The following is a 57,671-nucleotide window of genomic DNA, read 5'->3' on the forward strand; positions in this document are numbered from 1 at the left end:
CCCGTTCGCATTGCGTACGTGCACATGTAGGTGCAGTGCTCACAAAAGATACCCGTATTATTTCTATTGGCTACAATGGCCCGCCAGCTGGTACGCACAATTGCGACGAGGAATGGCCAGAACATGGCTGTGCGCGTGATAGTAAGGGAAGTTGCTCTTTAGCCTTACACGCTGAGGAGAATGCAATCCTGTATGCTTCTAAAAACGGATCGAAAATAGAAGGCTGTACTTTATACACCACCTTATCGCCCTGTATTGCCTGTGCCCGTTTGATTCTGTCGTCGGGAATTAAATTGGTGTATTATTCTAAATCGTATGCGGCTTACAAAGGTTTGCCCAGCGATGAAGGTGTAGACTTTTTACGAAAATTTGGGGTTGAGGTGGTTTTGATGGAATCGTAGAGGTCTATTTGTAGTTGCAAGTATTTCATATTGATTATTGTTACTGCAAATTGGCAACTGTAGACTGAAAACCGATTCATTAGTCATTGGTTCATGGCTTATTCATTAATTGTTTAAATCGACTCTGGATTTTTTTCCTTTAAACTTCCGCTCCGAGTATTTTGGTAGTCCATCTAAATCTATTTCTATGTGCTTGCGACGAGATATTTTGATAAAATATAGGCACTATGGATTTGACTTTAAATTACAAAGGGGTGATCTCTCGACCATCCCCAAACTAAACTATTACTCAATCCATTCTGATGGAGGTGGAGTTATCGAAGGCTCCTTAAAATTTGGATGTGCAATATAATAATGAATTACACCTTGACTATCTTTCAGCGCAGCAAGTTTAAATGTCACTAGTTTTGGTGGTCCAAGAGTACAATGTCCAAAACCTTGAAACCCAATTCTAGTAATTTTAACTTTTTGAATTGCTGGATTAAATGTTCTATCATAATATTTTTCTGCAACATCAAACTTATCCTCTGGATGGTCAACTAACCAACTGTTAGTTTGTTGAAACTGATTAAGAAAAACTGTAAAAGTTTCTCCAGCATCGTCTTTTCCGTTAAAGGTCATACTGCTCCAAGTACTTGTAATTTTTTGCACAGTAGGCGACCCGCAATCTATCCGAGTATAGGCAAATATTCTGGATGCACTTTCACTACTATTACCGGGATCACTCCCTAAAAGAGTACCAACTTCTCCAGTTGGATATTCTGGAGTTCCACCAATAACCGCAACGGCATATCCAACAGCATATCCTTCACGTAGTTGTACATGTGCCATCTGTATAGTGAAACCGTCCCAAGGAATCAGAGTTTTCCATTGTGTACCATCTCCGTAGGGGAATAATTCACTTTTTGCGTAAGATTCCCAATTCGGAACATTCGCTGATGCATTAGGTTTACCTGAAAAAGTCTCTAGTTCTTTCTCTGGTTCAATGATGCTGTCTTTTTTACAGCCATAAAAGGTAAAAGTTGCGGACAAAGCAAGGCCGAGCATTAAGCTTAAATGTTTTTTCATAGATATAGATTAAGTTTAGTAATTAATAGATGTAAGATATGTAAATCTTTATTAACTTGAATATAAGTATGGTAGATAATTAAATAAATCTAATTTCGAACCTATAGCTTTATTTACGGGTTTGAATATTTGCAAAATACTGATATTTAACTATATGGTTTATCAGCCACATCTAGTAAGTAGAATAACTTACCCTCCCCACACATACTTTGCAGGTAATTTCGCTATGTAACCCATTCACCAAGGATTTTACAGGGTGCAAACACATGAAGCAAAAATTAATAGTATTGCTAAATACCTCGTTTGCAAGCAAGGGCTTTAATAAAAAAGAATTAGAGAGTTTGTCCGATTTAATCATTGGACAACAGTAGCAAGCAGACAAGTATCTGGTGTTAAAAAGTCTGTTAAAGCCGTAACCCACAATCACGCTAGCATTTGAATCTGAAGCTTCAGTTACCACAGATTTGATCGTTAAGTTTTTTCTAAGCTTAAACGTGTTTGTAATGAGCCGATTGTCCGCCTTTAACAAAACATCACTAAATTGATAGTGGTATATTTTGCTAAAAAGAAAGGTAATATAATGGGTTTTCAATTGTTTATATACCGTATTTTATTTATCCTTATTTATACCTATTTTTGCGGATGCAAGAAAAAATCATTATCGTCGATTTTGGTTCGCAATTTACACAACTCATCGCTCGTAGGGTTCGCGAACTAAATATTTACTGTGAAATATATCCATACAACAATCTTCCTGAGGTTACGCCTGATGTAAAAGGAGTTATTTTTTCGGGTAGTCCATTCTCTGTTCGTCAGGAAGATGCGCCTCAGATCGATTTATCGAAATACCATTTAAAATTTCCTTTATTGGCTGTTTGTTATGGTGCACAATATATAGCCCAACATTCTGGCGGTGCAGTTCAGCCATCTTCAACACGCGAATATGGCCGCGCTAACCTGAATTTTGTAAACCAGGAGAATAAATTATTTAAAGGCATTAACATCGGTTCGCAAGTTTGGATGAGCCATGGAGATACGATTACCGATATTCCAGCAAATTTTGAGCTGATTGCCAGTACCGATAGTGTAAAAGTGGCTGCTTACCATATTAAAGATTCAGATACTTATGCCATCCAGTTCCATCCTGAGGTAACGCATAGTATTGATGGGAAAATCCTGTTAGAAAACTTCTTGGTAGATATTTGCGGATGCAGCCAGGACTGGACTTCTGCCGCTTTTGTTGAAACTACAATTGCCGATATTAAAGCTACCGTAGGTAACGATAAGGTTGTTTTGGCACTTTCAGGTGGTGTTGACAGTAGTGTTGCAGCGGTACTTTTGCATAAAGCCATCGGTACAAACCTACACTGTATATTTGTTGATAATGGTTTATTGCGTAAAAACGAATATGAAAGTGTTTTAGAGCAGTATAAAGATTTTGGCTTAAATATTAAAGGCGTTGATGCAAAGGATAAATTCTTAGGACAATTAGCTGGAGTAGAAGATCCGGAAACAAAACGTAAAATTATTGGGCGTGTATTTATCGAAGTTTTCGACGAAGAATCTCACCTGATCCAAGATGTAAAGTGGTTGGCCCAAGGTACTATCTATCCTGATATTATTGAATCGGTTTCGGTTAAAGGTCCATCAGCAACTATAAAATCGCACCATAATGTAGGTGGTTTGCCAGATTTTATGAAACTTAAAGTAGTAGAGCCACTTAAAACTTTGTTTAAGGATGAAGTAAGAAGAGTGGGCACCACTTTAGGGTTAGAATCGTTTATTTTAGGCCGTCACCCATTTCCTGGACCAGGCTTAGGTATTCGTATTATCGGAGAAGTTACTCCAGAAAAAGTTGCTATTTTACAAGATGCCGATAAAATTTATATCGACAATTTAAAAGAAGCGGGCCTTTACGATAAAGTATGGCAGGCAGGCGCTATCTTCTTGCCAGTAAGATCTGTTGGGGTGATGGGCGATGAGCGTACTTACGAAAATGTAATTGCATTAAGAGCGGTTGAATCACTTGATGGGATGACTGCAGATTGGTGCCATTTACCTTACCCGGTATTGGCTAAAATCTCAAACGAAATCATCAATAAAGTTAAAGGGATCAATAGAGTGGTATACGATATCAGCTCTAAACCACCTGCAACTATCGAGTGGGAATAGGTTTTAGTTCGGAGTCCTGGGTCTTTAGTCAGGAGTCGATATACAAATAATATGATTATGCTAGCAAGGTGGAATAAACTTTGCTAGCATATTTTGTTAAAAATGATAGGTATGAATTTCAAGAAGGTTTATTGGTTGCTGGTTTTGTTTACAGTAGTTTTGGGTGCTTGCTCGCCTAAAATCAGGACACCCAAGCCCGAAACGAGCAAACCGGTTGAAAAAGAAAAGCCAGTAGATAAAAAGCCTATCAAAAAGTTTTCGCAGGCAAGTGTTTCCTTGCTTGTTCCCTTTAAATTGGATGAGCTGAATTTAAAAACAGCCACAAAAGCAGATATCGAAAAATATGCCATGCCTATCGATTTTTATCAGGGCTTTAAATTGGGATTAGATTCTGCCGCGGCCCAGGGTATAAATTTTAAGCTAAATGTTTTCGATACACAGGATGATAATGCACATATATCGGTTTTATACAAAAATGAGCGTTTTAAACAAAGCAATTTAATTATTGGCCCTGTTTTTCCTGATGGGTTAAAGTTTATCTCCAATTATGCCAAAGAAAATAATGCAATCATTGTATCTCCTTTGGCTGCTTCCGAACCTGCCGAATTTAACAATCCAAATCTGGTGTCCATTGTAAATAATATTGGTTTACATGGAAAAAAGATAGCCACATATATTGCTAAAAATTATAATCCTGCCAATACGATAGTGGTATTGATTAACCCTAAGAAAACAGAAGACGAACAATTTGCAGCACCAATAAGAAACTATCTTCAAGCCAATACCAAGTTTGTGGTACAGGAGTATGCTTCGGCCTATGCGTTTGAAACAAAAATGATCAAAGGCAAAGAATATGCCGTGGTGCTTACCTCATCCGACAGAACTTTTGTATTGCCAACCGTAGAAAAACTGTATAAATTAAAGCATCTAGCCACAGGTGGCTATAGTATTAATCTATTTGGACATCCTAATTGGGTAAAACAGAACTACCCAACCGATAAATTACAAGATCTAAACACCATTATCAGCTCGTCTTATAAAATAGATTACAAAAATAGTGCAGTTGTCGCCTTTATTAAAAAATACCGCTACAGGTATGGATTTGAGCCTGGAGAATACGCTTTTAAGGGCTTTGATGTTGGCTATTACTTCGGTAAACTGTTAACTACTTATGGAGAGGATTATAGAGATTATCTGATAAAAGATAAATATAAAGGCCTCCATAATAACTTTTCATTTATCCATGATGAAAAATTAGGCTATATTAACACCAGTTTAATGTTACTGAAGTTTAAAAACTTTGCGTTAAACATAGTTGAGTAATTCTATATTTATTTTTCTTCCATTTTAATTATTGCATGAGAGCAGATCATCAGTTAAGAGCCTTTGAACAGATTTTGAGTAGTTATGATGGAAGTTTGCCCTTGCATCGTTTTCTGCCCACCTATTTTAAGCAGCATAAGCAAATGGGCTCATCCGACAGGAGATGGGCTACACGTCATATGTATAGCTTTTTTAGATTGGGTAAGGCTTTATCGGCACTTCCACAGGAAGAACGTTTGAGTATTGCCGATTTCTTGTGTCACGATACGCTTAGCCTTATTGTAGAGAAAAATCTACCGGAATTAAAGGAAAGTATTATACTGCCGCTGGAAGAAAAAATATCCATCATTAAAACTAAGTATCCGGATTTTGATTTGCAGGAGGTATATCCGTTTCACGCAAATCTATCTGATGGATTAGACCGGGAAGCGTTTTGCACCTCATTCTTCAAACAGCCAGATCTGTTTATCAGGGTGGCAGCAGAAGAATCTGCGGCTATTATTGCAAAATTAGAAGATGAAAACATTGCGGTTAAAGCGGTTTCAGATACTGCTTTGGCTTTACCTAACGGAACTAAGCTTGAAGCTGTTTTAAAGGAAGGCAGTTATCAGGTTCAGGATTTATCATCGCAGCATACGGGCAATTATTTTAAACCGAACAAATGGGATAAATGGTGGGATTGCTGCGCCGCATCTGGGGGGAAAACGTTGCTTTTGCATAGTTTGGAACCTGTGATTGAGCTCTTGGTTTCTGATCTGAGAGAAAGTGTACTCTTAAATTTAGATGAACGGTTCCGCTTAGCCGGGATCAAAAAGTACCATAAAAAGGAACTGGATCTTTTACAGAATAACGATCAGGTTTTACACCACTATCAGTTTGACGGGATTATTTTAGATGCACCTTGTACCGGCTCAGGAACATGGGGGCGTACACCCGAAATGCTTACATTTTTCGAGGAACGGAAAATTAATCAATTTGCCAGCATCCAGAAGGGGATTGTCCAAAATATTGTAAAGTATTTAAAGCCGGGTAAGCCCTTAATTTACATTACCTGCTCAGCCTTTGCCGAAGAAAATGAAGCCATTGTTCAGCATATGATTGATCAGTTGCCATTAGAACTGGAAAAAATGGAACTGATTAAAGGCTATGAAAATAGTGCGGATACCATGTTTGTGGCGAGGTTGATTAAGCGCCAAGATTAATCAGGATTAAATTATTCGGTTCGTCACCCTGAATTCATTTCAGGGTCTTAATGCATAGATGCTGAAATAAATTCAGTATGACGGTCGCTTTTGACAAAACACTACGTATGTTCAAACCAGGATTTGAAATTCTTTTTGAAGTATTTTACCACTTCGATTAAAACGGCTATTGCTCCAATAATTAAAGTATATTCTTCAAAGCTGTTCATGATGTAAGCTTTATGTTTAGATGAATATAGGCAATTATTGTTACATATTGATTGGAGGATTGTCATTTAATAGCGGTGATCGTCATTTCGACCGTAGTGTTCCAAAGGAACTCCTTCGGAGGAGAAATGACGATCTGGCTGGACCTACTAAAGCCCCGTATTATTTCTGAACAATTTAATAGCTATAGCCAATAAAATTACCCCAAAGGCTTTACGTAAGATGTTCAAACCCGATTTTCCGAAAAGTTTTTCCAGTCTGTTGGTATTTTTCAATACAAAGTAAACAAACAGCATATTAAGTATAATACCCACCAATATATTCTGGGTATGGTATTCTGTTTTTAGTGATAGTAGGGTAGTCATTGTTCCAGCTCCGGCAATTAAGGGAAAGGCCAATGGAACAATGGAGACTGTTTCTGGTGCTTCTTCTTTAAAAATCGTTAATCCCAATACCATTTCCATGGCGATAAAAAAGATTACGAAAGAACCTGCAATGGCGAAAGATTCTACATCTAATCCGATTACTTTTAATAGCGATTCTCCAACAAATAAAAAGAGGATCATTAAACCTGTAGCCACAAGTGATGCTTTTTCTGATTCGATATGCCCTGCTTTTCTACGTAGTTCGATTACAACGGGAATGGCGCCCAAAATATCGATAATAGCGAAAAGCACCATCGTTGTCGATAGGATCTGGCTTAAGTTGAACGTCATAAAATCGAATTTCATAGCAGCGCAATTTTAAGCAAAGGTAGCGGAATTTGTATCAATTCCTCCATTGTACTGTTATTTATTAGAAATAGAACTGTGTTCTTAACGTAAGCACATTGTCTTTTCTATCAGTAGTATAACCCTGAATTTGGGTCGATTCGTTTTTAATGATATCATAATAAAGCACCGCTTTAAAATGTGGATTAAAGTGGTGTAAAAAACCAAAGCCAAAAGTATCAAAACGAACATCCGCTGGCGAAAGTCCCTGGGTGCTGGAAATATCAAGTCCTTTTACCTTCGAATTTGGATCGTACCAATCGTATTTTAAGATAATTTGATTGTCGGTACTATTTAAGGTTTGTATAAAAGTAAGATAAGCACCATTAAAAGTTCTGGTATAATAAGGTAAGGCAACCGATTTGCTATCAACAGGATAAGAGCCAGGTGTGGTTGAGGTAGTGGAAGTGCCTGTTTGTAAGCCTGATACCACTTCTGCCCTTAACTCAGATTTCCAGCTTTTGGTTTTTGTAGACAACTGAATATCAGCGCCATAATATCTTCTTGGAGCAACCTTATTGACTGTTGAAGCGGATGAATCCTTAACCATATTCCATTGCTCATTGATTTTATTCATCTTATAACTTACAGGCAAGCGGTGATTTAACCCGCCTTGCAATGTACTTATACCGCCTGCAATGGTAAATTTATTAAATGCATAAGTTTTATGGCTTAACCTGAAGATAAAATCTTTGCTGTTATCAAATTCTCCAGCGCCGGCTAAGCCCTGGCCATTGTAAATGCCAAAATCGAATACAAAGTTTTTAAGTCTGGCATCTTTCCACCGGGGGTTTAAGGTAAAAGTAACGCCCAGGTCTCGTTCTGTTTTCATTAAAATCTGCGACATCCGGCCACGCTCTGGTGCCTCTCTAACAGAAGAAGATAGCTGCAGTTCGTTCCCAAATGGGCGTCCTGAAAGCCCGAGGGTTACCGCCAATATTTTCCATTTATTTTCGTAGTAACGGCCCCAAAAATCCCTTATCGCTACACCCTGTTCTGTACCATCAAACTGAAGTACAAAATAGGTAGAAGGACTGCCATCGTCCGTTAGCATCATATAATCTGCTCTCAAACGCCCTCTTCTTAACCTAAACCTGTTGTTTGTAAACTCACCGAAGTTTCCGCCCTGGTATTCTGCTTGTGCACCATTTGCCTGTGCTACCTGGAATTGCGGCTGCAGGTATCCGCTGAAAGATAATGAACCGTATTTCTTAGAAATAATGAGCAAATGATTTACCGTGGTAGAATCCATTACATCGTTAATTGTTCTCTGTGCATATCCTGCGGCGGAAATGAATAGCAAAGCAACAGTAAAGTATAAATAAACGATCTTAAATTTGGCAAAATAGCGGTACATGTTATCGATTTTTTGCAAAGGTAGTTTTATTAACAATTATTTAACACAAAAAAGCCCCGACTTTTCGGTCGAGGCTTTAATTTTTTGAAAATATAACTTATTTAGCGTCTTTCAAATGAGAATTCTTTTTACTGTATCCAAAGTAAATGATAAATCCTAACGCTAACCAGCCAAATAATCTTAACCAGTTTGTCCAGCCTAAGCCAAGGATCATTAAACCACAGGCAACAACACCCAAAATTGGAATTAAAGGTACCCAAGGCGTTCTAAACTGACGGGGAAGATCCGGATCTGTTTTTCTTAAGATGATTACTGCTATACAAACCAGCATAAATGCAAATAATGTACCGATACTGGTCATATCGCCCACTACATCACCTGGGATAAATGCAGCGAATAAACCTACAATTACCAAGATTACTAAGTTTGCTTTATATGGTGTTTTAAATTTAGGGTGTAAATCGCTGAACATTTTAGGTAATAAACCATCTTTACTCATCGAATAAAATACACGGCTTTGGCCCAATAACATCACCAGGATTACAGAAGAGAAACCGGCTAAAATTGCTACGGTTACTAATTTAGATAACCACGAGTATCCAGTCATATATTCGCTAATTGCAGCTACCACAGATGCTTCACCACCTTTAGTTCTGAAAAACTCAACTGGTGCGATTCCTGTTAAAACGTGTGCGAACAATATGTATAAAACGGTACAAACTGCTAATGATCCTAAAATACCAATTGGCATTGCTGTTTTAGGATTTTTAGTTTCCTGAGCGGCAGTACTTACCGCATCAAAACCGATAAAGGCAAAGAACACCGTTCCGGCAGCGCCAATAACGCCCCAGAAACCACCAAAACTATGGCTAATACCTGCATGATCTACATAAGTGGTCGCAGCCGGGATGTATGGATGGTGATTTGCTTCGTTGATGAAGCCCCAGCCTAAAACAATAATTAAGATAACAATACCCACTTTGGTAATTACGATTAAACCGTTTACAAAAGCAGATTCTGAAGTACCTTTAATTAAAAGTAAACTTAACAAGCCTACTATAAACAAGGCAGGAAGATTCATAATTCCATTTACGGTACCATCTGGATGCGATTGGAAAGGCGAGTGGCACCACTCGTAGGGTATGGGTGAGGTATGTAATACTTCTACCAATAGTTTATTCAGGTATTCACTCCAGGCTATACCTACGGTAGCGGCACCTACAGCATATTCTAACACTAAATCCCATCCAATAACCCAAGCCATTAGCTCGCCCATGGTAGCATAAGTATAAGTATATGCACTACCGGAGATTGGAATAGAAGAAGAGAGCTCAGCATAACATAGGCCTGCCAAAGCACAGCCTATTGCAGCTATTATAAAACCGATTGTAACTGATGGTCCAGCATTTTGAGCGGCTGCTGCAGCAGTACGAACAAATAGCCCGGCACCAATAATAGCCCCTACACCTAATGCAACTAATGCACCTGCACTAAGTGTGCGCTTTAAGCCTTTGCCTGAATCACCTGCTTCTTCAAGCAATAGATGCATTGGCTTTTTAGTAAATAAACCCATATTATAGTTTTTGTTTAGATTAATTCAGCTCCAAACGTAATTAAAAATTACGGAAATGTAAAAGGGATTTTGGTTAAAAAATCCCTTTAGCTATTATTTTATCAATGTTTTTACAACTAACGCGTTAAAGTGTCGGTGGTATTTGTTAAAGTGTCCGTAATTGTGTGCCCCAAACTATCTGTTTTTTGCTCAATTCTGATTTCTTTTCGAACTTCTTGCTTATGTTCGCTGGCAATTGCCTTAACTGCGATGTATGGAGCAATAACTAGTGAAACAATAGACATTAATTTGATTAAAATGTTCATTGAAGGGCCCGAAGTATCTTTAAAAGGATCACCTACAGTATCTCCGGTTACCGAAGCCTTGTGCGGTTCTGATTTTTTGTAGTGCATTTCGCCATTGATCATTACACCTTGCTCGAATGATTTCTTCGCATTATCCCACGCGCCGCCTGCATTGCTTTGAAAAATACCCATCAATACACCTGTAACGGTTACCCCGGCCAGCAATCCACCCAAAACTTCAGGGCCAAAGGTAAAACCAATAATTATTGGCGTGATTAAGGCGATGGCGCCAGGCATCATCATTTCGCGGATAGATGCTTTGGTTGAAATGGCCACACATTTTTCGTACTCCGGTTTGGCTTTATACTCCATAATGCCAGGAATTTCTCTGAACTGACGACGAACTTCCTGAACCATATCCATTGCCGCTTTACCCACGGCCTGGATACAAAGTGCCGAGAAAATGAAGGGAATCATCCCGCCAACAAATAATCCGGCTAAAACAGTCGCTTTATAAATATCTATCGCGGTAATACCTGCAATACCTACAAAAGCAGCAAATAATGCTAAAGAGGTTAAGGCTGCAGATGCAATAGCAAATCCTTTACCGGTTGCTGCAGTTGTATTTCCAACGGCGTCTAAATTATCGGTACGTTCGCGTACTTCTGGAGGTAACTGACTCATTTCGGCAATACCACCAGCATTATCCGCAATTGGTCCGAAAGCATCAATTGCCAATTGCATGGCCGTAGTGGCCATCATACCTGCTGCTGCAATGGCTACGCCATATAAACCAGCAAAGTGGTACGATAACATAATCCCTCCTGCTAAAACCAAAATTGGAATAACAGTCGATTTCATCCCAACGGCTAAACCCGCAATAATATTGGTGGCATGTCCGGTTGATGATTGTTGGATAATAGAATTTACAGGGCCTTTGCCCATTGCGGTAAAATATTCGGTAACAATACTCATAATGGTACCCACTACTAAACCAACAATAATGGCATAAAACACGTTTATACTGGAGAACTCATAACCACGTAAGTTTAATGTTTCTGGCAGCATCCATTTTACGATAAAGAACGAAGCTACTGCTGTAATCAAAATTGATGACCAGTTGCCTAGATTTAAAGCCGTCTGAACATTTGATTTATCATCTTTAATGGTTACAAACCAGGTGCCTACAATCGAGAATAAAATACCTAACCCGCAGATTACCATAGGCAAAAGAATAGGAGACATGCCGCCAAATTTATCTGTTACAGTAATTTCTTGTCCTAAAACCATGGTGGCCAATATGGTTGCTACATAAGAACCGAACAAATCGGCACCCATACCTGCAACATCACCTACGTTATCGCCTACGTTATCGGCAATGGTTGCAGGATTACGAACATCATCTTCCGGAATTCCGGCCTCTACTTTACCCACTAAATCGGCACCAACATCGGCAGCCTTAGTATATATACCACCACCAACACGAGCAAACAGGGCTATTGATTCTGCCCCTAAAGAGAAACCAGTTAAAACCTCAATGGCCGTTCTCATTTCTACACTATTGGCACTGGTTACATGGAATACCTGTAAAAAAACAATAAATAAACCACCTAAACCTAAAACGGCAAGGCCAGCTACGCCTAAACCCATTACGGTACCTCCAGTAAACGAAACTTTTAATGCTTGTTTTAAACTTGTTCTGGCAGCCTGTGTGGTTCTAACATTCGCTTTTGTGGCCGATTTCATTCCGATATAACCCGCTGTTGCAGAAAATACCGCTCCAATAATAAAGGATATGGAGATAATCCAGCTCGAGTGCATCGGAACACCTTTAATTTCTGTAATTGTTCCGGAGTAAGCCAAAAGTGCTGCTGTAAATACAGCAAAAATGCTCAATACTCTCCATTCGGCTTTTAAAAAGGCCATAGCACCATCGGCTATATAGCCAGCAAGTTCCTGCATGTTTTTATCACCTGCATCTTGCTTGTTTACCCAGGCGCTTTTAATCATCATAACTATAATCCCGACAAGGCCCAGCGCCGGAATACAGTAAATTAAATTGTTTTGTAAAAAATCCATAGTTAATAATTGATTTATATTTGGTTAGTTGTTTACATTGTTGTTTAATTGGTGAACTGTTTAAATCGGTTAATTGTTTAAGTTGTTTTATCGACTCCAGGCCCCGCTCTAAACTCCAAACTTAGTTAATCCGTTAATCTATGTGGACTTCGGACTCCAGACTTCGGACTTATAAGTAGCAAGTTAATAAAATATTTTTCTTGTGATTAAAATTTTCACGACAGAGGCGAATAAATTTTTCCTCCTTAAAATAATACAACTGAACAGCATCCTATTTTCTTTTTTTTAAATAAATTAGCTCCCAAACTAAACTCAACTAAAATGAAAATTGAAAAGGAAGGTGGGCCTTCTAAAAGAAAATTAAGCCTTTTTGATGCCACCATGCTGGTAATGGGTTCGATGATCGGAAGCGGTATCTTTATTGTTAGCGCCGACATCATGCGGAATCTAGGTTCTGGTTATTGGTTGATTGTGGTTTGGGTGATTACCGGGGTGATGACAGTTGCCGCCGCAATTTCTTATGGCGAACTTTCTTCTATGTTTCCCAAAGCGGGTGGGCAATACACTTACCTGAAAGAGATTTTCGGCAAAATGATGGGATTTCTTTATGGTTGGGGGCTGTTTACCGTAATTCAGACCGGCACTATTGCAGCTGTTGCTGTTGCTTTTGGCAAATTTACAGCCTATCTAATACCAGCTTTAAACGATGCTGCTCCAATTTTTCAAAGTGGCGGTTATAAAATTACCTGGATACAGATTTTAGCCATCGGTGTGATTCTGCTTTTAACCTATATTAATACAAAAGGTGTTGAAGGCGGTAAAATTTTGCAGAATATTTTTACTGGGTCTAAAATTGTCGCTTTAATCGGCTTAATTATTTTAGGCTTTCTTTTGGTGAAAAACAGTTTTTGGGCCGGAAATATGAGCTTTGGCCAGGATGCTTTCAATAATCTTAAAACGGATCCGAGCGGCAATTTTCTGAAATCGGGATGGGAATCCATTTCCGGAATGGCAATAATGGGTGGGATTGCAGCGGCCATGGTTGGTTCGGTATTTTCGAGTGTAGCTTGGGAAAACGTAACTTTTGTTTCGGGAGAAATCGAAAACCCTAAAAAAAATGTTGTTCGTTCTATGGTTTTGGGTACCTCAGCAGTAATGATTCTTTATTTATTGGTCAACTTTGTCTACCTCAATACCCTAAACAGAGATAGTATTGCTTTTGCACTCAATGATCGCGTTGCTGTTGCAGCCTCTGAACAGATTTTTGGTAGTGGAATCGGCACAATTGTAATTGCATTGTTGGTAATGATTTCTACTTTCGGTTGTGTTAATGGAATCGTATTGGCAGGTGCAAGGGTTTTTCAAACCATGGCAAAAGATGGAATGTTTTTTAAAGCAGCATTAAAAAACAATAAAAACGGAGTTCCTGAAAGATCACTTTGGATGCAGGGCATTTGGGCATCTGCTTTATGTTTAAGTGGGCAATATGGTAATCTTTTAGATATGATCTCCTTTGTTATTGTGCTCTTTTATATGATTACTGTTTTTGGTGTTATTTATTTAAGGATAAAACAACCTGGCCTTGAAAGGCCTTACAAAACCTGGTTATATCCAATTACACCGATTATTTACTTATTGATAGGAGCGGCATTTTGTATTTTGCTGCTCATTTATAAACAGCAGTATACCTGGCCGGGGCTTGTGATTGTTTTGCTGGGGGTGCCTGTCTATTTTTTTATTAATAAAAAAGAGCAGCAGGATTAGATTGAGATCATGGGCTTAAGTGCTTGTTACCAAGAGATTGTGCTGTATATATAGATTTGTCATCCTGAGCTTGTCGAAGGACCTGTTTAAAAATACTTTAAGGTGTTTCGACAAGCTCAACATGACAGCATCTAGGTTGGATCACCTTTATGATACACCCTCTTTTTTGTTTCTCACATCTCATTTTTACATTTTGAAAAGCAGGGTTCTGTCTCAATCGGTTCCGAAAGCCCCGCTGTCCGCTTTACTCATCCCGACTGTGTCGGGAATCGTGTTCGCTGCTACCGGGTTTAGCTAAACAAAACTGTGCAGTAAACTCAGTTTTCTAAACCCGACATGGCGGATACCGGCCTTGCGCTTAAAGCCTGCAGGCGTATGAGCATGTGGCGGGACTAACATTGCCATGAAACGCAGGCTTTGCTTTTCTAAAAAAGAAATTAATTGTTTTTTTAAACTTAGCCGTTCGAAATGGTTTTCCCTAAACCCTAAACCCCAAAAAAAGCGTATCATTTTTTAGACTAAAGTTTACAAAGCTGTATTCCATAGCAAAGTATCGGTAAAAATTTTTCAACAATTTTATCAACCTGTATTATTAGTTTAAATCTATTTTCAAGCTATTTAAACATTTGTTTTCTTTCATTTGGCTTTTACTTTAGTGATTGTTAATGAGAGGGGTACCTTACAATTGGCCTGATATTTGGTTTAATAACTATCGTGGCCTAGCTACACTAATCAAATTTTTAACCTTTAAATTTTAAAACTATGGCTTTCAAAGCTAGATTAAATTTTTCAGGCAAAGAGTACCAGGTACTTCAGTATGCCTATGTGTTTAACCGTGATGTAGATCTATTTGGAAGTTTCTGTTCCACAATTCACAGTGCCAATATAACTATCAGATCAGGCGAAAACCTGGATTAATCACCCTAATGCTTACTTAAGGTGTTGGAATAATTGGTGTTGCTGCTTAGCGCCAACCGCTATTCGCCCGGCACTGTTTTAAACCTTTAACATGCAGATTATGCGCTCATACTTCCGTTTTAATATGCTTCTTGTTTTGTTATATGCAGTAGCTGCCTGTTTTGTAGGTTGTAATGGAAATAGCAAGCAGGATAGCAAACCAAATAATAAGATAGCAGAAAAAGCAAGTGTTACCGATCTGTTTCTTTCTTATACCGATTCAGTGGCAAAGCTTCCCTTAAACAGGTTTAACGAAGCTGGTATAGTATCATTGAACAAATCGTTCGCAGATAAATTACCGCTCAGCATATATAAGGGTAAACAAACTAACAATGATAAAAATATCATCGTTCAACCTTATCAAAATAATAATACTGCTACCATAATTGCGGGGATTATATTATTGGTTCCAAAATCGATTACCGACTCTTTACATATAGGTGATTTTGCCCGGCATTTTGGAGATATTAAAAAAGAAAAGCCAATGATCGGTGTTACAGAGCAGCCCCGTCCTGTTCAGATAAATGTAAATGCCAATACAGTAATAAAATTAACTTTTAACGATAACGAAAAATTAGCGCTTGCCCATGTAACCATGGTTGAGGTTTTAAAATATAGATAAACAACAATGAATACGCTCGTAAAAATTAAAGAATATGATGCACACGGAGGGCCTTCTAATGTGAAAATGGGGGGCGATGGCCATTCGCAAACCTCTACAACCACAGGTAGGTTTGTAATAAAAAGTATCGAAAAACATGTTAGTTATGGCCGATACGCCATGTGGTCTGGTATCCCCTGGGGAACAGAAGTGAAAATAATCGGTGGAATTGTGATGTTGAAACTGTCTGGTCAATGGAAAAAGTTAACCGATGTAAATGCACAGTGGGGGAAATATAAAAACGATCAAAAAGGGGTTACCGATGCCATCCTTAAATACCAGCGCGACCTTTATCCCAATTCGCCGATTCCAAGCAAATGGCTGTTCAACGATTTCGGGCATGTTTCGGTGAAGTATTTCAAAGACACTAACAATGATCGGAAAATGAACGGAAAGGAATATATAATGGGCGATTTTATCCATACTACCCCGCCAGATGAAGCCGCAACAGCTGCCGGGAGGATTTTTCAGCTGGCAGAATCGCATGGTTGTATCCACGTTCGTCCAAATGACATTGATACCATGATCGGCAATGGTTATCTAAAAAAAGGTAATACTGTAGAAGTGCATCCCTATACTAAAAAAGCTATAGAGGCATCACCTAAAAGAAATGCAGCAGGTACGCAATTTGAGGTGCATTTTTACCCTGGGCTTTATAAAATTGCGGTTTATAAAACAATGTAGCCAATAGTGCTAACAGTACAGTAAACGAATACATTATACTATGGAAAACAAACTTATCGTAGAAATCAGTATTGAAGATTCGGCAATTGCCCATTTTGCTTCCTTTAATCTGCTACAGGCTTTTAACCAGCACCATTATTTTGAATTGCATTTTAACCACGATCAATTGGGCGCCCCAGGTTTGATCAGTTTAGATGATAGCCGCGATTTCGTAGGTAAAACCCTAACAGCTTCTTTTGGGCACTCGCCAGAAAACCTGCAGCATTTTGCCGGACTGGTTACAAAAGTAGAACTCTCACAAAGTCATGGCTACCATGGCGTACTTATTGTAAGTGGCTATAGTCCTACTATATTAATAGACCGTGGACCAGATTTAGGCTCTTATCTGGATAAAGACCTCGATACTATTGTTAAGCTGGCCACGAAAGATACACCCGCTAATGACTTGACCATTGTAAGCAATGCATCAAGAAAAGCGGCGATCGATTACCTTATCCAATACCGCGAAAGCGATTTCGAATTTCTTAACCGTTTATCAGGCGAATACCATGAGTGGTTTTACTACGATGGGAAGCAGCTTAATTTTGGCAAACCCGACAAGCAAAAAGAAGTATCGCTTTTTTATGGCCGCGATGTGTTCAACCTGCAATATGCCATGGAAGTTTCGCCCATCAAGTACAAACGTTTTGCCTACAATCCCAAACAGGATGAGATGCTCCAGAGCGAAAGTACAGGTAAAGCCGATGGAAATCCCGACCTGGCACATGCCATTAAGGCCTCCAATAGCATGTATAGCAAAACCTTTAATCAGCCGTCCTTAATCAGGGTAGATAACAGCAACGATATTAAGAGCCATGTAGAAAACGAGGAGAAGGCACACATCAGCGAACTGTTAAAAATTAATGCCGGTGGTGATAATGCGTCGCTGAGTATTGGCAGCATTGCCGAAATAACCATGAGTATACGGAAAGAACTTGCTTTTGCATCCGAAAGCCTTGGTAAATTCCTGATTACCTCCATCAATCACCAGATAGATGGAACAGGTAAATACAGCAACACTTTCGAAGGCCTGGTAGCTACAACCGAGCGATTGATGGTCAGGAATTACGAAAAGCCACATTCGGATATGCAGCTGGCAGATGTGGTTGATAACGACGATCCACAGGGGCAGGGCCGGATTAAGGTTAAATTTAAATGGGAATGCCAAACCAACGACCCAACTGAATGGTTAAGGGTTGTTAGCCCCAACGCAGGTAGTGGCGATACCGGAAAAAACAGGGGTTTCCACGTCATCCCCGAAAAAGGCGACCAGGTGGTAATTGCTTTCGAAGAAGGTAATGTGGCCAGGCCGGTAGTAATGGGCAGTGTTTACCACGGCAAAAGCGGCGATAGCAGTGGATTTAAAAATAGTAATACCAAGGGTTTAACATCAAGAAAGGGGAGCTGTTTAAGTTTTGATGATCTAAACCATGCACTGAACCTGGGTACCAATGCGGCAAACTTTGTGAAGATTGAAAATGGACCTGGGTTAATTACTGCGGAATCTGCTGAGACCATTGTAATTAAGACGGGTTTAAGTAGTATTACGATGAAAAAGGATGGTACGATTGATATTATTGGTAAGGTGATTAATATTCAGGGCACGCAGGTGATTAACGCAAATGCAGGTGAGAAGCCGGGTGATGCTGTTAACATTGGTAAAAATGCCACTACTGCGGTAACTATTGATACGAAAAACATAGATTCGAAAGCAAGTAATGGTATCGCTGTAAACTCTCAAACAACTATTTCGCAAACTTCAACAGGCGTACAAACCATTACGGGTAGCCAGGTAGATATTAACTAATTATGAGCAGATTTAAATTTTTTGATGAGGATATTGAACAAAAGGAAAGCCCGTACAGTAAGTTGGAATACAAGGGAAGCCCTAATGATTTAAATTACATAATCGTCCAAAAACAGAAAACAGTTGCAAATGCCCAGGTGGTTTCTGATACTGAAACTAAAATGCTTTGGCAGCTTGCAAACATGACAAGCAGCAAAGATGGGTATCAACTTTACCTCAATCAGGTTGAACATGATGTGTTAAAAACAAATAGCCAATTACAGGAATTGGTTGGCTTTGCTAAACTATTTAACTCCCCAACATCAAGGCTGAACTTAAGATTTAACAACATAGGCGAAATAACTGCTATACTAAACCAACTTGAAATATTAAGCATTTGGCAAAATATGAAGGAGAATGAATTATTATCACTTGTTAATGCGAACAGTACTGAAAGTAACCTTATCATCAAAGCTGGAGATAAAGATTTTTCTGATAGTGTGCCACTCATTAAAAATGGGATATTATATCAATTGTTGTTTCCCTCTTTTTATGGTATGTCCAACCAAAACAATGTGACTAAGCAACAGAGATATTTTGGATCCAATATTTTTAATGAAAAAAGGATTAATCTTTCAGGAGAAAGAATAGTTATCGGAAATAATGCAGATGAATTAATTATTAATGAAAAATTTATAAACGAAAAGAACGGCGATTATGTTCAAGAAATATTAAAGATTTATAATACACAGTATAAACCAATATTTACTGATGATTTAGCCTATAGCTATCAGGTAAAAATTGATTATAAATTATTTAAAAATTCTGGTGTAGTAAAAAACATAGCGTGTGAGGTAGAAGAGCGACTAAATGATAATTTCTATTTTACGTCACATTACTCCTTTTCATTAAAAACAGAATAATATGGCTAAGATATATGTACCCGATCAAACTTATTTAGTGTGTTCCGATGGCATGTCTAAGCAGCAGTTAAAAGTAGGAAGTCAATCTACTATAAAGATTGCAGGTGGGCGCTTAGCAGGAACAATAGATGATCGCATGGGAGGGAATTTCAATTGTGCTAAGATGGTTGTTGCGGGGGCAATAATCGGTGCAATAGTAGCAGGGCTTATTGCCGCTGCAACAGTGGCAACCGGCGGGGTAGCAGGGGCACTTATTATAGGGGCAATAGCTGCTGGCGGGGCAGCAGGTGGAGCTGCTTTAGGGCTCGGTGCAGGTTTCATGCCCTGTATTTGTGCGTTATTAACTTCGGGCAGTGATTGGGCACCTGTTCACCCAAAAGTTTTAATCGAAAAGAAAAAAGCATTAATAGAAAGTTCTAAAGTTGGTTGTTTTTTTGGTGGTCAAGTAATGATATTTTATTCTGAAAAAGCTGCAGACGAGGCAATTGATCTGAAAAGAAAAAAAACTCTGACAGATGTTGGGCTTGTAATGGCTTCTGCTTTTGTTGCAGGGGGTGCTTTTCAGGGGATAGCTGGTGCCTTTAGTACAGGATCGACTGTTTTAGCCACTTTCGGTAAGGTTGCACTAGCTGAATATGTTGGGCTAACATTACTAGGGGGCGCAGGAGCTTATGGTGCAGATTTTGTTTTAAGTAAGGGAAAGGAGGAGGCATATCAATATGCTGGTGTTAAAGAACAAATTGACGGCTATGAAACTGATATCACCGTTATAAATGAAAAAATTGCTAATCATGAGGCATACACAAGTGAAACGGTCTTAGATCAGGGTACAAAAGGTGTTGATGCCGCTGGTAAAGGGCATGAGGTGAGCAAGCAAAATATATCCGGATCTAATACTTATGTTGCTCAGGATTATGCCAGGCTAAATGATATAGAAGAATACGGGCAAACAAGGACTTATTCAAGTGTTGATCCCAATGCTATTCAGGGAAACAATCCACAATCGGAGAGAAGTTATAATCAAAACACACATTTTTCTGATGAGACTGGCAGTTATTCCGATGGACAAGTGCAGCATGTAACTACTAACAATCAATGGTCCAGGCTTTCAAGAAGTGGGGCCATGAAAGGTGTAGGGCAAGGTGCTGCAAATACATTTAAAGATTATAAGGGTTTTTTACTTGGTCTAATACCCGATTTGTATAAATATATTACCAATCCATTTGTAAAAGATGAAATTCAGGACTATATTAAAGCAATGGTTAACGACGAAGCCAAAGCTAAAGCGGGTGTAAATGTAATCGAAACAGATATATGAGTTGGTATAAAATTTATAGATTTCCCTTACTAGCGATAATTACTTGGGTAATTTTTTTTTTATTTCTTTTCATAAATTTTAAAAATGCAACCGTTATTTCTTTAGCTAAAAAAGATATTCATATTCAAAAAAAAAGCAGTGGGGTTTATGGTAAATTTAGTTTCACATTAATTATATCGGATGTTAAAAAAAATAATTATTCGCGGTCATTTAAAAACTTTTGCCTTTCAAATTTATTCCTCAATCTGAAAAAAGTTGAAGAAGCAGACTCAATACACCTTGCAGTATCAGCTGATCATTTTGGATTGATAAAGCACTACAAACGTCTTTATTATATAACAGATCATAGGCCAAATGCCTTAGAAAAAGTAGCTCAAATTATTTCTTTTACTGTTAGTAATCAAACTTTATATCTTGCCATACCCCTGATATTAACATTTATTTTTTGTGCTGACGAGTTTAAAAAGAATTATAGGTATATAAACAACCTGCATAAAAAAATGTCAAATGCTTCTTATGTATTAATCGGAATATTTATTTTACTAATTGCTATTTATTAACCGCTATGGAAAAAAAACAACCCTTGAGAGGTAATAAGCTGATCATATTTGGAGTCTTATTTACCGCATTCATGATGTTTGTTGGCTATAAGATTTTATTCAACTCTAATGATGAAACAAATATTACGGCGATAAATCAAAAATTGAAATCAGGTAAAGGAACAGATCAGTTTGATAGGGGGCTTGAGTATTATGATCAAAAAAAATATGCGGAAGCGAGCAAATATTTTGAGGAATCGATAGAAAATGGTTTTCCGGTAGCACATGCTTTATTAGGGGAATGTAAATTGCATCTCAACGACTTAAAATCTGCCCAATATCATCTGATACAGGCTTTAACTGTAGAAAATGGTGAAAATGAATTGGTTGGGTATTATTCAGGGGTAGAATTCAATTTAGGTGTGGTTTATGATCTGCAGAAAGATACCAAAAATGCAATAGCACATTTACAAAAGGCTAAACAATTGGGGAACAAGGATGCTGCTGTATATCTATCCAAAATGAGATGAGGTTAGTTCATTGTCAGTCTTAAATATTACAGTACAATAACTTATTTTTAAAGTAAGGGAAAATTTGCCAGATTCGGTTAGTAGGAACAGAGGTTAAGAAGATGGTTGAAATGTAGATATTAGCGATAAGCAATTTAAATACAATGTAGCGCAATATTAATCTATATTATGCCAAAGGAGGAATTTGAAAAGCGGTTTGAGCAGAAATAAAATATTAACCACATGATGTAAAATGTTTTGAAAAAATAAAACATACCATTTTATAGATTTGTTTACCCTAATCCCTAATCCCTAATCCCTAATCCCTAATCCCTAATCCCTCTAAATTGTACGTCCAATCTCACATCTCCTGTCTAATATCTCAAATCTCACCTCCCTAATCACTCGTCTCGAACAAAAACCGTATTTTTGCAGATAATGGGAACACTTGTAGATTCAGGTATAAAGGGATATAATAATTACGGCACGCATTTGCGCGAAAAGTATAAAGGGCAGCGTGTATTTAAAGTAATTGTAGATGGTGGTTTTACCTGCCCCAACCGCGATGGGAGCAAAGGTTATGGTGGATGTACGTATTGTAATGTAGATTCTTTTACGCCGGAGCCTTCACGTAAAAATCCAAATATTAAAGATCAGCTTGCCGAAGGCATGTTAAGGGCTAAAACCTCTTATAAAGCTGATAAGTATATTGTTTATTTTCAGCCTAACACCAATACTTACGCGCCGGTACATTATTTAAAGATGATGTATGATGAAGCGCTATCGATTAATACAGAAGATATTGTGGGTTTTGCGGTTGGTACACGGCCTGATTGTATCGATGCAGAAAAGGTTGCTTTATTGGAAAGTTATACCGACCGCTTTGATGTAGATTTAGAAATGGGCATGGAATCTATCTATGATGAAACCCTCGATCAGATCAACAGAGGTTGCAGTCATGGCGAATTTGTTGCTGCGGTAGAACTTTTAAAAGATAGTAAGCTCGATCTGTGCGTGCATACCATTTTTGGCTTCCCCTGGGAAACCCGCGAGCAGATGCACGGTTACATTCATGAAATTAACCGTTTCCCACAAATCAAGTTTGTAAAGTTCCATCACCTTCATGTTGTAGAAGGATCGATAATGGGTGCCAAGTATAAAAAAGAACCCTTTAAATTGTTTTCTCTCGAAGAATATACCGACTTACTTTGTGAGTTAATCCCTTTATTGCGCCCGGATATTGTTATTCAGCGGCTTTTTGGTATTTCGGATTGGGATTTGTTGATTGCCCCTAACTGGGGACTTAACAAATCGGCAATTCAAACCTATATGGATAAAGAAATTGAAAAAAGAGGAGTAGTTCAGGGATCTGCTTATTTTTCATAAAAAGTTAAATTTTTTAACAATTTTTTTAAAAACCCATGAAATTTCATGGGTTTTTCTGTTATTGATGAATTTTTTAAGCTAAATTTTTATAATTTTTAGGTAAAATCATATAAATGATGGTTAATATGTGATTTTGTTTTTATTAAAAACTTACATTAAAATCCCCTGTATTTTTTGTTATTTTTATTTTTAAGGTTAATTTTTGTGTTGTTTTATAAAAATCACTCATTTTTATTAAAATATTTCAATTAAATGGTGTGAAAACTACAATATGTCGTATTTTTAGAAAAATAAATCAAGCATATTTCAATTATTTAAACAATACGAACAAATTAAACTAAAAACTATGAGTAAATTCTCCTTTAAACAGTATGCGCCTTTTGCGATATTGATGATTGTCGCAATTTTCGCTCTATTTATTCCACTTCTACCTAATTTTGATGAAGGCAAGTATAGTGGGCCTGATATTGCATTCATATTAATCGCAGCTGCGCTTGTATTTTTAATGACTCCAGGCCTTGCATTCTTTTATGGTGGAATGGTTCATCGTAAAAATGTATTATCTACCATGATTAAAAGTGTGGTAGCGGCAGGAGTAATTACAGTTTTATGGACAGTAGTAGGTTTTAGTTTGGCCTTCGGAGATACTATTGGTGGTTTCATTGGAAATCCATCAACGTTTTTGTTCTTTAAAGGTGTAAATTCTGGAGCACCACATCTTCAGGGAGGAGCAGACTTAACCATTCCGCTTTCTTTATTTGCAGTATTTCAATTAATGTTTGCCATTATTACTCCGGGTTTAGTGGTAGGTGCCGTTGCAGAACGTATCCGTTTTACTTCATACATCTTATTTATTGTTTTATTCGCAATATTCGTTTATTCTCCGTTAGCCCACTGGACATGGCACCCACAAGGTTTCTTGTTTAAAATGGGTGTATTGGATTTTGCAGGAGGTACCGTAGTTCACATTTCTGCTGGTATGGCTGCATTGGCTGGTGCATTGGTTTTAAAACGTAGAAAATCTCACTTAGAGCATAAAGAAGTTCCGCCTGCAAATATCCCTTACGTATTAATTGGTACTGGTTTATTATGGTTTGGTTGGTTTGGTTTCAATGCAGGTTCTGCATTAAGCGCAGGTAGTTTAGCGGTTTCCGCATTTTTAACTACAAATACCGCAGCAGGTGCTGCAGGTTTATCGTGGATGTTCTTTGATGTTGCAAGAGGTAAAAAACCTTCAGTTTTAGGTTTTTGTATCGGTGCAGTAGTTGGTTTGGTGGCCATTACACCAGGTGCAGGTTTTGTAAGTATTTCATCAAGTATATTTATTGGTGCTATTGCCGCAGTTATCTCAAACCTTGTGGTTTCTTGGAAACAAAAAACCAGTTTAGATGATACATTAGATGTTTTCCCTTGTCATGGTGTGGGTGGTATCGTTGGTATGTTGTTAACGGGTGTTTTTGCTACGAAAACGGTAAATGCTGCTGGTGCTGATGGTTTGTTTTATGGCAACCCGGCGTTCTTTGTAACACAACTAAAAGGTGCTGTAATTGTAATTATATTCAGTTTTGTTGTATCATTTGTGATTTTCAAACTGGTAAATCTTATTAACCCAATCAGGGTATCAGATGAAGAAGAAGAAATGGGACTTGATGCATCTCAACATGACGAGAAATACTCTCAAGGTACCTTGCTGGTTGAAGAAAGAGCGATCTATATCGAAAAAAACAGTCCATTAACAGAACCAATATCTTAAGGATTTTATAATATCTAAACTCAAAATAAGCTCAAACATGAAGAAACTTTTAACCGCTATTTTTGCAATGGCCAGCACTACGTGTGCCCTGGCTCAAGAGACCACTACATCACCACTTGAAATTTCAGGGTCGGTAGATACGTACTTTAAATACGATTTTGCTAAAAATCCATTAAATGGAAAAACATCTTTTGTAACTGATCACAACTCGGTGTCATTAGGTATGATTGATATTGCCCTGAAGAAAAAAACAGGTAAAGCTTCATTTGTTGGAGAGCTTTCTTTTGGCCCAAGAGGACAATCGCAATCTATTCCTGATGCGGCAGCCGGAGGTTCGTCTTTTAATATTCAAAACTTATATGTTAACTACGATTTTACCGATCAGTTTAGTATGACAGCAGGTTACATGGGTACATTCATTGGATATGAGGTAATCTCTCCAGTTGGAAACTTTAACTATTCTACTTCATACCTGTTTACCAATGGTCCCTTCCAAAATGCGGGAATTAAAGCCACTTATAAATTCAGCGATAAGGTAAGTTTAATGGCTGGTTTATTTAATGATTGGAACGTTTATTCAGCTTCGAGAGGTGTTTCGGCCATAGGTGGTCAATTGATGGTTGCTCCTGTTGAAGGCTGGACTGCTTACATCAATGCTTTATCTGGTGCTGGTTTTGGCGGGTATGGAACAATTATCGATTTAACCACTTCATACCAAATTACAGAGAAATTTAAATTGGGTTTAAATGCAGCCAATTATGATATCAAAGATAGTTCGGTACCGGGAAGTTACGCAGGTGCAGCGTTATACCCTCAATTTGCTGTATTGGATGCAGTAACTTTAGGTTTAAGAGGTGAGTACTTTAAATTTAAAGCCGCAGGCGCAGTTCCGGCTACTGCTTTTACTGCAGTAACCCTTACGGCCAACATTAAATCTGGTGGTTTAACATTTATCCCAGAAGTAAGATTAGACCACAACAGTGATAAACCATTCTTTAAAGAAGGTGGCGCTGCGGCACCAAATGGTGGCCAGTTCTCTTTAGCTGCCGTTTACGCTTTTTAAGGAAATAAATAGTAATATTAAGCCGTCCCGATGTAAATAGGGACGGCTTTTTCGTACCTTTAAATAATTAGATTTGCCTGTTAACCGATTTCAAATGAAACATCTTCTTTTTATTATTCTTGCTCTTTCTTCGATTCAATTATCTGCGCAACAAAAACAGTTTTCTAAGGATGATAACGGTAAATTTATCTATTATCAGGTGGTAGATTCGCAATTGGTAAGCAAAGATACTTTACTGCAAAGGGCTAAATCTTTCGTTAATGCAGCGTATAAAAAATCGATGACACAAGAAACTGTTACCGATTCTTCTATTCTGGCTAAAGGAACGATTGTAATCGATAAAACAATTTTAGTTGCCGGCCATCCAAGTGGAGAAGTAAGTTACAATTTTGTTTTTGAGGTACGTAATGGCAAATATAGGTTTTGGTTAACCGATCTGCTGTTTATCCCATACCAAAGAGACCGTTACGGAAACTTTGTAGCCACTACCAAAATTGGAGTGCCTTTAGAGCGTACACCAGGTAAACTTAGCGCTGGTGCATGGAAAGATATTTTAAATAGCGCCTATAACAAAATAGAAAAATTTGGCGATGATTTTAAGAAGTATTTGGCTACCAATAGGGTTGAAAAAGCCAAAAAGAAAGCAGAAACCATTTCTACTAAAAAGTGGTAACTAAAGCTTGCCAAATAATTCCTCAACCTTTTGGTAACGGAACTTAAAAATTTCGTTGATTTTATTGTTCACCACCATGGCATTTACAATAGCGCCGATTGCTCCCCATCCAATGCTATAGTGTAAGGTATCGTGCATTAATACACCGCCATCTATTTTTTCGAAATGGTGCTGGTGGTGCCAGAAAGCAAATGGACCAAACCGTTGTTCGTCGATAAAATACTCCTTATCCTTAACGTGTGTTATTTCCGTTACCCAGTTTAACTTAATGCCAAACAAAGGGGCAACCTTATAGGTGATAATCAGGCCGGGGTACATTTTAGTATTGACGATGTTTGGTGAGGTTACATCAAAGGTCATATTCTTTGGGGTGATTTCGGCCAGGTTCATCGGCGAAGAAAAAAAGTCCCAGGCGATATCCAGATCAACAGGGAGTTTTTGGGTAAATTCTAATCTATACGTTTTCAAGTTTTTGTTTTAAAGCACAACAACAAAGATGGGGTTTTGTTGAGGATAGTTTAGGTTTAACCACAAAGTTCGCAGAATGAAGGCACAGCGATCGCAAAGTTGGAGCGCAACGAGTTTCGTCATCCCGACTGAAGTGCAGCGGAATGGAGGGATCTATGAGGGATATTGATCATCAACGTGACCTATAGATTTCACGGCTGCGCTCGAAATGACGGTACCCGACTTCGGACCCTAAGCTTTCCGACTTACTTAATGCACCATTTTATCTGCACAGGTAGAACTGGCAAATGCCTCCGGTTTAGCCTTGAAAATAAAGCCCATGCTTAAAATATATCCCATGGCATCGTTAAGTGCTTTGTTCGATTTAAACGATGGACTGGTGTTGATATCGGCATGTACTTCTAAAGCCACGTCATAAATATCAAGTAAATCACAAATAGAATAAGCAGTTTCGATTGATTTTTGTACTTCCATTAACATCCTTTCTTTAATGCTTACCTGTTGTGTGCTCTTTTCCTGATGGATGTACATAAAACCGCCATGATGTTCTCTTAACAGCACAATTACGGTTGCAAAATCGGTTACTGCACCTTTTACCTGTGAATCGGTACCAATGCAAACTTTAAGCTTAAAACCGTTTTGGCTTTCTCTGATAATCGCGTTTTCTACTTCTTCGAGGATTGAAGATTGAATAATTTCACCACTAAATTTTTTCCACGTCATACATTTGTGTTTTTTGAGGTTAATTCCAAAGGAATCCCTTTGGGACGAATGGTAATCAGGTTTTTATAAAAATAAGTGCTAAAAATTAAATATGTGTTAAGGTTAGATTGTTTATTTGCTAACAAAAAGTTAGTTATCAACAAGTTAGTGATAATAGTTTAGATGAACTTATTATTTGTTGAAACAAATTATTATTCGGTCCGTTAATATTTGTACATTCATTAAAAATTCTTAATTATGAGAGCAGAATTAATTCAAGAGCTCCAGTTATTACAAAATAGCAGAGCGAATAAATTTGCAGATGAACTGGCAGACAAGATCTTATCTTCGGTTGATGCAGTTAACGAAAAAGTGCTATCATCAATGTCTAAACGTGGTAACATGTTAATGTTGCTCGAGAAAAGATTAAACTTTTCTACGCTACGGAAACTTAGGGAAAGATTTTTCAAACCGTAACTAAGGGGATAGTTCGGGTCGTAAAGAGAAATGATTACCTTTATGGCGGAATGATAGAAAATGCCTTAAAAAAATTAAACATTGCTGCACTTAACGAGATGCAGGAGTCTTCAGTAAAAGCAGCTAAGACTGGCAAAGATGTTATATTAATTGCGCCAACGGGTTCAGGGAAAACGTTGGCCTTTTTATTGCCATTACTTTCCAACCTAAAAACCGGAGTAAAAGGAGTGCAGGCCTTGGTTTTGGTTCCGTCGAGAGAGCTAGCCCTACAGATAGAGCAGGTTTTTAAACAAATGGGTACTTCATTTAAAGTAAACTGCTGTTACGGTGGCCATGCTGTACGGATAGAAAAAAATAATCTTGCACATCCACCTGCCGTCCTGATCGGAACGCCTGGTAGGATAGCTTACCATTTAGAGCATCAAAACTTTGACGAATCTTTTATCGAAACCTTAGTTTTAGATGAATTTGATAAAGCACTGGAGTTTGGCTTTGAGCAAGACATGTCTTACATCATTGGTTCGCTGCTTTCGTTAAAACAGCGTATACTTACTTCTGCTACCAAAATGGAAGAAATTCCGGTTTTTGTAAAGTTAAATGTGCCTGTTGAAGTCGATTTTTCAAAAAATATTGAAGCAAAACCAGATCTAAAGCTCAAAAAAATAACTGCACCTGCAGCCGATAAGCTAGATTACCTTTTCAGATTACTGAGTAAAATAGGTAGTAAAAATACATTGGTTTTCTGTAACCACAGGGAAACGGTAGATCGGATAAGTGATTTACTTTTCGAAAACGGTTTAGGACACGATGTTTTTCACGGTGGGATGGAGCAGTTTGATCGCGAAAAGGCATTGCTTAAATTTAGAAATGGTAGCCATCGGATTTTGATTACAACAGATCTGGCTGCCCGTGGTCTGGATATTCCTGAGGTGGAACATATTGTACATTATCAATTGCCCTACACCGAAGATGCATATATCCATCGAAATGGTAGAACGGCAAGGATGCACGCAAAAGGAACAGCCTATGCCATTTTAACTACAGAAGAGCACTATAAATATTTACCGGAAGATATTGAGGAGGAAGTTTTATCAGCGCAATATAAATTACCAGAAGCCAGCGATTGGGTAACTTTATATATTGCACATGGGAAGAAGGATAAAATTAACAAAATTGATATTGTAGGTTTATTTTTGCAGAAAGGTAATTTAACAAAAGAAGACCTTGGCCTGATCGAAGTTAAAGATACTACCAGTTATGTGGCGGTTAAAAGAAGCAAAGTAGAGAAACTATTGAAAGCATTAAGCGGCGAAAAAATTAAAGGAAAAAAACTTAAATTAGAAGTAGCGAGTTAGTTCATTGGTTCATTGGTTCATTGGTTCATTGGTTCATTGGTTCATTGGTTCATTGGTTCATTGGTTCATTGGTTCATTGGTTCATTGGTTCATTGGTTCATTGGTTCATTGGTTCATTGGTAAAATGGGGATTAAAGTTCGAGATTTATTTTTGTAGTCATTCAATAATTTATTTATTCAACCGTTTATTCAATAGCTCAATATACTCATTCATTAATTCTCTAATCTAATCACGCTATAATCCGCTAACTCAATCACTCACTAATTCAGATATTCTCTAATTCAATCATTCAAACATTAAAAATGAGCAACAACGATATATTAAAAAAACTAAGAGTAGCTTTATCATTAAAAACAGAAGATATTATAACCATTTGCGACCTCGTTGGATTTAAGGTAACGAAGGCAGAGCTGGGCGATATTTTCAGAAATGAAGACCATGAGAATTTTAAACCTTGTGGCGATCAGATTCTGCGTAATTTTTTAAATGGTCTTGTGATTTACAAAAGAGGTCCGAGGGATGAGAAAAAGCAATAATTTATGCTTTTTAATATTTTTTATACTGATCACACTTTCCTTTAACGCTCTCGCTCAGTCTCAGTTTAAAATAAGTGGTAGTGTAATCGATTCTTTGAAAAAGCCTGTTGAGGGTGTAAACATCCGATTGATTACCGATAAAGATACGCTCCGCTCAAATTCTGACGCGAAGGGAAACTTTGCATTCGCAAAAGTAGCCCGAAATAAATTCTACCTTACCATTACTGCATTGGGCTATAAGCCATTTGCTTCTATTTACGAAATCGAATCTTCGAAAAAAAGCTCCGTTTTAGAACCCATTACGCTCAAGATGGAAACGATCCGTCTCGAAGATGTAGAGGTTAAAGTAAAGGTAGACCCCATTAAGATCAAGAAAGATACGATTGAGTATAATGCTGCTGCCTATACCGTAAGAGAAAATGATAAGGTGGAAGATCTGTTAAAACAACTGCAAGGCATTGAGGTTGACGAAAAAGGTGCTGTTACAGCAATGGGCAAAAAAATGACCAAGTTGCGGGTAAATGGAGAAGATTTTTTTACCAGTAATGTAGAAGATTACATCAGGCAGTTGCCCGCCGATATTATTGCTAAACTACAGGTAATTGAGGATTATGGTGATGAAGCCAATTTTACAGGCATAAAAGTGGGTACACCACAAAAAATGTTGAACCTCGTTACTAAGCCTGGCATGGACAAAGGTGTTTTTGGCGGAGTGAATATGAGTTCTGCCACTAATAATGCACATAATTTAGGTGGTAACGGTAGTATATGGAAAAAAACGAAGCAAATTGGTTTTGGAGGCCGTTATGGTATTACTAATAATGAGTTTACCAAAATGAACAATGGGGGTTTAAATGGTAATATCAGAGATAAAATTTCGAAAGAATTTAGCTTTAATGGCGGCTATCATTTTAGTAATGGAATTAATAAATCTATTCAGAGTAATTACCTCGAAACCTTTAACCCGCAGGGAACAATATTTGATTTAAGAGAAAGTGCCAATAATTCCAAATCGCTAAACAATAACATCAATCTTGGTTTAAATGGAGCCACAAAGAAAAACTATTTTAATATTTCGCTTAGTGGGGCTTTGGCCAATACCCGTAACGATGCGGTTTCTACTTCCAATAAAACAGGTTTTATCAAACAGGATCTGATGTCTAATTCAGGTTCGCGGAACAGTAATCCTAATGTTAACGGAAGTATCAATTGGTCTAGGCGGTTGGCTAATAATAAGCGGTCGTTATCTATGGGATTTAATTTCGGCACAAGCGAAGGAAATTCAAACAGTGCGATTAATGATATGATCAGGTATTACAACGAAACCACCAACGTACTGGTTAAAGATTCATTACTGAACAGATTGGTTGATAATAATACCTCGAACTCCAATTTTGGGGGTAATTTCCAATTTTCCAATTCATTAAAAAGGCCAAACGACAGTACAGGATACAGTTTTATTAACCTGTCTTACCGTTTTTCAGTTAGCAGGAGCCGGAATTTGCAAACTACAACGGTTACCAATCCGTTGGGGAACAGTTTTGTTGTCGATTCGCTGGGGCAGGATTATGTATCTAATTTTATCAATCAGAATTTCGGTATCGGTTTTAATACCAACGCAAAGCGGATCAGTTATAATTTAGGACTCAATTTTTCGCCCAGCATCATTATTGGTAAATACCAGAACACAGGGCAAGAGCTAAAAAACTATCAGTTAAACTTTTCGCCATCTGCCAATTTAAGTTATCAGATTAAAGATAATGGGAATTTGAGTTTTGGTTATAATGGTTACACCAGTTCGCCCGATTTTAATAAACTACAACCCGTTAGAAACAATAACGATGTACAGAATCTGATTATCGGTAATCCAGATCTGAAAGCAACTTCGAGCCATACTGCCGATTTTAGCTATAATCAATTTGACCTCAAATCGGGATTGAGTATTATGGCAGGTTTATCGGGAACTTTTGCTTTTAATAGTGTTGTAAGCAATACTGTTTTTCTTCGGGATACACTGAATAGCCTGAAGCAACAAACTACCTATGAGAATGTTAATGGTGTTTATAATGTTGGGGGGAATTACTCGCTCAATAAACGGTTAATGACCAATAAACTGTCGCTCTCCATTAATGGGAATGTTGCCTATAACCGTAATGTTTTTTATACCGAAAATGTACTAAACCGGAGTAGTGGAATTAACGTTTCGAATGCTTTTAGGTTTAACCTGAATGAGAAAAAATATTCTTTTAATACCAGCGTGTCATACAGCTTTAGTTCAAACACTTATTCTGTAATGAACCAAAATATTAAGAATATACAGGTTTTGGCTTTAAATGGCAGTGCCAGTTGGATTCCAAGCAAACGTTTTAGGGTAAATGCATCGGCCTCTAAAAGTTTAAATTTTGGCTATAACCTATATGCCGGCAACCCATTATTAGTGAACATGGGATTGAATACTTCTTTCTTGAAAGATAATAGACTCCTTTTTTCTATCCAGGCAAACGATCTGTTTAATCAAGGCGCGCTTTTTAGTACGAGTATTACCAATAATTCCATCTCCGAAAACAGAACGCGGTTTATCAGCCGCTTTGTGCAGGCCACACTGGGTTATAACCTGAGCCAGTTCGGGAATAAAAAAGGCAGAACGAATGTAAATTTAAGTGGAGTAGAATTTAATTAATCGGAAATTAATTAGTTTAGCACTTTGTTCAAATCGAATGCCCCATGAAAAGTAAAATCCTGATCCTTTTTTTATTGGTCTTTGCAAGCAGTTCATTTGCACAGTTGAAGACAGATTCGTTAAGTAATAAACCTAAAAAAGAGAATTTTACTGATGACTGGGCTGCGCTAAGCAAGTACCAGAAAGAGAATGAACTTTTACCACCACCAACCAGAAAAGAAAAAAGAGTTGTTTTTTTAGGGAGTTCGATATTCGAATTCTGGAAGCAAAAAGATCCTGAATATTTTAAGGATAAACCTTATCTGGATAGGGGAATAAGCGGACAGATTTCGCCGCAACTGCTCATCCGTTTCCGGCAGGACGTAATTAACCTTAAACCTAAAGTAGTGATCATTTTAGCGGGGAGCAATGATATAGCAGGTAATACAGGTCATGTTACCAACGACAAGATTATGGAGAACATTAAATCGATGGCAGAACTGGCGAGGTTGCATCACATTAAAGTGATACTCTGTAAATACCTGCCTGTTTACGAATATCCATGGAATAAGCGCATTAAAGCAGCCGATAGCATCGTGAAGTTAAATGAAAAAATTATGGCCTATGCCAAAGAAAAAAAATATACCGTTTTAGATTATTGGACACCACTGGTAGATGAACGAAAGGGACAGCGTGCCGAACTAACGGTAGATGGTGTTCATCCCAACCTTGCAGGTTATAAAATAATGGAAGGCGTAACAGAGGCTGCGATCAAAAAGGCCTTGAAAAAGTGGCATTGATTTCCCAACTAGATTGGGAACCACGTAGTGCTCATGAATGCCTTTGAAGAGAAGAAAGCTTATGAATAATCGTAATGCAATAGGCTTTAAGATTAGCTTCGCTGAGCACTTTGTGGTTCCCGCATGCGCGGGAATGACGATAACTTTAAAAAATAATTTCCAAATTAGACCTCAAAACAAAAAAGTCCCGATTCTCATCGGGACTTTGTATTAATTCAGTTTTTTATATCTGATGCGTTTTGGGGTAACATCACCTAAACGTTTCTTGCGGTTTTCTTCGTAATCTGAGTAGTTTCCTTCGAAGAAATAAACTTCAGAATTGCCTTCGAAAGCCAGGATGTGCGTACAGATCCTATCTAAGAACCACCTATCGTGACTGATCACTACGGCACAACCGCCAAAGTTTTCTAGGGCTTCTTCCAGTGCACGTAAAGTATTTACGTCTATATCGTTGGTTGGCTCATCCAGTAGTAATACATTTGCTCCCTTTTTCAAGGTAATGGCCAAGTGTACACGGTTACGCTCACCACCTGAAAGGATACCTACTTTTTTCTGCTGATCGCCACCATTAAAGTTGAACTTTGAAACATAGGCACGTCCGTTAACGGCTTTAGTGCCCAGTTGGATATTGTCTAATCCATCGGTAATGTTTTCGTAAACAGTTTTATCGGCATCTAAATCGTTGTGCATTTGATCTACATAACCCAGTTCTACGGTTTCGCCTACACGGAAAGTACCGGCATCTGCTTCTTCCTGTCCGGTAATTAAACGGAACAAAGTGGTTTTACCTGCACCATTGGGGCCAATAATACCCACAATACCTGCCGGAGGAAGAGAGAAGTTTAAATTATCGAACAATACTTTGTCGCCATAAGCTTTGGTAACGTTTGTTGCCTCAATTACTACATTACCCAAACGAGGTCCGGCAGGGATGAAAAGTTCCAATTTATCTTCTCTTTCTCTGCCATCTTCTGAAGCTAATTTATCGTAGTTGGCTAAACGCGCTTTAGATTTTGCATGACGTGCTTTTGGTGCCATACGTACCCATTCTAACTCACGTTCTAAAGTTTTCTGGCGTTTGCTCTCTGTTTTCTCTTCCTGCGATAAACGTTTTGCTTTTTGATCTAACCAGCTGCTGTAATTTCCTTTCCACGGAATACCTTCGCCACGGTCTAACTCTAAAATCCATCCGGCTACGTTATCTAAGAAATACCTGTCGTGGGTAACAGCAATAACGGTTCCTTCGTAATTTTGTAAGAATTGTTCTAACCAATCGATACTTTCGGCATCCAAGTGGTTGGTCGGCTCATCCAATAATAATACATCAGGGTGTTGAAGCAATAAACGGCACATGGCCACACGACGGCGCTCACCGCCTGATAATACACCGATTTTAGTATCAGGATCAGGACAACGTAAGGCATCCATAGCTCTTTCTAATTTCGAATCAATTTCCCAGGCACCTAAAGCATCAATTTTATCCTGAAGCTCACCTTGCCTTGCCATCAGTTTATCCATTGCATCAGGATCTGAGTAGTTTTCCTCTAAGCCGAAAGCTTCGTTTACTTCTTCGTACTCTTTTAAAATAGCAGTTACTTCGGCAACGCCTTCTTCAACCACCTCGCGAACGGTTTTTTCAGGATCCAAGATCGGCTCCTGCGCCAAATAACCTACTGAATAACCTGGTGAGAAAACCACCTCACCCTGGTAAGATTTATCTAAACCGGCAATAATTTTTAAAAGTGATGACTTACCAGAACCGTTTAAACCGATAACACCGATTTTGGCTCCGTAAAAGAAAGAAAGGTAAATATTTTTTAAAACCTGTTTTTGTGGAGGGTAAATTTTATTTACACCTGCCATTGAAAAGATTATTTTTTCGTCAGACATTATAATGTATTGTTTTTAAAGTAGTTAATGCTAAGATTGATAAAAGAAGGCTAAAAGTCTTTTTGAAAATTTCTCTTCTTATAGACTGATTTAATCCGACTAAATAATGGCAACATCAAAATTGCTCACAAAGATAAGAACAACAGGCCCATTACAAAATGTTTGTAAAGTATATCGTAACTTTTGATCTATTCTTTCATCTTGTTCTTAATGAAACGTCAGTTTTCCCATTTTTTTCTTCCCATTTGGATTAATTTACTTGGAATCCCGGGTACCATATTGGCGTTGAAAAATAATATTATCTTTTGTGAAAAAAAGCTGTAAATTTCTTAGCGCATTCATTATTGTTTAAATCGTCGTCTAGACAGTAATAAATCTACTCAAAGAACAAAAATTGCTACCATGACATCTAAATTTGGCTTTACAAAACTTAACATCTCAGAATTTGAACAATGGCTCTCGAAGCTAAAAGTAGCTAAGACAATTGTTTACATCCAGGAACACCATACCTGGAATCCAAGTTATATCTCTTTTAAAAATGACAACCATTTTGAGCTACAGCTTGCCATGAAAAATTATCATGTGAACAATAACGGCTGGATGGATATCGGACAACATTTTACTACCTTCCCTGATGGCAGTATTTTAACAGGGAGGAGTTTGGAACAAACTCCCGCATGTATTTTTGGCTTTAATTCTAACGCTATTTGCATAGAAAATCTGGGTAATTTCGATCTGGGTAAGGATACGATGACAACTGAACATAAAGAGACCATCGTAAGGATCACTGCCGCTTTATGTAAAAAATTTAGTATTCCTGTTAATAGCGACAAAATTGTTTACCACCATTGGTTTAACCTTTCTACAGGAGAACGAAACAATGGTGCCAAGAATAATAAAACCTGTCCGGGTACTGGTTTCTTTGGTGGAAATAAGGTAAGCGACTGCGAAAATAACTTTCTGCCCCTGGTAGCTAATGTTTTAAAAACAGCGGTTTTGCCTCCAAATATCCCCGTACTAAAATATGTATACGTTACTTCGGATACTTTAAACATCAGAACAGAGGCCAATCCCAAAAGTAATATCGTAAAAGACAGGGAATCGGCTATACTGGGTGCTATCCTTAGGGTTTACGAAATCAAAAATGGATGGTATAAAATTTCTTCTTCTGCCAGTAATTGGGTAAATGGTTCATATACAAAAGATGTAACGCGTTACACTGTAAATGCCAATACCTTAAATGTACGCAGTGGCCCCGGAATCGACTATCCCAAAGTTGCTTCCATCTACAAAAACCAGGAAGTATTTGTCATCGACGAAAAAAATAGTTGGTTTAAAATTTCTTCGGATAATAAATGGGTTAAAAAAGAGTTTCTAACTATAGTAACGTAGTTTAAACTTTCAGAAATTAGACTGATTAGTTGTGTTAAATATGATACGTTTTATGACCATTATGTATGGTTAATTGCGTTTTTGTTATTATCTAATACTATTGTTTTGGTCTCTTTTGAGTTGGTTTCTACTGATTTACAAATGCTTTACCCTTAAAGGTTTTTAAAATAATTTAGTCGTCAACATATTAAACAGGAATGTTTAATCATGGCTTAATCTACCCATGAGGTTGCGTGTGCTCAGTTTTTTTAACCTTTTACACAAATAACACATACAATGAAAACCTATAATTGATTAAACACTATGCTCTCTACACAGAACTCAGCTCAAAAGCTTATTATCTCCAACAGTGACTATATTCATGTTGTACAGTTTGATGAAATTGTTTTTTGCCAGTCTGATGGTTGTTACACCCATATCAACCTTCATAACGGGCAGAAACATACGCTGGCCAAATCTTTATCTAAAATCTGTACACAACTTTCTTCCAATCAGTTTATCAGGATCAGCCAAACTTATCTCATTAACAAAACTTTTGTAAATAAGATCGACCGGAAAAAGAAGAATCTTTATCTTCTTGATCGGATCACAGTTCCTTTTACCATTTCCCTTAAAAATTTAATGGAACTCATCAGCGATTCCATTCATCCGAAAATTAATTTAACAGATGCGGATAATGGCTAGAAATATATCAATACTTAACGGTTAGCGTAGAATACTTAAACGTTGCTTCTTGCATTTCGGTTTGGGTACAATTCGATCTATTTTTAACTATTACTTTAAGCGAAAAAGCTTAAACACGTAAAGTTAATCCAGAAACCGATGCCTGATCATTTTTGCCTTTATGGTCCACCGTTTACATTAAGTGGTGAACTATATTTTAGCGATACCGTTGTTAATTTTAGTGTTGATTTTAGTAATCCTGCTGATGAACAAAGTATTTTAGCCTATGAATGGTATTTAGACGATGTACTCGTAATTGATGAGCGTAGTGCCGGTTTTGCAGGTAAGGTATATTGCGGCGGCCATAAAATAGGGGTAAGGGTATTAAGCAGTGAGGGCTGGTCTGGCATTAAAAGTCATTCTTTTTATACCTGCAAAGCACCAATTGCGATCATTATTCAGGGCCCAGATGTCATTAACGAGGGCGAATCAGGTACTTATCTCGTTTTACAGCAATTTTCTGATGGTACTGTAGAAGATTTAACCAATAAATATACTTTTACAGTTAACGGAGGGGGCAGTTTTAACGGAAACGTATTAACTACAGTTAAAAATGATAACAGTTTTAGCGATGAAATCATTACCATTACCGCAACACCTGTAAGTGGTGCGCCCGTTACTAAACAGGTAACCGTTAAAAATACTACTCAGTTTAATTCTGCTGTTCTGGTAGTGGATTTATTTAACGATAGCAGCCTGAATGTAATCGGCCTGATCGATAATCCTGAAGTGACCGTTAACCATCAGTCTGTTTTTACCGGAAATAATTTTATACCTGTATCGGTGATTGCTGAAAATGCCTATATGCTGGCATCAGATCTGATCCCGGGATCATCTACCAACTGGCGCTTTGAGTTTAACTTGGCTAAATTGATTACCGAATATCCAAACACAACAGACTTTGTATTTTATATAAAAGGCCGCGGTGCAGCAGATCAGGGTTTAAACGGAGCTTTCAGCTTAAAAACTAAAGAAGCTAAAATGATCATGACCGGCAGTGCTGGTAGTTATGTGCCAAGTGTAACAGGTGGGGAAACAGTAGGTTACAGTTCGTTTAGTTCTTATAGTGTTCCGGGTGCAAATGGCAGTTATGAGGAGAATGATTTATTTACCATCATCCGTTTCAATTACAATGTGCCTGCCGATACATTAACCTATACCATTCCGCCACGTACTTATCTTTCTAATCAGATTAGTGAAGAGGTGCAAAGAAATAACTGCGGAACTGGCTTTGTGGGTTCTGATGTATTGTATATTCTTCCTTATGGTGCATTCACTTCGACGGTAAGCCAGGCAGATGCTGATACACAGGCAAGAATTTTTTATGACAATAACAAACAGCAATATGCCAATGATCATGGAACATGTGAAGTAGAGCCAAACTATCATTTTAAATCGAGCACAAGTGGTTCTTATCCTGTTACCATGACAACAGGTTATACCTCTGGGAATTGTGCACAGCAGGTTGCGTTTTACGCTACCATGAATAACCAGTCGGTGGTAATAGATAATACGAAGGGCACCACTAATTTAATGCCATGGGGTGCCAATACCCGAATGTTCAAGGTACCTGCTACAGGTGTATACCGGGTAAAGGCCCGCTTGGTTGGTAACATTGCCTGTAATCCGGTAGGTGGCGATGCCGATCATGAACAAACCATCAGCTTCTTGTTTACGCGTACCGGAGGGGCCGAAACTAATTTAATTGCACCAGGGCAAAATAGTGCAGGTGGTTATAGTGCCGCAGAATATTGTTTGCCAGGACAGTATGTTATCTCGAAAGGTATGACCCTGCCTATTGATATCAATTTTAGTATGGACTTTAATATGGTTGCAAACGAAGAGGCCAATTTTAGAACAAGGATTAATCTACGTACCTATTTCAACCAGCAACAGGGCGCAAAAGAAACCAATACTACCAATTTTAATTTCTCACTGCTTGAATTAGAAATCGAAAAACTTTAGCGATAGCTCACAATGAAAAAAATAATCAAATATAAGGCAGTTACCATATTAATGGGTTGCCTATTGGTTTGGCAAGGCCTAATGGCTCAAAAAGTAGCCGTTAAAGATGGAACCATACAGGTTGATGGAAAGGAGTTAGCCAAAATTGTAAAAATTAAGGATAAGGAAAATTTTGGTCTGACCAGTACTTATGAGATATATGCACTTAATGGTGAAAAGCTGATCATTGCCGCCATTGCCACCGATTTTGCCGAAAATAGCAATAACAATGGTTCTTATTATTACCGCTTATCGTTTCTAACCAATCAGCAACAGGCTATTTTTAGACTGAGTAAACTGGGACCTGAAAAATCACTTGCCACCCTGATCGGCCAGTCTGGTATCATTGTGAACAACCAAATCGATCCAAAAATGTTTACTGAATTTTTAGCTAAAAAAAGCGTTAACCCGCCCATTGCCATGGAGTATAAATTGGTAGAAAGAAACCATCTTGGTACACCATACATCAAGGGCAAGCAGATTTATCAGGGCCTGACGCTTATCGGCGAGTTTAAAGATATCAGTACGCGGCCAGAATACGATACCTACGAATTTAGTACCGCCATGGGGCTTGTGGTGGCCCGGGTAAATTTTACAGGTGGTATTAATGCACAAAACTTTGTGGTAACCACTTATAAGGATAAGGTGACCACACGGATAAACATCCCTACACAGGGTAAATATTCAATATCACAGCAGCCAGGTGTAGACCGTAATGAAATGGCGCTTGTACGCATTGCCGATTGGCTGGCCAAAAACTGGTATTTATAATAAACTCATTTAGCTAAGATATTTTTAAGCATGACTCCATTTATTCCCACATCGTACTTTTTTACCGATCCTGCTTCGGTCAGCCAAACGACGGCGCAAGCCTTTGGGCCCGTTTCAGAAAATGAGTTTAACCTTACGGCTAAGTTTACCAGTACCGGGGCTCAGGCTTTTGCCGTATGTAAAGGTGTGGTATTAATCCAGCCACAGGGAGTAGGTAGCGAGGTGGTAAACTTAATATTGCGCCCTTACGAGCAGCCCATTAACGGGCTTAATATCCGTTATTTTGTTTACCGTGGCTTAAAAAAGAGCGATTTCTTTAACGGCGAAAATGTACTGGCAGATGGCAATGATGTATCTGGTTTTATTAAAGGGATCAATAAGAGTTTTGCAGGTTTTTACAAAAATGAAAATGTACCGCCCTTCCTGGCCAAATACATCGGTTTCGATCCCACGCAGCAGGCTGCTACTTTGCCACTCGACCAGTTTTTCTTTAAGGATTCTGAATATGTAGATAATGCCGGCCAGTTTGTAGAAAAAGAGGAGACCGCTTTCGAACTACCCATGGTAGCCAAAGGTACCTCATTAGGCCAATTCATTATTGGCGAATGCGGCATTGATGTGGTGCTCAATTATGGCGATTACCAGTTGCCGGCTCCTAATGCCGAATTTAATTTCGACCTTAACTATGCCAGGGCAGCAGGAGCAAGCATCAGCCTGGCGACGATTACCGACGAATTTCAAAAGAAACTGGTGAAAGAGCAAATTACACAGTTTTTAGATGTGGCTGCTTTTTATGGTTTTCATTGTGGCAATGGCTCGGTTAACATTAACGGGACTGCTACCAAGGGCGAGGCCATATACACTGCGGCAGTAAGTAAGTTTAGTACCAAAAACAAACTTTACCTCTATATCCAGAGCGATCGTTGCCGCTCGTATAATTTTTATGGCAACTATTTAATTAACAGTACCGGTACCGAAAGTTTAAAACTGGGCACCGTAGAAACAGGTTTAACCGAACATGTTTATGGTACCAATGGCTGGCCTTTGTTAATAGATGAGGCCACGCATACACCCGCTACTGCAAGTAACTCCTTGTTTTTGCAACTGGTAACGGATAATGGTGCAAATAGCATGTTCTACGGACAGGTAGCCACAGTGCTTGCTGCAAAAGAAAACTTTTTAAATGCAGAAGCTTTAAAAGCCCCTAACGCTACTGATGGTACACCCAGTTTGTTTACCAAAACCATTACCCTCACTAATCCAGCGGTGGCCACTGGAAATACCGGTTTAAATATAGCCAGTTTTAATATCCTCATTTACCAGGGATATAACTATCCTTATATTTTAGGGCAGGAAACCGATGACCAGAATGTAACCACAAACGTATTAGGCTTGCCCAATTTCTTTGATGATGTATTCGATCAGCTTAATGCTACGCCATTGTTAAAAGCAACAGAAAATAGCGATTATGCCGTACTTTCTTCGCAAAAGGTAAAACTCATCAGCCATTATCATGATAAGACCCAGCTGGGTATTTCTGCCGTACAAACCTTAAACATTAATGATGTAATTGAAACCGATGATCCGCTTACGCCGTTGTTAAAACGGGTAACCTACATTACCGAAGCCGTTGATGTATTAAACTCGGCACTTTCGGTAACTGGCACGCTTACACCCGATACCAAATCCAATCCTTCGGTTTCGGGGGCGGTTGGCGATAGCAAAACTTACCAATTACCCGATGCCTTTTACTATAGTTTACAGCTATTTACTGATAGCACTGAAACCATTACCGGGCTTCAGTTATTGGCCAAAGATGGCAGCACACCGAATAAGATCATTTTGGGGCTAACCCAGGAAGAGAATGATTCATTGAAATCACTCATAGTTACTAATGGCTTAACGAATGCCAGACTTTTCTTGATTGATCTTTTTATAGATGGAAATGAGCTTATTTCTGCTGAGAATATCATCTATCAAAAATATAAAGCGGGTATAGTGGGGGAGACGGCTGCAGGAGAACTGAAATTATACCTGCCCGCAACTGATGTGATGGTTTATTCGCTGGAGCGGAAATATCATTTTACAAGTGCATATAGTAAGTATATGAAAGAAGATAATTATTTACAAGAGTTAAATATGGTAACTATAGATAATAAATTATAAAAATGGCAGATTCGGTAATTTTATTTAATAACGATATTGTTCCATTATCAGCAGTTAGCGATAAAGAAATTTTTGATCCATCAGATCAGAACATGCTTTTCTTCCCAAATGGACGGTTAAAAAGATTTGTGAAGAACAATAAGGCTTACTTAGCTCTTTTCGATCAAAAAGTAATATCAAATGGAGAACCTAAATTCAGAGGTTATTTTTTAGAAAATAACTTTTGGGATTTTAATAAGGATAATATAAGAAGAAATGCTACTGAGACCGACAGGAGATATCTAAACTTTCCTTTCGAATATAATTATCCCCTTAACTATCATCCAAGCCAAAATCGAATAGTTATAGCTTACAAGGATCTTGTGCTAGAGCCTGATGGGAACAACAGCTCTAATTTAAAGATAGATGTTAAATATAAGTTTTTTAATTATGAAGATATTAAACAAATTATTGAGACTGTTGATTTTGAAAAGCCAAATAACGCTGATATAAATCATCTATATTTGAGTATTAATAGTTCTTTAGTCCCTTATTATTTTTTTATAATCAATAAACAAATTCTCGGCGCCAATAAACAGCTAAGAGATTTAACGACAGGTGAAATAGATGAATTATTAGAAATAGTTCAGGTTTTTAACATTATTATCTCGGATGTAGATTTAATAAATTATCTTACAACCAAGGGAATAATGGAGGCATTTAATGTTCACTTGAATCTTCCAAATAGATATAATACAATACCTTTTGGTGAAATTGATCCAAAATATCATAATATTTATAATGAAGAATACTTTGCTAGATTTAGATTGAAATTGATAGAATTTAGATATTGGCTTTTACGTTATAAACAAAATTATAACGACATCAATATTGATGAATTAACTATTGCCATTCTTAATATATTCCCAGTTGATGAACTGGCTTCTTTAAGCTACGATTTTAAAATAAAAGCAATGGACCTGATTCTTGGAAAGAGGAGCGGTTGGACAAACTTCTTTTCTTCTCCAACTTTGAATTTAAAAGAGGAGGAGGCTATCGTAAAAATTGTTCGCTCGGTTTATAGGGAAATACAAGGAACTCCTAATTATCAAGAAATTAACATGTTTTTGAAGTTTTTAAATTCTGTCTCTTCAAATCCCAATGTAACTAAGGAATCTTTAACTTACTATGAAATCTTATATAGAAAAATTACTGATCCCACACTATTTGGGGATGACGGCAGGGGACAGAAAGGCCAATTTGTACATGCTGTATATGGCTTATGGTTGGAAAGTGAATATAATCCTGCCCATTCGGATCAAGTTATTGCTACCAATGCCTTAACAAAATTTAAGTATACAACATATAGAGCGGATTACGATTATGAGGTAACCCATAAATTTCACGAAGAAGCAGCACCTTTACTGCTAAATTATAGATCAGAGAAAGTTCTTTTATGGTATTCGGATAATTATAATTTTAAATTTTATGGTCACAAGATAGTTGCATTGGATACCGTAACAGACACCGTTGCAGGGTATTACAATATTTATCAGCCGATTGCTTTAGCAGCTACCAATCATGATGATACAATAATTAAGATGCCAATAAAGGGAATATCTAATGTTAATAGTCCCAATAATGCACAGTTCGTAAATAATTGCATTCCTATTTTTTATTTACAGTATGTAGATGACCTAGGTGATTACAGTGACGCAAAACAGGTTATTGGAACTGTGGCAAATGTTGCATTGTTTTTCACTGGGATAGGGGAGATTGCAAGTTTAAGATATTTAAGATACTTCTCAGTACTTAAAAATATTGGTACTGGTTTAAGTTCTGCTGAAGAATTATTATTGTGGAAAGCCGTTGGGAGTTTAACTTCTTTAGCTCAGGTTTTATCTTCGGCTGCGAGCTTAATCTATCAAATTGCGACCGATAGCTGTGCCATATACTATAACAACGATTTACCACCCGCAGAGGGAACTCCTGAATTTGAAAAGTATAATTTTTGTCAAGATGTAAACAAATGGCTGTTTGCTTTAGAACTAGTTTCTCTTTCTGCAGATGCACTAAGTAGAAGACTTCTAAAAAGAGCGAGCCAGAGAATGTTAAAATCTATGCCAGCTGATGTAGCAGCATCTTTGCCAAACGCTGAACGACAATTACTTAATGAATTGGCCGATATAGCAGAAGATATAAATAAATTTTTAAATGAACTTTCAGATTATCCTAATGTTAGAGATCATATTTCTGCTTTAAAGCTTACGGATGAAAAAAAAGCATATGAATTTGCTTTTGATTTTAAAGGGAATAAAATAGCTCTTCAGGAATTTAATTCCGATATTACGTTGATCGATGAATGGGACGAAATAGAATTTCTATTAGTATATAAAAAAGAAATAAATTTTTTAAAATCCTATAAAAGAATAAAAAATGATAGCGTCCTATTAGGACATATTCATAATGGAGAGGCTACATTAACGAGAAAACAACGACCGATACAATCAGGGGGGGGATTTTATAATGATGCAAATGTTTCTGGATATCATAACCTTGACAAAATTAAAAATCCACCGCCTGGACCCGGCGAAATTAGCTTTAAAGGACAACCTAAGTATTCAAATCCTTTAGATTTAAATGCTAGTTATCAACAAGGCAAAATAGAGCGAAACATGTATGACAAAATTGATGATATTACCAATAAACCTTGGAGCAAAAAGGCAAATACACCACCGAATAGTCCATTGCATCCAGATCATCTGAAAGTCAAAGATTATACTTATAATGTTTTTTGGCCAAAGAATTATAGTACTAAAAGAATTAACGAAGAAATGGCATATGCTTACACGACTATTAATATAAATGCACCCATTACTAAAGTGAATAAAGAGGGTATAATATCTAATTTATATTCTGGTAAAGCAACTGATGGACATGTAATCCATTTTCAATATTATGATGGGAATATAAGATCAGGAACATTAAAATCAATTTATCCAGCTAACTTCTAAAATAAAGAAATGAATACACAAATTTTGAACAAATACGGATTTAATTTCATTAAAAAGGCCGATGGAACAAAGCTAATATCAAATACATCCACAAGTTATATAGCAAGTTATATATCAGAATATAGTGCGCCTGAACTTATTCAGGAATATATCGATGATGTTGATCGGTGTCTATCTGGTCAATTTGACTTAGTAGAGGATACAACTAAAAGTACAGATTTTATTTATGCTAAATTGTATCCTGATGGGTTGTACTTTGATGATGACGAGATGTTACCACTCTATGATCTGAGAGAATTATTGAGCTCTTGGAAGGAATTTTTAGAAGGAAATTAATTTTCGTCCTAGCGCATCCGTGTGCCTGATGGTTTAAATAAAATTGTTCAATATTCATAATGCCACAGCCCTCGCTAGCGCACGCGTGCCGCGTGTGCAATATAATTAAGCAATTCACACACTCGTTTATTTAAGAGGTAGTAATTTCATCAGTCTCTTAAATAAGAGTATAGCAAAAGGAAGTCCTTGACGAGTAGTAAAGCCATTTACTGTCGATACTCAAGCCTAACAAAATATTTAAGAAAGTACAATTTTATTTTCGGTCATTTTCTTATATTGTAAACTACAATCCTTTGCTAGCGCACGCGTGCCGCGTGTGCAATATAATTCAGCAATTCACACTAAGGATTGATTGGCATTGATCTATTGGTTTAACCAGGGCACAAGTCGGGCCACTGCTTAGGGCCGGGACGCTAAGACTTGCGCCAGAATGGGCTAGCAATGGCGTATAATCTTCAAAATACATTTAATGATCATTACAGTTATTTTCAATTAAATTTTTAATAAACATGAATAAAGCAAAACAGTATCATTTGAATTTTAGAGTCTTTTCTCGTGATGATGGTAGAAAAAGACCGAATGTTTATTCAGATACAGACTCAAATGGAACTATTAATGGAGACGTCGCCAGTTTTATGGACTCTCTAGGGCCAGATGGAGTTGATTGGGTTGTTGATGAAATAATGAGCCTTAATGCATTTAATTCTAACACTAATGGTTATACAATTATTGGGAGTTATGAGGTAGTAGTAGAAATATTTTCTCCACCAGCTAGGGCCGTTTTTAACGAAGGAGGGGGAGCAGATATCGTGATACCTTTACAGGATTTTTTAGACATTTTACAAGAGTGGAAGAACTTTTTACTCTCGCTCCCTTATAAACATGACTTATCCAATAAATAGAATAGTAATATTTTACCCTCGCTAGCGCACGCGTGCCGCGTGTGCAATATAATTAAGCAATTCACACACTCGTTTATTTAAGAGGTCGTAATTTCATTGGTCTCTTAAATAGGAGTATAGCAAAAGGAAATCCTTGACGAGTATAAAGCCATTTATATTCGATACTCAAGCCCACCAAAATATTTAAGAAATTACAATTTTATTTTCGGTCATTTTCTTATATTGTAAATTACAATCATCTCTATAAAATAAAGCCATTATCTGGCCAGCTACCCAGCTAAAATGGTTAATTCATCTTGTATTTTATAAAAAATAAAGCGTAAAAACTTTTACTGGCACAGGTGTGTCACATGTGAAAAACCTAAAGAAATGAGCCGTAAATATAAATTTTATAATAAGGAAGGATTATACTTTGTAAGTTTTGCAACAGTACATTGGATAGATATATTTGTGCGGCATTTATATTGCGATATTGTTGTTGATAGCTTAATTTACTGCAAGAAAAACCTAGGCTTAGAACTTTATTGCTGGTGCATTATGCCAAGTCACATACATTTAATATTTAGTGCAAAAAATCATAATCCAGCTATTTTATTGGGCAGAATAAAAGAATATACTTCCAAAGAAATTGTCAAGGCAATTAAAGAAAACAGTCAGGAAAGCAGAAAAGAATGGATGCTTTGGATGTTTGAGCGGGCAGGCTTAAAAAGTAGTAACGTTAAAGGATATCAATTTTGGCAACACAACAATAAACCCATAGAATTGTGGAGTACGGTAGTTATTGAGCAAAAGGCAGATTACCTGCATGATAATCCGGTAACAGCAGGTTTTGTTAACGAGGCCTGGCATTGGAAATATAGCAGTGCAATAGATTATAGTGGAGGTAAGGGGCTGATAGAATTGGAAGAGTTGGGATAAACGAAAATGCACACGCGGCACGCGTGCGCCAGCGAGGGGAAAAGTTTGCACACGATTTGGAATCCAAACTGGTCTGATTTAAGAATTAAGGAAGAGATGGCTTTTGCATTTGAATCAAAAAAAGTAACAAGTAATTGGAGAACCATAGATATGGTTACAGGTAAGAAGGAAATTATATATAAGTCTTTCCTCTCTGATGGGACTAGAGTTGAAATTATAATGAGGAATTTTGACACCTATTTAAGTAAAAATTATATTGATCATTTATCAATATTCACTTTAAAATTGTAATAATTATGACTAAAAGAGAAGAATATAATTTGTTTTTCAAGAAATCGATAGATGATGGATATACTGAATATGGGTGTTATACTAGTTATACTATAGGAGATAATCAGACGTATGAGAGATTAGCAGCTAAACTTACTCTTATGCATAGAGTTGAATGTGAGGGTTTAATTGAAAGTATAATAGCTGCACAAAGTAATAAATATTATGAACAATATTTTGCCATTGATAGTGATAGTGCCAGTGATGATGATGGGATAGAAATTGCTCCTCCAAATGTGATTATAGATGGTAAACTAATAATTTCATTTACTGATATGATTCAAATTTTAGATGAGTGGATTGATTTTATAAATAAATAATTCGGTGTGTTTTTCTTAAGGTAATTCAAGTAACTTTCCTGAGCCCCTTTGCTAGCGCATGCGTGCCGCGTGTGCAATATAATTCAGCAATTCACACTCTCGTTTATTTAAGAGCTCCACTACTAGCGCAAGTCTTAGTGCCTAGGCTAGCGGGGCTGGATGACTTGTGCTTTCATTATTGATCTTAATATACTGCCAAAGCGCAGGTAAGGACAATACTTAAATCAATGGATACTAGGAGAATGAAGAGATTCTTGTACAATCTTCAATTGACTCTTCATTCTCAATCCGAAAATAATCAACAATACAGCCAAGCCTCGGGTTTTATTACTTAAAACATCCCGTTACACAGAACTACCTGCAACGCCTGAACTATCAACTGCAGGCTCTGAACTACCAACTGCAAATATAGAACTGCCAATTGCAAGTTCAAAACTCCGATCTGCAAGTATAGAACTCCCAACTACAAGGTCTGAACTATCGACTGCAAGTGTAGAACTATGAACTGAAAGCATAGAACTACGAACTGCAAGGTCTGAACTACGAACTGCAAGGTCTAAACTATCGACTGCAAGTGTAGAACTACCGACTGCAAAGCCTGAACTATCAACTGCAACGTCTGAACTATCGACTGCAACATCTGAACTATCAACTGCAAGTACAGAACTGCCTTCATTTATGCCCCTAGCTAGCGCACGCGTGCCGCGTGTGCAATGTAGCTTAGCAATTCGTACTAAATTCTATTTAAGAGCTCGTAATTTCATCGGTCTCTTAAATAAAAGTATAGCAAAGTAAATCCTTTACGAGTAAAGTTATTTACAATCGATATTCAAGCCTACCAAAATATTTAAGAAAGTACAATTTTATTTTTGGTCATTTTCTTATATTGTAAATTACAATCACCCCACTGGCGCGCGCGCGCCGAAGGAGTTGGATTACAGATTAAGATAAATCGTCATCTCGACAGCGATGGAGATGACGCCGATTTTTAGTATCTGTCATTGATAGTATAGTCGAAGGGTCTTTATCAGCTATTTCTTAAACCCGCATCATCGACTTTGGACTCAAGACTTCGAACTAAATTCCAATAAAATCCCCATTACTGAAGTATTTTATTAGTGTTAACGATATCGTAACTTAGGTTTGTTAATTTGCAATAAGCTAAATGCTTGATCATTAAATCTAAATAAGCCCTTGCCATGAGTAACGATATTGTAAAAACCTATATCTTGAACAGAAGTTCGGAAGACATTAAATTAAGCCTTATTATTGGCGGAATAGAACAAACTGGTACCAGTTTAATTACCCTGGACGAAGACCTCATTTTAAAGGATCACCCCGGAGACCTCCATCAACAGGTAATTGGACAAAATAATAACCTTCATAAAAAGGTATTGAGTATTATTACTGTAATTACCGATACCTCCCCAAACCATAACGACACCGATTTATATGTGTTATTAGAAGGTGGCTTTGTGACCAAAGGTTATAAAATGCAGGAAAAAGTACAACCTGGAGCTTCGGCCATTTACACCGCAGAAATCACTTTTTATCAATTTTAGCAAAAATGAAATATCTACTTATAATTCTCCTCACCATATCTGGTGCAACAGCTTTTGCACAAACAGAAAACAACAAAGAAATTAAAGAAGTAAAACTCGATCTGCTTAAAGCACCCAGTTCGCCTGCTTCGGCCTTATTGGGCTTCGCCGTATCAGATATCGAAAAACCGACCGACTTAAGTGATTTTATGCTCTCGGTACAGTCGGCTACTTCATCTTATACCAAACTTCCTTCCAGTTATGCAATAGATATTGCCCCTTTTTACCTGTTCCGCAATAAAGGTGCAGATTTTAGTACCACTGGGAAAAACGGATTACAATCAACCCGATTTAAAGATTATTTCAGGCAGAGTTTTGTAGTATCGCTTGCATTGCGCAATCCCGATTCGGCATTCAATAATTTTAAACCCACCAGTACCTATGGTGCGCTGGGCTTAAAATTCTCTATTGTAAGGCCACAATACAATAAAGAAACCAGAGAGAAATTATCCTCCATATACGAGAAACAGCGTGCATTGCTTAAGATATATAAAATTGGTTTGGAAGAAAAAAAGAAATCGATACGTTACGAATTTTTAGACAAAAGGAATATTTACCTGCTCGATTCGATTTCGCACTTGCCGCATTTAACCGAAGCAGAAAAGAAAACGCACGCAGTAGCCATGGCAGAAGATCCTGAAAGCGAATTTGCCAAAAATGAACTCGAAAAAAGTGAGTTGAATAAGGGTTTTAAAGAGGAAGTACGGGCAGAGCTGGCTAAGCAATCTAAACTCGAAGCCGATTTACAGGAAGATGCGAAAACTTTTACCGGTAACCGCGAAGGCCTGTCGGTTGATATTGCCGGTGGTTTAAGTACTGAGTTTAGAGAGAAAAGATTTGATAATTCTAAAATATTCAACTCGGGCGTATGGACAACGTTTGGTTACAACTGGGCCAATGGTAGCTCTGTTTTGGGGCTGGCCCGTTATCTGTACAACCCCGATGAAGTATTTGCGCTTGATAATATGAAAAACAGTATCGCCAATCTGTCTACTTTCGATACCGGTTTGCGTTTTATTTTTACCAAAGGCAAATTTGGCGGAGGTGCTGAGGCGCTTTACCGCAGTATACTCACATCGGGTACAGCAAAACCTTCGTGGCGGCTGGTAGCCAATGCCGATTATGCATTGGCTGATAATCAAAAAATCATCTTTTCTTTCGGCCGCAATTTCGACGGAACAGTAACCAAAAATGGAAACCTCGTGGCCGCATTAACGGTGTTGTTTGGCTTTGGTACAAATAGGTAGGGTTCATTAGTCATTAGTTCATTGATCATTAGTTTATTGATGATTGATTATCGGTTAATTGTATACTCGATTATTCAGCTTTGGACTCCAGACTCAGGGCTATTTTAACGTTAATTCGTTCACTAGTTTATTGGTCATTACTGCTTGGTTAATTGACTCTTGCTTCGGACTTAAGACTCTTGACTAAACTCTAAATAATGGGTCAAAATGTGCCAATACTTAACGGTTGCTTGCGAATACTTAAACGATGCTTTGCAGCCTTTCTTTTGGGTAGTATTCGCTGTATTTTTAGTTGTTGCTTTTGTTAATAGCGGGTCTTGGTAATCCATTTTGGAATAGGCTAAATTACAGGGGCATGCCTATTTTTAAGAACCGAAGCATAAAATTAATTACATGCCAGCCAATCAAGTTGTAACCAGAAGATTTTATCCAGCCCTATCTGAAGTGATCACTGTAGATGACTTGCCGGAGTTTTTGCACTTTGCCGAAAATGGTTTAAACCTGTTGCTGGATAAGATTCATTATAAAAATCTTCAGTATTCAAAAAGTCAACGCGGCGATTCGGCATTTTATAGTTTAGATATTGTAACCAATAATATAGGCCTTGATCTGCCTTTTGGTATGCGGCTGGTGCTCAATCCCGATCAGGATGGCGATTCGAATATCTCTTCTTTCCCCATTTCTTTACAGTACCAATGGGAGATGCTGGCCTTTTTACGTGCTTTTAAAGTCCAGAATTTCGCCTTTACACTGGAAGCTTTTTATGAACTCGGACTTCAGGTTTTTAAAATTACTGACGATGAAGTAATTGCACATATCCTGAATTATTTTGTTGAGGATACAGAGACCGAAACCAAATTTGAGCAATTGCTCGATGCTGTAAATCTAGTTTACGGAACCAGCTTAAGCCTTCCACCAGGTGAAGAGCCAACGGTTGATAAGGTGGTTACCTTGATTAATAACGAAATAAGTATTCCTAAAAGTGTTTCAGCAGTGATGTTTGGGATCTATATTTCACAGGCCGGAGAGGAGGAAACACGTGGGCGGCTTCAGCAGTTTTACAACCGTTTGGTGCCAAATGGGATTGAAGATTACATTAAACAGCTGATTACGCCAAAACTTAAGGCCACTTTAAAATTATCGGCAGGGATAGAATTTCCCCCAAACATATTAAAGCCAGTAGACGCCAACGGCGATATAATAGACGACGGTCGCAAATCGATGTTTACTTTTGGCGAGGCCACGTTTTATGCCGATACTGAATCGGGTATAGGTGCTGATGTAGAATTTGTAGGTAATCTGGTACCGGAATATGCGCAGATTGGCAATACGAATCTGTTTATAGGAATAGAGCGTGCCAAACTGGATTTAAGCAGAAAAAGAAATATAGCTGAGGCTGATGCCGCAGGATATGGTCCTGATTTTACAGGTTTGTATGTAAAGGAAGCTACAATTGGTTTAAGCCGGTTTGGTAAAAAAAGCACAACTAAAAACAGTGTTGCTTTAATCGGCGAAGATTTGCTTATTGGTACCGGTGGTATTTCAGGTAGAATCTCATTGGCATCTAATGGTGCCTTATATTACGATTTTGGTTTGTTTGAAGCTGAGCTGAACCTGTTTTCGCTCACCTTTAAAAAAGGTGCCATTGTAGCGTCGGATATTGCTGGTAAACTTACCATTCCTGGTTTTAAGGATACTACAGGACAGCAGGCCATAATCGATATCCGTGTACACATTCAGGATAACGGTGATTTTGAACTTACCGCTAAGCCACAGCAAGGTTTATTGCCGATTACCCTGCCAAATGTATTTGTTTTAAATATCAGAAGTTTTAACCTCGGCAAGGAAGCACGTGGTTTTTATATCCAGATTGCCGGAACCTTGGATTTTATAGCCGATATACCTGGGCTAGGACAGGTATTACCCAAAAATATCGAGATCCAGAAATTAAGGATCTGGGATAATGGAGATATTGAATTTGACGGTGGCAGTTTTGTCATTCCAAAAGCCTTTAAACTTAAAGTTGGTCCGGTTAACCTTGAGGTAAGCCAGATTGCCTTTGGTGCCTATACCAAACAGTTAAATGGTATAGAACGGAAATACCGTTTCTTTGGTTTTGATGGGATGATCAATACAGGGAATGCTGGTGTTAACGCCACGGGTAATGGCATAAAATACTACTTTACCGTTGATAACAACGATACGGATAAACCTTTCGATAGTTTTACCAGTATTGATGGTATTGGGATCGACCTTACTATACCGGGGAATGTTAGCAAGGAAGAAGCTATTTTTATACTAAACGGCTACCTGAGGATGAGCAACCCTGATCCTGCGATTGTAGGATCTAATGCCGGATCAGAATATACAGGGGCCGTTAGTTTCTCCATGCCCAAGTTCCGTTTATCAGGTTCTGCGGCGATGCGGTTAAAACCCAGCGTACCGTCCTTTGTTGTCGATATTGGGATGGAACTACCCGGTCCGATTCCACTTGGTGCTACCGGTTTGGGCATATACGGTTTCAGAGGGATCATTGGCAGGCATTATATGGCTTCCAAATCCGCCACTACGCCACCACTGCCAGATTCGGCCAGTTGGTGGGAATACTATAAAGCCAAAAGTAACATTACCCACAGAGAAGGGATAGAACTGGATAAGTTTGCTGATAAACCGGGTTATTCGGTTGGGGCAGGGGTATCTATAGCAACCTCTTTCGATAAAGGTTTTACTTTTTCGACCAAGCTTTTTTTATACCTGGGTTTACCTAACCTTTTTATGCTACAAGGACAGGCAGGTGTGCTGCGCTCACGCATTGGTTTAAATAAAGATGTAGACCCGCCATTTAGTGCGTTAATTGTCATAGATGACAAGTCCTTTATCTCCAGTTTGGGTGTAAACTACCGTTTGCCAGAAGGTGGTTCTTTTGATGGGGCAATATTTAGTCTAAGTGGTAAGCTCGAACTGGCTTTCTTTTTTAACAATGCATCGGGCTGGTACCTTAACGTAGGAAAAGACCAACCGGAAAGCGAAAGGATCAGGGCAAGAATACTTACTCTTTTCCAAGGTTATGCTTACCTCATGATCTCCTCGCGAGGTATAAAAGCAGGGGCAGGGGCCAGGTTTGACTTTAGTGCCGATTTCTGGATTGTAAAATTCGGTTTTGGTGCCTTTGTCGATCTGGGTGGTTCCATCAGCTTTAAACCGATACAGATAGGCGGTTACATCAGAATGGGTGGTTATGCCTATATTCGGATCCTGAGATTTAAATTTAATATTTCGATTACTGTAACCTTAGGTTTCGAGGCACCAAATCCATTTAGTATTTATGGTTCGTTAGAGCTCGATTTAGGCTTGCCGTGGCCAGTAAGGAAACTGGGCCGTATCAAAATAACCCTAAGCTGGCAGTTTAATAACAATAAAGGGCCATTGCTTGCTCCGATAGCGGTACTAAGCCTGCCCGATCCTGCAACAGGCTATATGCCTGCTGCGGCAACCAACATGCTCTCAAGCGAAACCTTCCCGATCAACTATGTAAATTACGAAATTACAGGGAGCTCGGTAAATATTCCGGCACCAGGGGCAGGCGGCTGGCAGTATAACTTTAATGACGAAAATGCGCTAACGCATGTAACTATACCATTGGATAGTTTTATCGATATCGATCTGTTAAAACCGGTAAAACCAGTGGCAGGACTTATTGGCGGGGCAGGTAATCAATTGCCCGATGGTTATATAGAAATGCTGCCACCACAAAAAGGAATCAGCAGTCAGGTACGGCACGAATTACAGTTGCTTGGCCTCGAAATTTATGCCTGGAACGAAAACGGTAGCTGGCAGCCTTATCATATTTATGAAGCCGTAACCGTTATCCGTGCCGATAATACAGGCGCAGGAGCCATAGACCTTAGTAAATTGAACAATGCGTACTGGCAGTTTAACGAACCTAACCGGTACAATAAGATCAGGGTATTATCGCAGAATATGTTTAGCTATAGTAATGGTATGAGCAATTCGGCAGCCGATCTTGATGCTTTAAACTTTCAGCGGAAAGACCTTTTCTGTTACGAAAATATATCAAAGCAGAATATTGTGAACTGGATTGGCCAGCCATTGGATAAAGTGTATCCTCAAGCCGAAACCTTTTACATTAAAAACGTTGCATTTAAGTTTACCGACATTGAAGGACGCGTGCAGCAAGATGCTGGCTTTGGTAATGCCGTATTGCAGGTGGCCCAAAGTGGCGGTTCTTTAAGTCTGATCTTACCCGAACCCGTGACTACGCTTTCACTCGATTTTGGAGCCAATGACAATACGCTACGTGTGGATTATATACAGCATCAATATAGAATTGGCTACGCACAAACACTTTTACAATATGGTGCGTTTACAAGGGGCAGGGTGTTAGTGCCAAAAACGGTGAAGTACAATGTACAAGTGTTAACACAATATCTTGATGATACTGAGAGTAATACCAGTTTAAATTATAACGATTTAAGCTTGCCTATTAACGAAGTGGTGATTCATTTCGAAAGCAAGTATCCGTTGAATTTTGAAGGCGATATTGTATTAGGAGGTTATTTTGCTTTACCGGCTACCTATATTTCTGCTGCTGCTTTTCCTAACGGGCATGAGTTTGATGCCGATAAAGCACTGGTTTACGCAGCCATTTACAATCAAGCCTTTAATGTTAGAGGAGTGTTTAGTAAAGCTTACAAAAGGCCAGCAGGGGCGGTTGGCCAGTGGCCAATGGATAACCGTGTGCCTGTAGTGGGTAATCAGAATGCTATTGTAACCGGAAACCCCGAAATGATAAACGGTTTTTATGAGAAAACTGCCAGTAACGAGTGGCAGTTACACCAGGCTTATTCTTATACCGCAAATAGCGATGCGCTTTTAATTCCTTTTGAACCTGAATTAAAAGTAGAAGAAGGAAATTTTTCCATTGAGGTAACGGCTGTTTTTAATCCTTTCGAAACTGGTGTAAGTACGCTTCTGACAAGGGTTACCCAAGATCCCGTAACAGGTAAGAAAAAAGGTTATGCCCTGCATCTGTATCAGGATGCACCTGGCAATGCCGATGCTGTTTATGGTACTGAGCAAGCTGTTCCGTCATTCAAAGTATGGTTTACCGCTTATCAGGATCTTGGTCATTCGGGGATAGTTGCTTCAGAAAAATATACATTAAACTGTGATACTGGTAAACTAACAGAAAAACAATATAAACAGATCCTGATCTCGGTAAACCGTAGCACCGGAACTATTGATATTTTTATTGATAAAAGGCTGAAAGCAAGTGAAGCCATCCTTTCTGAACTGGATTTTGTTGCTCCCGTAGTTAAAATAACGAACCTAAATCAGTTGAGTTATTTAACAGAAGTGTTGCAACGTAGATTGGAAGAAAATAACATTACCCGCACAGGTTTTATTGATGAGGCAGAATTGTTGAGCAATAACTTAAATAAAACGATACAACCAGTATGGCGCCCTGATACTACTTATGCCATTGTGGTTAAAACCCGCGATGTGGTTGAAGGAAACGTAGGGGCAGCCGTACAAAAGAACCATATTTATGGTTTTAAAACCGTTGGACCGATTGGACACTTCCAAAAGAAAAATGCCATTTATAAAGCGCTGGAAGCGCAGGATAAAGCGGCTGCATTTAAACTGGCCGATTTAAAACACTATATCGATTACGAACGCTCTTTCCCTGATGCACAAAGCCGCTACGATTTAAGCAAACCTGTATTTTGCCACGATCCGAAAGTAAGTCTGTTGTTTGTTAAACCTTACCTCAATGCCATGTTCTCTGATTGGGACGGCTATTTAGGTCTGCCTACTGTTAAGAGTACTTTGCAGATGCAGCTGTTGGATCCTTATGGCGCAATTTTAAGCCCCGAATTAATCTGGGAACAATTGCCTGATGAGGAGATTACCAATGCCAATTTCATGAAACTACCTCCAGATCAGCAGATCCTGTATTTTATGAACCGTGCGGCGCTCGAAGATTCGTGCAACGTAAACCCGGTAAGCATTAAAAAGCGTAAAAAGCAGGGTGCATACCATTTTCCTAACCTTGAGCCGAACCGTTTGTATACCGCTTTATTTACCGCAGTATATCAACCACTGGGCGAGGCTGAACAAAGGGCGGAGATCCACCGTTTTAATTTTAAAACATCTCGTTTCAGCACCTTTGAAGAACAGGCCGGAAGTTTTGTGCTGGATAGTACCCCTGGGGCAGAAAAATATGCGGTTTATCCACTGAAGGTAAGTTTTACACAGACCGAAATTGATGGGGTCATTAAAAACCTGATTGACGATAATCCTGAAAATGATGATTCGGAAGTAATCAGGTATGCCGCTAAATACGATCGTTTGGTGTATGGTGGTTTGGCAATTAAGAACCTCGAGCCGATTGAAACCACGGTGATCCATCCGGTAATCAATATCGATCCTGTTGATTCAGGCAGACGTTTATTGGGGATATTGGTGAGGAACCCTGAACCTTTTAACAATCCAAAACTGCCTCTTGGATCTTTAAATAATACGGTTGGTTTATCACTTATCCCTTCGGGACAGGCGGTGCTTCCAC

43 protein-coding genes (2 of these 43 cut by a window edge) are annotated in these 57,671 nt (G+C 38.1%); 35 read left to right on the forward strand and 8 right to left on the reverse strand.

What is annotated here, in order from left to right:
* A protein-coding gene (locus ASU31_RS13260) for a deoxycytidylate deaminase (RefSeq protein ID WP_029274099.1) crosses the window boundary here: on the forward strand, nucleotides 1-401 show its 3' portion. The gene continues 58 nt to the left of window position 1, outside the view; only the last 401 of its 459 coding nucleotides appear in the window; its start codon lies beyond the left edge, outside the window; its stop codon occupies nucleotides 399-401.
* A 285-nt stretch (nucleotides 402-686) separates the two neighbouring features.
* Here the strand turns inward: ASU31_RS13260 and ASU31_RS13265 are convergent, their stop codons facing one another.
* Nucleotides 687-1,469: a hypothetical protein gene (locus ASU31_RS13265; RefSeq protein WP_057932787.1), complete on the reverse strand. Its 783-nt coding sequence runs from the start codon at nucleotides 1,467-1,469 to the stop codon at nucleotides 687-689.
* A 642-nt stretch (nucleotides 1,470-2,111) separates the two neighbouring features.
* Between ASU31_RS13265 and guaA the strand changes: the two genes are divergently transcribed.
* The 3 genes from guaA (at nucleotide 2,112) to ASU31_RS13280 (ending at nucleotide 6,166) form a co-directional block, all read left to right on the forward strand.
* Nucleotides 2,112-3,641 (forward strand): glutamine-hydrolyzing GMP synthase, encoded by a 1,530-nt coding sequence (guaA, locus tag ASU31_RS13270; RefSeq protein ID WP_057932788.1) that lies wholly within the window; start codon nucleotides 2,112-2,114, stop codon nucleotides 3,639-3,641.
* A 111-nt stretch (nucleotides 3,642-3,752) separates the two neighbouring features.
* Complete coding sequence (locus tag ASU31_RS13275) at nucleotides 3,753-4,964, forward strand: ABC transporter substrate-binding protein (RefSeq protein WP_057932832.1); 1,212 nt, start codon at nucleotides 3,753-3,755, stop codon at nucleotides 4,962-4,964.
* Nucleotides 4,965-4,999: 35 nt separating this feature from the next.
* Entirely contained in the window at nucleotides 5,000-6,166 is a 1,167-nt protein-coding gene (locus ASU31_RS13280) for an RsmB/NOP family class I SAM-dependent RNA methyltransferase (RefSeq protein WP_057932789.1), read from the forward strand.
* Nucleotides 6,167-6,522: 356 nt separating this feature from the next.
* Here the strand turns inward: ASU31_RS13280 and ASU31_RS13285 are convergent, their stop codons facing one another.
* The 4 genes from ASU31_RS13285 to ASU31_RS13300 form a co-directional block, all read right to left on the reverse strand.
* Nucleotides 6,523-7,089 (reverse strand): MarC family protein, encoded by a 567-nt coding sequence (locus tag ASU31_RS13285; protein ID WP_029274105.1) that lies wholly within the window; start codon nucleotides 7,087-7,089, stop codon nucleotides 6,523-6,525.
* Nucleotides 7,090-7,168: 79 nt separating this feature from the next.
* Nucleotides 7,169-8,500: a hypothetical protein gene (locus tag ASU31_RS13290; protein ID WP_057932790.1), complete on the reverse strand. Its 1,332-nt coding sequence runs from the start codon at nucleotides 8,498-8,500 to the stop codon at nucleotides 7,169-7,171.
* Between the two features lie 97 nt (nucleotides 8,501-8,597).
* Entirely contained in the window at nucleotides 8,598-10,073 is a 1,476-nt protein-coding gene (locus ASU31_RS13295; protein WP_057932791.1) for an amino acid permease, read from the reverse strand.
* Between the two features lie 116 nt (nucleotides 10,074-10,189).
* Nucleotides 10,190-12,436, reverse strand: a complete 2,247-nt coding sequence (locus tag ASU31_RS13300; protein ID WP_057932792.1) for a sodium-translocating pyrophosphatase — start codon at nucleotides 12,434-12,436, stop codon at nucleotides 10,190-10,192.
* Nucleotides 12,437-12,757: 321 nt separating this feature from the next.
* On the opposite strand from ASU31_RS13300, the gene ASU31_RS13305 reads away from it, so the two are divergent.
* The 13 genes from ASU31_RS13305 (at nucleotide 12,758) to ASU31_RS13365 (ending at nucleotide 26,491) form a co-directional block, all read left to right on the forward strand.
* Entirely contained in the window at nucleotides 12,758-14,200 is a 1,443-nt protein-coding gene (locus tag ASU31_RS13305) for an APC family permease (RefSeq protein WP_057932793.1), read from the forward strand.
* Nucleotides 14,201-14,962: 762 nt separating this feature from the next.
* Nucleotides 14,963-15,118, forward strand: coding sequence for a type VI secretion system tube protein TssD (gene tssD, locus ASU31_RS27710; RefSeq protein ID WP_167346185.1), 156 nt, complete (start codon nucleotides 14,963-14,965; stop codon nucleotides 15,116-15,118).
* 100 nt (nucleotides 15,119-15,218) lie between these two features.
* On the forward strand, nucleotides 15,219-15,779 hold the full coding sequence (locus ASU31_RS13315; RefSeq protein WP_157258005.1) for a hypothetical protein: 561 nt from the start codon (nucleotides 15,219-15,221) through the stop codon (nucleotides 15,777-15,779).
* 6 nt (nucleotides 15,780-15,785) lie between these two features.
* Nucleotides 15,786-16,502: a hypothetical protein gene (locus tag ASU31_RS13320; protein WP_057932796.1), complete on the forward strand. Its 717-nt coding sequence runs from the start codon at nucleotides 15,786-15,788 to the stop codon at nucleotides 16,500-16,502.
* Nucleotides 16,503-16,542: 40 nt separating this feature from the next.
* Nucleotides 16,543-18,348 carry a type VI secretion system Vgr family protein gene (locus tag ASU31_RS13325; protein WP_057932797.1) on the forward strand — a complete coding sequence of 602 codons (1,806 nt, stop codon included), beginning with the start codon at nucleotides 16,543-16,545 and terminating at the stop codon, nucleotides 18,346-18,348.
* A 2-nt stretch (nucleotides 18,349-18,350) separates the two neighbouring features.
* Nucleotides 18,351-19,250 carry a hypothetical protein gene (locus tag ASU31_RS13330; protein WP_057932798.1) on the forward strand — a complete coding sequence of 300 codons (900 nt, stop codon included), beginning with the start codon at nucleotides 18,351-18,353 and terminating at the stop codon, nucleotides 19,248-19,250.
* 1 nt (nucleotide 19,251) lies between these two features.
* Nucleotides 19,252-20,568 carry a PAAR-like protein gene (locus ASU31_RS13335; RefSeq protein ID WP_057932799.1) on the forward strand — a complete coding sequence of 439 codons (1,317 nt, stop codon included), beginning with the start codon at nucleotides 19,252-19,254 and terminating at the stop codon, nucleotides 20,566-20,568.
* Nucleotides 20,565-21,128, forward strand: coding sequence for a hypothetical protein (locus ASU31_RS13340; RefSeq protein WP_057932800.1), 564 nt, complete (start codon nucleotides 20,565-20,567; stop codon nucleotides 21,126-21,128). Before ASU31_RS13335 ends, ASU31_RS13340 begins: the two co-directional genes overlap by 4 nt.
* Before the next feature lie 5 nt (nucleotides 21,129-21,133).
* Nucleotides 21,134-21,637, forward strand: a complete 504-nt coding sequence (locus ASU31_RS13345; RefSeq protein ID WP_057932801.1) for a tetratricopeptide repeat protein — start codon at nucleotides 21,134-21,136, stop codon at nucleotides 21,635-21,637.
* A gap of 417 nt (nucleotides 21,638-22,054) precedes the next feature.
* Nucleotides 22,055-23,002 (forward strand): tRNA modification radical SAM protein MnmL/YtqA, encoded by a 948-nt coding sequence (gene mnmL, locus ASU31_RS13350; RefSeq protein WP_057932802.1) that lies wholly within the window; start codon nucleotides 22,055-22,057, stop codon nucleotides 23,000-23,002.
* Between the two features lie 346 nt (nucleotides 23,003-23,348).
* Entirely contained in the window at nucleotides 23,349-24,755 is a 1,407-nt protein-coding gene (locus ASU31_RS13355) for an ammonium transporter (RefSeq protein ID WP_057932803.1), read from the forward strand.
* Between the two features lie 37 nt (nucleotides 24,756-24,792).
* Entirely contained in the window at nucleotides 24,793-25,818 is a 1,026-nt protein-coding gene (locus ASU31_RS13360) for a porin (RefSeq protein WP_057932804.1), read from the forward strand.
* 94 nt (nucleotides 25,819-25,912) lie between these two features.
* On the forward strand, nucleotides 25,913-26,491 hold the full coding sequence (locus ASU31_RS13365) for a DUF4468 domain-containing protein (RefSeq protein WP_057932805.1): 579 nt from the start codon (nucleotides 25,913-25,915) through the stop codon (nucleotides 26,489-26,491).
* Here ASU31_RS13365 and ASU31_RS13370 read toward each other — a convergent pair whose 3' ends face one another.
* A complete protein-coding gene (locus ASU31_RS13370; protein WP_057932806.1) occupies nucleotides 26,492-26,959 on the reverse strand; it encodes an SRPBCC family protein in 468 nt (155 codons plus the stop codon).
* A gap of 249 nt (nucleotides 26,960-27,208) precedes the next feature.
* Nucleotides 27,209-27,682 carry a ribonuclease H-like YkuK family protein gene (locus ASU31_RS13375; protein ID WP_057932807.1) on the reverse strand — a complete coding sequence of 158 codons (474 nt, stop codon included), beginning with the start codon at nucleotides 27,680-27,682 and terminating at the stop codon, nucleotides 27,209-27,211.
* 237 nt (nucleotides 27,683-27,919) lie between these two features.
* On the opposite strand from ASU31_RS13375, the gene ASU31_RS13380 reads away from it, so the two are divergent.
* From ASU31_RS13380 to ASU31_RS13400, 5 genes are all read left to right on the forward strand, one after another.
* Nucleotides 27,920-28,138 (forward strand): hypothetical protein, encoded by a 219-nt coding sequence (locus tag ASU31_RS13380; protein ID WP_029274122.1) that lies wholly within the window; start codon nucleotides 27,920-27,922, stop codon nucleotides 28,136-28,138.
* A 50-nt stretch (nucleotides 28,139-28,188) separates the two neighbouring features.
* Nucleotides 28,189-29,493: a DEAD/DEAH box helicase gene (locus ASU31_RS13385; protein WP_057932808.1), complete on the forward strand. Its 1,305-nt coding sequence runs from the start codon at nucleotides 28,189-28,191 to the stop codon at nucleotides 29,491-29,493.
* A gap of 303 nt (nucleotides 29,494-29,796) precedes the next feature.
* Nucleotides 29,797-30,030 carry a DUF1456 family protein gene (locus ASU31_RS13390; protein ID WP_029274124.1) on the forward strand — a complete coding sequence of 78 codons (234 nt, stop codon included), beginning with the start codon at nucleotides 29,797-29,799 and terminating at the stop codon, nucleotides 30,028-30,030.
* Nucleotides 30,014-32,710 carry a TonB-dependent receptor gene (locus ASU31_RS13395; RefSeq protein ID WP_057932809.1) on the forward strand — a complete coding sequence of 899 codons (2,697 nt, stop codon included), beginning with the start codon at nucleotides 30,014-30,016 and terminating at the stop codon, nucleotides 32,708-32,710. Before ASU31_RS13390 ends, ASU31_RS13395 begins: the two co-directional genes overlap by 17 nt.
* A 44-nt stretch (nucleotides 32,711-32,754) precedes the next feature.
* Nucleotides 32,755-33,489 (forward strand): GDSL-type esterase/lipase family protein, encoded by a 735-nt coding sequence (locus tag ASU31_RS13400; protein ID WP_057932810.1) that lies wholly within the window; start codon nucleotides 32,755-32,757, stop codon nucleotides 33,487-33,489.
* Between the two features lie 210 nt (nucleotides 33,490-33,699).
* Here the strand turns inward: ASU31_RS13400 and ettA are convergent, their stop codons facing one another.
* On the reverse strand, nucleotides 33,700-35,379 hold the full coding sequence (gene ettA, locus ASU31_RS13405) for an energy-dependent translational throttle protein EttA (protein ID WP_057932811.1): 1,680 nt from the start codon (nucleotides 35,377-35,379) through the stop codon (nucleotides 33,700-33,702).
* A gap of 402 nt (nucleotides 35,380-35,781) precedes the next feature.
* On the opposite strand from ettA, the gene ASU31_RS13410 reads away from it, so the two are divergent.
* From ASU31_RS13410 to ASU31_RS13475, 13 genes are all read left to right on the forward strand, one after another.
* Nucleotides 35,782-36,771, forward strand: a complete 990-nt coding sequence (locus ASU31_RS13410; RefSeq protein ID WP_057932812.1) for an SH3 domain-containing protein — start codon at nucleotides 35,782-35,784, stop codon at nucleotides 36,769-36,771.
* A 303-nt stretch (nucleotides 36,772-37,074) separates the two neighbouring features.
* Complete coding sequence (locus tag ASU31_RS13415; RefSeq protein ID WP_057932813.1) at nucleotides 37,075-37,455, forward strand: LytR/AlgR family response regulator transcription factor; 381 nt, start codon at nucleotides 37,075-37,077, stop codon at nucleotides 37,453-37,455.
* A gap of 138 nt (nucleotides 37,456-37,593) precedes the next feature.
* Nucleotides 37,594-39,459, forward strand: a complete 1,866-nt coding sequence (locus ASU31_RS13420) for a DUF5977 domain-containing protein (RefSeq protein ID WP_057932814.1) — start codon at nucleotides 37,594-37,596, stop codon at nucleotides 39,457-39,459.
* Between the two features lie 12 nt (nucleotides 39,460-39,471).
* On the forward strand, nucleotides 39,472-40,269 hold the full coding sequence (locus ASU31_RS13425) for a hypothetical protein (protein ID WP_057932815.1): 798 nt from the start codon (nucleotides 39,472-39,474) through the stop codon (nucleotides 40,267-40,269).
* Nucleotides 40,270-40,299: 30 nt separating this feature from the next.
* Nucleotides 40,300-42,435, forward strand: a complete 2,136-nt coding sequence (locus ASU31_RS13430) for a hypothetical protein (protein WP_057932816.1) — start codon at nucleotides 40,300-40,302, stop codon at nucleotides 42,433-42,435.
* 2 nt (nucleotides 42,436-42,437) lie between these two features.
* Nucleotides 42,438-45,428: a hypothetical protein gene (locus ASU31_RS13435; RefSeq protein ID WP_057932817.1), complete on the forward strand. Its 2,991-nt coding sequence runs from the start codon at nucleotides 42,438-42,440 to the stop codon at nucleotides 45,426-45,428.
* A 9-nt stretch (nucleotides 45,429-45,437) separates the two neighbouring features.
* On the forward strand, nucleotides 45,438-45,764 hold the full coding sequence (locus tag ASU31_RS13440; RefSeq protein WP_057932818.1) for a hypothetical protein: 327 nt from the start codon (nucleotides 45,438-45,440) through the stop codon (nucleotides 45,762-45,764).
* 509 nt (nucleotides 45,765-46,273) lie between these two features.
* Nucleotides 46,274-46,666 (forward strand): hypothetical protein, encoded by a 393-nt coding sequence (locus tag ASU31_RS13445; protein ID WP_057932819.1) that lies wholly within the window; start codon nucleotides 46,274-46,276, stop codon nucleotides 46,664-46,666.
* A 369-nt stretch (nucleotides 46,667-47,035) separates the two neighbouring features.
* Nucleotides 47,036-47,584, forward strand: coding sequence for an REP-associated tyrosine transposase (locus tag ASU31_RS13450; RefSeq protein WP_057932820.1), 549 nt, complete (start codon nucleotides 47,036-47,038; stop codon nucleotides 47,582-47,584).
* 296 nt (nucleotides 47,585-47,880) lie between these two features.
* Entirely contained in the window at nucleotides 47,881-48,234 is a 354-nt protein-coding gene (locus tag ASU31_RS13460) for a hypothetical protein (RefSeq protein ID WP_057932822.1), read from the forward strand.
* Between the two features lie 1,199 nt (nucleotides 48,235-49,433).
* Nucleotides 49,434-49,796 (forward strand): hypothetical protein, encoded by a 363-nt coding sequence (locus ASU31_RS13465; protein ID WP_057932823.1) that lies wholly within the window; start codon nucleotides 49,434-49,436, stop codon nucleotides 49,794-49,796.
* A 5-nt stretch (nucleotides 49,797-49,801) separates the two neighbouring features.
* Complete coding sequence (locus tag ASU31_RS13470) at nucleotides 49,802-51,082, forward strand: hypothetical protein (protein WP_057932824.1); 1,281 nt, start codon at nucleotides 49,802-49,804, stop codon at nucleotides 51,080-51,082.
* Between the two features lie 393 nt (nucleotides 51,083-51,475).
* Nucleotides 51,476-57,671 carry the 5' portion of a hypothetical protein gene (locus ASU31_RS13475; RefSeq protein WP_057932825.1) on the forward strand. 179 nt of this gene lie beyond the right edge of the window, so the window shows 6,196 of its 6,375 coding nt (coding positions 1-6,196); its start codon is at nucleotides 51,476-51,478; its stop codon lies off the right edge, out of view.

Origin of the sequence: Pedobacter ginsenosidimutans (assembly GCF_001442625.1) — a bacterium.
Lineage (GTDB): Bacteria > Bacteroidota > Bacteroidia > Sphingobacteriales > Sphingobacteriaceae > Pedobacter > Pedobacter ginsenosidimutans.

Bases quoted from the DNA above. Each gene is read 5' to 3' on its own strand.
- ASU31_RS13265 (WP_057932787.1), bottom strand. From the start codon at position 1,469: ATGAAAAAACATTTAAGCTTAATGCTCGGCCTTGCTTTGTCCGCAACT.
- guaA (WP_057932788.1), top strand. From the start codon at position 2,112: ATGCAAGAAAAAATCATTATCGTCGATTTTGGTTCGCAATTTACACAA.
- ASU31_RS13275 (WP_057932832.1), top strand. From the start codon at position 3,753: ATGAATTTCAAGAAGGTTTATTGGTTGCTGGTTTTGTTTACAGTAGTT.
- ASU31_RS13280 (WP_057932789.1), top strand. From the start codon at position 5,000: ATGAGAGCAGATCATCAGTTAAGAGCCTTTGAACAGATTTTGAGTAGT.
- ASU31_RS13285 (WP_029274105.1), bottom strand. From the start codon at position 7,089: ATGACGTTCAACTTAAGCCAGATCCTATCGACAACGATGGTGCTTTTC.
- ASU31_RS13290 (WP_057932790.1), bottom strand. From the start codon at position 8,500: ATGTACCGCTATTTTGCCAAATTTAAGATCGTTTATTTATACTTTACT.
- ASU31_RS13295 (WP_057932791.1), bottom strand. From the start codon at position 10,073: ATGGGTTTATTTACTAAAAAGCCAATGCATCTATTGCTTGAAGAAGCA.
- ASU31_RS13300 (WP_057932792.1), bottom strand. From the start codon at position 12,436: ATGGATTTTTTACAAAACAATTTAATTTACTGTATTCCGGCGCTGGGC.
- ASU31_RS13305 (WP_057932793.1), top strand. From the start codon at position 12,758: ATGAAAATTGAAAAGGAAGGTGGGCCTTCTAAAAGAAAATTAAGCCTT.
- tssD (WP_167346185.1), top strand. From the start codon at position 14,963: ATGGCTTTCAAAGCTAGATTAAATTTTTCAGGCAAAGAGTACCAGGTA.
- ASU31_RS13315 (WP_157258005.1), top strand. From the start codon at position 15,219: ATGCGCTCATACTTCCGTTTTAATATGCTTCTTGTTTTGTTATATGCA.
- ASU31_RS13320 (WP_057932796.1), top strand. From the start codon at position 15,786: ATGAATACGCTCGTAAAAATTAAAGAATATGATGCACACGGAGGGCCT.
- ASU31_RS13325 (WP_057932797.1), top strand. From the start codon at position 16,543: ATGGAAAACAAACTTATCGTAGAAATCAGTATTGAAGATTCGGCAATT.
- ASU31_RS13330 (WP_057932798.1), top strand. From the start codon at position 18,351: ATGAGCAGATTTAAATTTTTTGATGAGGATATTGAACAAAAGGAAAGC.
- ASU31_RS13335 (WP_057932799.1), top strand. From the start codon at position 19,252: ATGGCTAAGATATATGTACCCGATCAAACTTATTTAGTGTGTTCCGAT.
- ASU31_RS13340 (WP_057932800.1), top strand. From the start codon at position 20,565: ATGAGTTGGTATAAAATTTATAGATTTCCCTTACTAGCGATAATTACT.
- ASU31_RS13345 (WP_057932801.1), top strand. From the start codon at position 21,134: ATGGAAAAAAAACAACCCTTGAGAGGTAATAAGCTGATCATATTTGGA.
- mnmL (WP_057932802.1), top strand. From the start codon at position 22,055: ATGGGAACACTTGTAGATTCAGGTATAAAGGGATATAATAATTACGGC.
- ASU31_RS13355 (WP_057932803.1), top strand. From the start codon at position 23,349: ATGAGTAAATTCTCCTTTAAACAGTATGCGCCTTTTGCGATATTGATG.
- ASU31_RS13360 (WP_057932804.1), top strand. From the start codon at position 24,793: ATGAAGAAACTTTTAACCGCTATTTTTGCAATGGCCAGCACTACGTGT.
- ASU31_RS13365 (WP_057932805.1), top strand. From the start codon at position 25,913: ATGAAACATCTTCTTTTTATTATTCTTGCTCTTTCTTCGATTCAATTA.
- ASU31_RS13375 (WP_057932807.1), bottom strand. From the start codon at position 27,682: ATGACGTGGAAAAAATTTAGTGGTGAAATTATTCAATCTTCAATCCTC.
- ASU31_RS13380 (WP_029274122.1), top strand. From the start codon at position 27,920: ATGAGAGCAGAATTAATTCAAGAGCTCCAGTTATTACAAAATAGCAGA.
- ASU31_RS13385 (WP_057932808.1), top strand. From the start codon at position 28,189: ATGATAGAAAATGCCTTAAAAAAATTAAACATTGCTGCACTTAACGAG.
- ASU31_RS13390 (WP_029274124.1), top strand. From the start codon at position 29,797: ATGAGCAACAACGATATATTAAAAAAACTAAGAGTAGCTTTATCATTA.
- ASU31_RS13395 (WP_057932809.1), top strand. From the start codon at position 30,014: ATGAGAAAAAGCAATAATTTATGCTTTTTAATATTTTTTATACTGATC.
- ASU31_RS13400 (WP_057932810.1), top strand. From the start codon at position 32,755: ATGAAAAGTAAAATCCTGATCCTTTTTTTATTGGTCTTTGCAAGCAGT.
- ettA (WP_057932811.1), bottom strand. From the start codon at position 35,379: ATGTCTGACGAAAAAATAATCTTTTCAATGGCAGGTGTAAATAAAATT.
- ASU31_RS13410 (WP_057932812.1), top strand. From the start codon at position 35,782: ATGACATCTAAATTTGGCTTTACAAAACTTAACATCTCAGAATTTGAA.
- ASU31_RS13415 (WP_057932813.1), top strand. From the start codon at position 37,075: ATGCTCTCTACACAGAACTCAGCTCAAAAGCTTATTATCTCCAACAGT.
- ASU31_RS13420 (WP_057932814.1), top strand. From the start codon at position 37,594: ATGCCTGATCATTTTTGCCTTTATGGTCCACCGTTTACATTAAGTGGT.
- ASU31_RS13425 (WP_057932815.1), top strand. From the start codon at position 39,472: ATGAAAAAAATAATCAAATATAAGGCAGTTACCATATTAATGGGTTGC.
- ASU31_RS13430 (WP_057932816.1), top strand. From the start codon at position 40,300: ATGACTCCATTTATTCCCACATCGTACTTTTTTACCGATCCTGCTTCG.
- ASU31_RS13435 (WP_057932817.1), top strand. From the start codon at position 42,438: ATGGCAGATTCGGTAATTTTATTTAATAACGATATTGTTCCATTATCA.
- ASU31_RS13440 (WP_057932818.1), top strand. From the start codon at position 45,438: ATGAATACACAAATTTTGAACAAATACGGATTTAATTTCATTAAAAAG.
- ASU31_RS13445 (WP_057932819.1), top strand. From the start codon at position 46,274: ATGAATAAAGCAAAACAGTATCATTTGAATTTTAGAGTCTTTTCTCGT.
- ASU31_RS13450 (WP_057932820.1), top strand. From the start codon at position 47,036: ATGAGCCGTAAATATAAATTTTATAATAAGGAAGGATTATACTTTGTA.
- ASU31_RS13460 (WP_057932822.1), top strand. From the start codon at position 47,881: ATGACTAAAAGAGAAGAATATAATTTGTTTTTCAAGAAATCGATAGAT.
- ASU31_RS13465 (WP_057932823.1), top strand. From the start codon at position 49,434: ATGAGTAACGATATTGTAAAAACCTATATCTTGAACAGAAGTTCGGAA.
- ASU31_RS13470 (WP_057932824.1), top strand. From the start codon at position 49,802: ATGAAATATCTACTTATAATTCTCCTCACCATATCTGGTGCAACAGCT.